Origin of the sequence: Sellimonas catena, assembly GCF_027924685.1 — a bacterium.
In the GTDB taxonomy this organism is placed as follows: domain Bacteria; phylum Bacillota; class Clostridia; order Lachnospirales; family Lachnospiraceae; genus Sellimonas; species Sellimonas catena.
Genome location: NZ_BSBO01000020.1, coordinates 1 through 57,671, shown reverse-complemented (window position 1 = coordinate 57,671; position 57,671 = coordinate 1). Strand labels below are relative to the sequence as shown.

General features: G+C 48.2%; 47 protein-coding genes and 1 pseudogene (1 of these 48 running past the window's edge). 44 read left to right on the top strand and 4 right to left on the bottom strand.

The genetic code is table 11. From position 1 onward, the window contains the following. From Selli1_RS10335 to Selli1_RS10310, 6 genes are all read left to right on the top strand, one after another. Positions 1–853 carry the 3' portion of a carbohydrate ABC transporter permease gene (locus tag Selli1_RS10335; RefSeq protein ID WP_087253972.1) on the top strand. It extends 35 nt beyond the left edge of the window, so the window shows 853 of its 888 coding nt (coding positions 36–888); the start codon falls outside the window, past its left edge; the stop codon is at positions 851–853. A gap of 14 nt (positions 854–867) precedes the next feature. Further along, the gene (locus tag Selli1_RS10330) at positions 868–1,686 is read left to right on the top strand and encodes a carbohydrate ABC transporter permease (protein ID WP_118636588.1); all 819 of its coding nucleotides are present in this window, start codon (positions 868–870) and stop codon (positions 1,684–1,686) included. Positions 1,687–1,782: 96 nt separating this feature from the next. Next, the gene (locus tag Selli1_RS10325) at positions 1,783–3,033 is read left to right on the top strand and encodes a DNA polymerase Y family protein (protein WP_281872936.1); all 1,251 of its coding nucleotides are present in this window, start codon (positions 1,783–1,785) and stop codon (positions 3,031–3,033) included. A 68-nt stretch (positions 3,034–3,101) separates the two neighbouring features. Continuing rightward, a complete protein-coding gene (locus Selli1_RS10320) occupies positions 3,102–4,313 on the top strand; it encodes a carboxylate--amine ligase (protein ID WP_087169282.1) in 1,212 nt (403 codons plus the stop codon). Between the two features lie 25 nt (positions 4,314–4,338). Then, entirely contained in the window at positions 4,339–5,040 is a 702-nt protein-coding gene (gene cuyB, locus Selli1_RS10315; RefSeq protein WP_087169283.1) for a cysteate racemase, read from the top strand. Positions 5,041–5,057: 17 nt separating this feature from the next. Then, positions 5,058–6,581 carry a Mur ligase family protein gene (locus Selli1_RS10310; protein ID WP_281872935.1) on the top strand — a complete coding sequence of 508 codons (1,524 nt, stop codon included), beginning with the start codon at positions 5,058–5,060 and terminating at the stop codon, positions 6,579–6,581. 38 nt (positions 6,582–6,619) lie between these two features. Here the strand turns inward: Selli1_RS10310 and Selli1_RS10305 are convergent, their stop codons facing one another. Then, the gene (locus Selli1_RS10305) at positions 6,620–7,495 is read right to left on the bottom strand and encodes an arginase (protein ID WP_087169285.1); all 876 of its coding nucleotides are present in this window, start codon (positions 7,493–7,495) and stop codon (positions 6,620–6,622) included. A gap of 84 nt (positions 7,496–7,579) precedes the next feature. Between Selli1_RS10305 and Selli1_RS10300 the strand changes: the two genes are divergently transcribed. The 20 genes from Selli1_RS10300 (at position 7,580) to Selli1_RS10205 (ending at position 33,140) form a co-directional block, all read left to right on the top strand. Beyond that, the gene (locus Selli1_RS10300) at positions 7,580–9,139 is read left to right on the top strand and encodes a UDP-N-acetylmuramoyl-L-alanyl-D-glutamate--2,6-diaminopimelate ligase (RefSeq protein WP_281872934.1); all 1,560 of its coding nucleotides are present in this window, start codon (positions 7,580–7,582) and stop codon (positions 9,137–9,139) included. Further along, positions 9,118–11,346 carry a replication restart helicase PriA gene (gene priA / locus Selli1_RS10295; protein WP_281872933.1) on the top strand — a complete coding sequence of 743 codons (2,229 nt, stop codon included), beginning with the start codon at positions 9,118–9,120 and terminating at the stop codon, positions 11,344–11,346. The genes Selli1_RS10300 and priA overlap by 22 nt, the downstream gene beginning before the upstream one ends. A gap of 21 nt (positions 11,347–11,367) precedes the next feature. After that, the gene (gene def, locus Selli1_RS10290) at positions 11,368–11,838 is read left to right on the top strand and encodes a peptide deformylase (protein ID WP_087169288.1); all 471 of its coding nucleotides are present in this window, start codon (positions 11,368–11,370) and stop codon (positions 11,836–11,838) included. Positions 11,839–11,856: 18 nt separating this feature from the next. Then, a complete protein-coding gene (fmt, locus tag Selli1_RS10285) occupies positions 11,857–12,801 on the top strand; it encodes a methionyl-tRNA formyltransferase (RefSeq protein WP_087169289.1) in 945 nt (314 codons plus the stop codon). Positions 12,802–12,828: 27 nt separating this feature from the next. Further along, positions 12,829–13,533 carry a zinc metallopeptidase gene (locus Selli1_RS10280; protein WP_087169290.1) on the top strand — a complete coding sequence of 235 codons (705 nt, stop codon included), beginning with the start codon at positions 12,829–12,831 and terminating at the stop codon, positions 13,531–13,533. After that, complete coding sequence (rsmB, locus tag Selli1_RS10275) at positions 13,526–14,836, top strand: 16S rRNA (cytosine(967)-C(5))-methyltransferase RsmB (protein WP_281872932.1); 1,311 nt, start codon at positions 13,526–13,528, stop codon at positions 14,834–14,836. The genes Selli1_RS10280 and rsmB overlap by 8 nt, the downstream gene beginning before the upstream one ends. Then, complete coding sequence (rlmN, locus tag Selli1_RS10270) at positions 14,837–15,907, top strand: dual-specificity RNA methyltransferase RlmN (RefSeq protein WP_191427075.1); 1,071 nt, start codon at positions 14,837–14,839, stop codon at positions 15,905–15,907. Further along, complete coding sequence (locus Selli1_RS10265) at positions 15,885–16,628, top strand: Stp1/IreP family PP2C-type Ser/Thr phosphatase (protein ID WP_138373515.1); 744 nt, start codon at positions 15,885–15,887, stop codon at positions 16,626–16,628. The genes rlmN and Selli1_RS10265 overlap by 23 nt, the downstream gene beginning before the upstream one ends. Continuing rightward, positions 16,622–18,727: a Stk1 family PASTA domain-containing Ser/Thr kinase gene (pknB, locus tag Selli1_RS10260; RefSeq protein ID WP_281872931.1), complete on the top strand. Its 2,106-nt coding sequence runs from the start codon at positions 16,622–16,624 to the stop codon at positions 18,725–18,727. Before Selli1_RS10265 ends, pknB begins: the two co-directional genes overlap by 7 nt. Positions 18,728–18,762: 35 nt before the next feature. After that, positions 18,763–19,641 carry a ribosome small subunit-dependent GTPase A gene (rsgA, locus tag Selli1_RS10255; RefSeq protein WP_087169295.1) on the top strand — a complete coding sequence of 293 codons (879 nt, stop codon included), beginning with the start codon at positions 18,763–18,765 and terminating at the stop codon, positions 19,639–19,641. Positions 19,642–19,652: 11 nt separating this feature from the next. Next, positions 19,653–20,315 (top strand): ribulose-phosphate 3-epimerase, encoded by a 663-nt coding sequence (gene rpe, locus Selli1_RS10250; protein WP_087169296.1) that lies wholly within the window; start codon positions 19,653–19,655, stop codon positions 20,313–20,315. Continuing rightward, a complete protein-coding gene (locus Selli1_RS10245; protein WP_087169297.1) occupies positions 20,308–20,964 on the top strand; it encodes a thiamine diphosphokinase in 657 nt (218 codons plus the stop codon). The genes rpe and Selli1_RS10245 overlap by 8 nt, the downstream gene beginning before the upstream one ends. Positions 20,965–20,995: 31 nt before the next feature. Continuing rightward, entirely contained in the window at positions 20,996–22,096 is a 1,101-nt protein-coding gene (ychF, locus tag Selli1_RS10240) for a redox-regulated ATPase YchF (RefSeq protein WP_087169298.1), read from the top strand. A gap of 182 nt (positions 22,097–22,278) precedes the next feature. Beyond that, on the top strand, positions 22,279–25,812 hold the full coding sequence (gene nifJ / locus Selli1_RS10235; protein ID WP_087169299.1) for a pyruvate:ferredoxin (flavodoxin) oxidoreductase: 3,534 nt from the start codon (positions 22,279–22,281) through the stop codon (positions 25,810–25,812). Between the two features lie 560 nt (positions 25,813–26,372). Further along, positions 26,373–27,443 (top strand): M24 family metallopeptidase, encoded by a 1,071-nt coding sequence (locus Selli1_RS10230; protein WP_281872930.1) that lies wholly within the window; start codon positions 26,373–26,375, stop codon positions 27,441–27,443. Between the two features lie 16 nt (positions 27,444–27,459). Then, a complete protein-coding gene (locus tag Selli1_RS10225; protein WP_281872929.1) occupies positions 27,460–29,097 on the top strand; it encodes a peptide ABC transporter substrate-binding protein in 1,638 nt (545 codons plus the stop codon). Between the two features lie 154 nt (positions 29,098–29,251). Then, positions 29,252–30,172, top strand: coding sequence for an ABC transporter permease (locus Selli1_RS10220; RefSeq protein WP_191434998.1), 921 nt, complete (start codon positions 29,252–29,254; stop codon positions 30,170–30,172). Between the two features lie 14 nt (positions 30,173–30,186). Next, complete coding sequence (locus tag Selli1_RS10215; protein WP_281872928.1) at positions 30,187–31,110, top strand: ABC transporter permease; 924 nt, start codon at positions 30,187–30,189, stop codon at positions 31,108–31,110. A 13-nt stretch (positions 31,111–31,123) separates the two neighbouring features. Further along, entirely contained in the window at positions 31,124–32,179 is a 1,056-nt protein-coding gene (locus Selli1_RS10210; protein ID WP_118636574.1) for an ABC transporter ATP-binding protein, read from the top strand. Continuing rightward, a complete protein-coding gene (locus Selli1_RS10205; protein WP_118636573.1) occupies positions 32,169–33,140 on the top strand; it encodes an ABC transporter ATP-binding protein in 972 nt (323 codons plus the stop codon). Before Selli1_RS10210 ends, Selli1_RS10205 begins: the two co-directional genes overlap by 11 nt. 198 nt (positions 33,141–33,338) lie before the next feature. Here the strand turns inward: Selli1_RS10205 and Selli1_RS10200 are convergent, their stop codons facing one another. Together Selli1_RS10200 and Selli1_RS10195 are read right to left on the bottom strand one after the other, a co-directional pair. Next, the gene (locus Selli1_RS10200; protein ID WP_281872927.1) at positions 33,339–35,093 is read right to left on the bottom strand and encodes an IS1182 family transposase; all 1,755 of its coding nucleotides are present in this window, start codon (positions 35,091–35,093) and stop codon (positions 33,339–33,341) included. Positions 35,094–35,301: 208 nt separating this feature from the next. Continuing rightward, the gene (locus tag Selli1_RS10195) at positions 35,302–35,970 is read right to left on the bottom strand and encodes a type II toxin-antitoxin system RelB family anti-toxin (RefSeq protein WP_087254041.1); all 669 of its coding nucleotides are present in this window, start codon (positions 35,968–35,970) and stop codon (positions 35,302–35,304) included. Positions 35,971–36,275: 305 nt separating this feature from the next. Here Selli1_RS10195 and Selli1_RS10190 point away from each other — a divergent pair, with 305 nt between their 5' ends. From Selli1_RS10190 to Selli1_RS10150, 8 genes are all read left to right on the top strand, one after another. Continuing rightward, entirely contained in the window at positions 36,276–37,283 is a 1,008-nt protein-coding gene (locus Selli1_RS10190) for a proline racemase family protein (RefSeq protein ID WP_087169475.1), read from the top strand. A 21-nt stretch (positions 37,284–37,304) separates the two neighbouring features. Beyond that, the gene (locus tag Selli1_RS10185) at positions 37,305–37,637 is read left to right on the top strand and encodes a (2Fe-2S)-binding protein (protein WP_242959052.1); all 333 of its coding nucleotides are present in this window, start codon (positions 37,305–37,307) and stop codon (positions 37,635–37,637) included. Then, positions 37,634–38,713, top strand: a complete 1,080-nt coding sequence (locus Selli1_RS10180; RefSeq protein WP_138372359.1) for an NAD(P)/FAD-dependent oxidoreductase — start codon at positions 37,634–37,636, stop codon at positions 38,711–38,713. The genes Selli1_RS10185 and Selli1_RS10180 overlap by 4 nt, the downstream gene beginning before the upstream one ends. Before the next feature lie 5 nt (positions 38,714–38,718). Beyond that, a complete protein-coding gene (locus tag Selli1_RS18355; RefSeq protein WP_171027843.1) occupies positions 38,719–39,552 on the top strand; it encodes a (2Fe-2S)-binding protein in 834 nt (277 codons plus the stop codon). A 4-nt stretch (positions 39,553–39,556) separates the two neighbouring features. Next, positions 39,557–40,732: an NAD(P)/FAD-dependent oxidoreductase gene (locus Selli1_RS10165; protein ID WP_158099278.1), complete on the top strand. Its 1,176-nt coding sequence runs from the start codon at positions 39,557–39,559 to the stop codon at positions 40,730–40,732. A gap of 28 nt (positions 40,733–40,760) precedes the next feature. Beyond that, on the top strand, positions 40,761–41,651 hold the full coding sequence (locus Selli1_RS10160; protein ID WP_087169471.1) for a dihydrodipicolinate synthase family protein: 891 nt from the start codon (positions 40,761–40,763) through the stop codon (positions 41,649–41,651). A 45-nt stretch (positions 41,652–41,696) separates the two neighbouring features. Beyond that, complete coding sequence (locus tag Selli1_RS10155) at positions 41,697–43,103, top strand: aldehyde dehydrogenase family protein (RefSeq protein ID WP_118636571.1); 1,407 nt, start codon at positions 41,697–41,699, stop codon at positions 43,101–43,103. A 214-nt stretch (positions 43,104–43,317) separates the two neighbouring features. Then, positions 43,318–44,232, top strand: a complete 915-nt coding sequence (locus tag Selli1_RS10150; RefSeq protein ID WP_138372361.1) for an Rpn family recombination-promoting nuclease/putative transposase — start codon at positions 43,318–43,320, stop codon at positions 44,230–44,232. A 66-nt stretch (positions 44,233–44,298) separates the two neighbouring features. On the opposite strand, the gene Selli1_RS10145 is transcribed toward Selli1_RS10150, so the two are convergent. Next, the gene (locus Selli1_RS10145; RefSeq protein WP_138372362.1) at positions 44,299–45,141 is read right to left on the bottom strand and encodes a glycerophosphodiester phosphodiesterase; all 843 of its coding nucleotides are present in this window, start codon (positions 45,139–45,141) and stop codon (positions 44,299–44,301) included. Positions 45,142–45,308: 167 nt separating this feature from the next. On the opposite strand from Selli1_RS10145, the gene Selli1_RS10140 reads away from it, so the two are divergent. From Selli1_RS10140 to Selli1_RS18530, 10 genes and pseudogenes are all read left to right on the top strand, one after another. Continuing rightward, on the top strand, positions 45,309–45,995 hold the full coding sequence (locus Selli1_RS10140; protein WP_087169467.1) for a GTP pyrophosphokinase: 687 nt from the start codon (positions 45,309–45,311) through the stop codon (positions 45,993–45,995). An 83-nt stretch (positions 45,996–46,078) separates the two neighbouring features. Further along, positions 46,079–49,003 (top strand): insulinase family protein, encoded by a 2,925-nt coding sequence (locus Selli1_RS10135; RefSeq protein WP_281844755.1) that lies wholly within the window; start codon positions 46,079–46,081, stop codon positions 49,001–49,003. A 51-nt stretch (positions 49,004–49,054) separates the two neighbouring features. Next, positions 49,055–49,969, top strand: a complete 915-nt coding sequence (gene era / locus Selli1_RS10130; RefSeq protein WP_087169486.1) for a GTPase Era — start codon at positions 49,055–49,057, stop codon at positions 49,967–49,969. 54 nt (positions 49,970–50,023) lie between these two features. Next, positions 50,024–50,218, top strand: coding sequence for a hypothetical protein (locus Selli1_RS10125; protein WP_138372364.1), 195 nt, complete (start codon positions 50,024–50,026; stop codon positions 50,216–50,218). After that, entirely contained in the window at positions 50,145–50,894 is a 750-nt protein-coding gene (gene recO / locus Selli1_RS10120; RefSeq protein WP_087169465.1) for a DNA repair protein RecO, read from the top strand. Before Selli1_RS10125 ends, recO begins: the two co-directional genes overlap by 74 nt. Before the next feature lie 131 nt (positions 50,895–51,025). After that, on the top strand, positions 51,026–52,417 hold the full coding sequence (locus Selli1_RS10115) for a glycine--tRNA ligase (RefSeq protein ID WP_087169464.1): 1,392 nt from the start codon (positions 51,026–51,028) through the stop codon (positions 52,415–52,417). Positions 52,418–52,486: 69 nt separating this feature from the next. Then, on the top strand, positions 52,487–53,449 hold the full coding sequence (locus tag Selli1_RS10110; RefSeq protein WP_281872926.1) for a leucine-rich repeat protein: 963 nt from the start codon (positions 52,487–52,489) through the stop codon (positions 53,447–53,449). A 36-nt stretch (positions 53,450–53,485) separates the two neighbouring features. After that, a complete protein-coding gene (locus tag Selli1_RS10105; protein WP_204863959.1) occupies positions 53,486–54,814 on the top strand; it encodes a vWA domain-containing protein in 1,329 nt (442 codons plus the stop codon). Positions 54,815–54,817: 3 nt separating this feature from the next. Beyond that, the gene (locus tag Selli1_RS10100) at positions 54,818–56,335 is read left to right on the top strand and encodes an AAA family ATPase (RefSeq protein WP_281872925.1); all 1,518 of its coding nucleotides are present in this window, start codon (positions 54,818–54,820) and stop codon (positions 56,333–56,335) included. A gap of 416 nt (positions 56,336–56,751) precedes the next feature. Continuing rightward, positions 56,752–57,566, top strand: a pseudogene (locus tag Selli1_RS18530) (anthranilate phosphoribosyltransferase). The last annotated feature ends 105 nt before the right edge of the window (positions 57,567–57,671 follow it).

Below are 57,671 nucleotides of genomic sequence, written 5' to 3'. Positions count from 1 at the left end.
GCCCTACGGGTACGTGATGCCGATCAGCCTGATTCTTCTGACCTTCGTGGTCGGATCTGTCGTGATCTCGCTGATCTTCAGTTTTACAAAATACAACCTGCTTCTGGATCCGGAGTTCATTCAGTTTGATAATTATAAAAGGATGCTGACAGATCCGAAGATGCATCTGGCTGTTATAAATACACTGAAAGTCATGGTACTGGTAGTTCCTCTGCAGGTAGTATTATCTGTACTGTTTTCCGTGCTGGTAGCATCCAGAAAGCATACTCTGATCGGTAAAATTGCCAAGGCGGCAATCTTTATTCCGGTGATTTCATCCAATGCGGTCGTCGGTACTGTATGGAAAACAATGTTGAATGCAAGAATTCCGGTACTTTCGGATCTGCTGGATCTTTTCGGTATCGATACCGCAATGCTTCTTGGAAGCAGTACCACTGCAATCGTTACAGTGTCCATGATCATGGTGTGGAAAAGCTTTGGATACTATATGGTACTGAATCTCGCGACACTTCTGTCCATACCGGACAGTTACTATGAGGCTGCAAAGGTGGATGGAGGCGGAACACTTCAGCGGTTCCGGTACATTACTCTTCCACTGATGAAACCGGCGATTATCATGGATGTATTTTTAAGCGTGGTCAGCTCACTGCAGAGCTTTGAACTGATTTATACAATGACCGGAGGCGGTCCGGCAAATTCCACTATGACGATGGTATTTTATGCGTACAATCTGACATTTAAAACCGGAAAGGCCGGATATGCCATGGCGGTATCCAATGTGCTGTTCCTGCTTGTTCTGGCAGTCATGGTGCTGCAAAAAGGATTCATGAAGCGGGAAGCTTCGGAAATATAGAGGGGAGGAAGAGCATGAAAGGAAAGAAAAAAATACCGGGATTTCTTGGTGATCTTCTTCTGCTTGCGACAGCGGTATTCTGTGTGCTTCCATTTATCTACATGATTCTGATGTCATTGAAAAGCACGGTGAATGCCTATGATTTCAGTTTCAGTTTGTCCGAAGCAACACTGGAACAGTATATTAAGATTTTTACCAAAAACAATTTTTTGCAGTATCTGACTAACAGTGTGATTGTGTCATTTGGGGGAGTTGCCCTGACACTGTTCTGCAGCTGTCTGGCTGGATATTCATTTGCAAAGCTGAAGTTTAGAGGAAATGACAAGATTTTCTTTTTTCTGATGATGACGATGGTTGTACCTTCGGAAGTGATTATTGTACCACTGTACCTGATTGTCCGTGGATTTGACTGGATTAATACATTCCGGGCACTGATCCTGCCGCTCCCGACGGCGTTTGGGGTTTTTATCATGAGGCAGGCAATCATCGGGGTTCCAAAAGAGCTGATTGAGTCAGCAAAACTGGACGGCGCCGGTGATATGAAGATTTTATGGAGAGTGATCCTTCCGCTTGTGAAGTCTTCCATGATGACACTTGCCATTTTCACTTTTGTAGGTGCATGGAATAACTTTATCTGGCCGCTGGTTGCAACAACGGAGGATTCCATGAGGACGCTGCCTCTTGCCATCAGCACGATGAAAACAGCCTATGATTCGGATGTAGGGCTGACTATGGCAGGTGCAGCAGTGACCTTCCTTCCGCCGTTTATCTTTTATCTGATTTTACAGTCGAAATTCGAAGAGGGAATCACCATCAGCGGAATGAAGGGATAACCGCCTGGGAAAAGAATAGAAAAGAAGCAGGATTTTGCTGGAATCCTGCTTCTTTTGCTGTTACCATAGAAGCAGAAGAGAAAGGCGGCGAAGAGGATGAGACGGATTATTTTTCATATTGATGTGAATTCCGCGTATTTAAGCTGGACGGCAATCGAATACTTAAAAAGAGGGGATGAGGAGGATATCCGCGATATTCCGTGCATCATCGGAGGCGACAGAAAGTCAAGGCACGGGGTTGTCCTCGCCAAGTCCATCCCTGCAAAGGCCTACGGCATCCGCACCGGGGAGCCGGTCGTGTCGGCCATCAAAAAATGTCCGACCCTTCGGATGGAGCCGCCGGATCACAAGATGTACGCAAGGTACAGCAGGAATCTGATGGATCTTCTGCGAAGCTACACGCCGGACATCGAGCAGCTCAGCATCGACGAATGTTTCCTCGATTTTACCGGCATCGCCCACCGGTTTGCCACACCGATTGACGCGGCTTTTGAGATCAAGAACCGGATCCGGGAGGAATTTGGGTTTACCGTGAATATCGGGATTTCCACCAACAAGCTGCTGGCAAAGATGGCCTCCGATTTTGAAAAGCCGGACCGGGTGCACACTCTGTTCCCGGAGGAGATCGAGGAGAAAATGTGGCCGCTTTCCGTTTCGGAGCTTTACATGGCGGGAAAAGCAAGCGTGGAAGTGCTGAAAAAGCTGGAAATCCGTACTATCGGGGAGCTGGCTCATGCGGATCCGGATTATCTGGAGATCCATCTGAAAAGCCACGGCAGGCTTCTGTGGGAATTTGCGAACGGACAGGGGGATGACGTTGTCCGGTCCGAAGGGGAAGAGGCAAAGGGGATCGGAAATTCCACCACCCTTTCCGAGGATGTCGAGACAGAAGAAGAGGCGAGAAAAGTACTTCTGATGCTTTCCGAAAGTGTCGGAGGGAGACTGCGGAAGGCAGGAAAGAAGGCCGGAAGCATCACTGTGGAAATCCGGTATGCCACCTTTCAGAATGTCTCCCATCAGATGCAGATTTCACCACCCACACAGTCGGATTCCATTCTCTATCAGAAAGCGTGCGTTCTTTTTCATGAGCTGTGGAACGGGATGCCCATCCGTCTGCTTGGAATCCGGACTGCAAAACTGGAAGAAGAGAGCGCTCCGCAGCAGATGAATCTTTTCGATTATCTGGAGACGATACGGGAAACACAGAAACAGCCAAAGAGGAAGGACGAAAAGCATCAGAAGCTGGATCAGGCCCTGGATCAGATCCGGAAGAAATTCGGTGACGATGCGGTGATGCGTGCCGCTTTTCTGAAAAAAGAGGAAAAGGACCCGAAAGAGCAGGGATAGCGTTTGACAGCGGTTTCCTGGAGGGTTATAATAAAACGACGTGAAACAGGAGAAAAGAGGAAAAAACTATGGAATTTGTGTCAAGAGAATTCATACCGGTTCTGCTTGGCGGTGACATCAACACGTACAGTGTGGCGCGCGCCTTCTATGAGCAGTATCAGGTAAAGACGTATATTTTTGGAAAATATCCGACCGGACCGAGCTACCAGAGCAGGATGATCGAGTACCGGGCCAATCCAAAGATTGATACGGATGACTATTTTCTGAAAACCGTACATGCCTTTGCACGGAAACATAAAGATAAAAAGATTGTACTGATCGGCTGCGGAGACAGCTATGTAGCGCTGATCAGTAAGCATAAAGCGGAGCTTGACGATAACATTATTGCCCCGTATATTGACTTTGACCTGATGAACAGCCTTCAGCAGAAAGAGACCTTCTATAAGCTTTGTGAGAAGCACGGGGTAGACTATCCTGGAACCTTTGTTTATAAGAACGGCATGTCTATGGATTTTACCATCGACTTCCCGTACCCGGTGATCTTAAAGCCGTCCGACAGTATCAAATACTGGGAGCATCCGTTTGACACCCAGAAGAAGGTTTACACGATCCGGTCCAGACAGGAGTTAAACAGCGTCATCAAAGAGATCTACGATGCGGGATACGATGATGACCTGATTATCCAGGATATGATTCCGGGAAATGACGAGTACATGCGTGTGCTGACTTCCTATTCCGACAAAAACGGAAAGGTGAAAATGATGTGTCTGGGACATGTACTGTTAGAGGAGCATACACCGCACGGACTTGGAAATCATGCGGTGATCATCACCGAGCCGAATCAGGAGCTGATGAAGCGGGTAAGAAATCTTCTTGAAGATCTGCACTATGTAGGATTTTCCAATTTCGATATCAAGTACGACAGACGGGACGGAAAGTACAAGTTTTTCGAGATCAACACAAGACAGGGACGGAGTAACTACTATGTGACCGGTTCCGGGTTCAATGTTGCAAAATATATTGTAGAAGAATATGTGTACGGAAAAGAACTGAAGTTTGAGACTGCAAAGGAAGAGCACCTCTGGATGGTTGTTCCGAAGGCGGTCGCATTCAAATATGTCAAAGATCCGGAGTCAAAAGCGAAGATGAAGAAACTGATCAAAGCAGGAAAGATGGTCAACCCGGTCTTCAAGAAGGGAGATCTTGGATGGCCGAGACTTTACCGGATGCTGCGGACACATTTCAGCCACTTTATCAAATTCAGGAAGTACTACAGCTAGAAGGCTGGAAATGACAGGAGGAGCCATGAAGAAAAAATTAGGGGTAATCGGCGGCATGGGACCGGAGGCAACCGCATATTTTTACGAGGAAGTGATCCGGCATACGAAAGCGGACTGTGACCAGGACCATCTGGACATGACCATCTTAAGCCATGCTTCCATGCCGGACCGGACGAAAGCGATCCAGACGGGAGAAAGCCGGAAGCTTCTGCAGGCGATGGCCGAAGATATCCGGATCATGGAAGCGGTCGGTGCGGCCAATCTTGCAATTCCATGCAACACCTCGCATTATTTTTATGACCAGATTCAGGAAATGACAGACATTCCGATCATCCACATGCCGAGGGAGACGATCCGTTACGCAAAAAGCCATTATGAAAATGTAAAGCGGATCGGAATCATGGGGACGGACGGAACGGTATCTGCCGGTATTTACCGGAAAGAGTGCGAAGCTTTGGGAATCGAGGAGATTGTGCCGTCGGAAAAAAGACAAAAAGACGTCATGTCTCTGATCTACGATGATGTCAAAGCCGGAAAAAAAGGAGATTATCAGAAGTTTGAGCGGGTGATGGAAGAGTTCATCAAAAAGGACTGCGATGTGGTGATTCTGGCATGTACCGAGATTTCGGTCTTTAAAAAAGATCACGTGCTGCCGGAGATCTGCCTGGATGCCATGGATGTGCTGATCCGGGAGTCCATCATGAGGTCCGGGGCCTGCTATCAATAAAGAAAAGGAGAAAATGTATGTCACAGAGGAAAAGCGATACCTTGAAAACATATGCGGATCTGATGGAGGAGTGCGGTCTTCTTGTAAAAGCAGAGTTCTTCGGACAGGAAGACAGTCATCCGGAGGTGCTGACCTATGACTCACGGGAAGTGACGAAAAATACGATATTCATCTGCAAAGGTGCTGCATTTAAGGAAGAGTATCTGACTTCCGCCGTGGAAAAGGGAGCCATTCTTTATATCAGTGAGAAAGAGTACGATACCGGGAAGGATATCCCGTATATTCTTGTAAAAGATATCCGTAAGGCGATGGCGGTACTGGCAGATGTCTTCTACGGTTCCGCATGGAAAGAGCTTATCGTGACCGGAATCGGCGGAACAAAAGGAAAATCCACTTCCGCATATTACATGAAATCGGTTGTAGATGATTATATGAAAGAGACCGGAAAGCCTGAGAGCGCCGTGATTTCCTCCATCGATATCTATGACGGTGTCAGCAGAGTGGAGTCCCACATCACAACACCGGAGGCGGTAGAGCTTCAGCGCCATTTCCGGAACGCGGTGGACAGCGGAATTACTTTTGCGGAGATGGAAGTATCCAGCCAGGCGCTCAAATACAACCGGGTGGACAGGATGCGCTTTGATGTTGGAATCTTTTTGAATATTTCAGAAGACCATATCAGTCCGATTGAGCATCCGGATTTTGAGGATTACTTTACATCCAAGATGAAAATGTTTGCCCAGACAGATCATGCGGTAGTCAACCTGGACGCGGACTTTTCAGACCGGATTCTGGAAGCTGCCAGGGCGGCAGGTGACCTGACCACGTTCAGCCAGAAGGACGAGGGGGCAGACTACTTTGCGTACAACATCCGGAAAGACGGACATGAGACGAAGTTTTCCGTACGTTCCAAAGACGGGGAGGAAGATTATGTCCTGACCATGCCGGGCCTGTTTAATGTGGAAAACGCGGTGGCGGTCATTGCGGCGGCAAAGATTCTTGGCATTCCGGATTCCTGCATTCATTCAGGACTGGAAAAAGCAAGGTCCAGCGGACGGATGGAGCTTTACGCAAGCAGGGACAAAAAGATCATTGCCATTGTCGATTATGCCCACAACAAGCTCAGCTTTGAAAAGCTGTTCTCCTCTACGAAGGAGGAATATCCGGACTACGCCATCAAGTCGGTGTTCGGATGCCCGGGAAAGAAAGCCTACATCCGGAGAAAGGATCTGGGAACTATCGCGGGACAGTATTCCGAAAAGGTGTATCTGGCGGCGGAAGATCCGGGATATGAGCCGGTGGAAGAGATTTCCGGCGATATCGCCCAGTATGTGAAAGCCCAGAACTGTCCGTATGTGATGATCGAAGACCGTGGGGAAGCCATCCGTACAGCGATCGAGGAGTCAGAGGACAAGACCGTGATCCTTGTGACAGGAAAGGGAAATGAGACACGTCAGAAGTACGGAAGTGAGTACATCGACTGCCCGTCCGACGTGGAATATGTGAAAAAATATCTGGAGATTTACGACCAGACTCATTAAAGAAAAATGCCGGGGATGTGCTTCCCCGGCATCATTTGTCAGAAGGCCTCTTTTCGTTCGGCGTTTGTGATAAAGTCAACCAGCTCGGAGACAAAGTCGGCGGTCCGATTATCGCGGTCAAACTCCTGGTTGAACTCGACGATATCATACGATACAATCGGCAGTTCTTTCATCAGAGTTCCCATCATTTCATAGACTTCTTCTTCCGTAAAGCCGCTTTTGACAGGAACAGACACTCCCGGCATCAGGGCCGGATCCATGGAGTCAATGTCAAAGCTCAGATGGAAGTAGTTCAGACGGGAGAGATACTGTACCGCCTCGGAGAGACACGAAGCCAGTCCCTTTTTGCAGATCTCCGGATAGGTATAGAAGCGGATCCCAAGATCCTTCATGATCGTAAGCTCCGGCGGATCAATATCACGAAGTCCAAGATATACAATGTTCTCAGGGCGGATCTTGGCACCCGGGTGTAAGAATCCGGTGAGTTTAGGATCGCCAAGTCCCAGAAGAGAAGCTACCGGCACACCGTGAATATTTCCGGTTACCGTCGTGGCATCCGTATTGATATCCGCATGGGCATCGATATAGATCAGTCCGATTTCCTCCTGAAAGTGATCCTTTACATAGACGCTGGCAGCCGAGGCAGAGCCCATCACCACACTGTGGTCACCGCCCAGAAACAAAGGCGTCTTTCCTGTCTCAAATACAGAATACATATACTGGGCGATGCTCTGACAAGTAGCAGCCACGGTATTCCGGTTTTTTAATACGCAGTCCGGATCTTCCTCCATGATGATTTCCGGAAGCTTTACAATTCTTAAATTTTCGTAACGATTTCTCAGATAATCCAGACTATATTTCAGTCCTGGTGCGCCAACCCCAAAGTGCATCGGACATCCAAAAATACTGAACATAGCAACCTCCAATGATATAGTTTTTGTGCCTAACCAGTATAACATGAGGGTATGGAAAAGACAAGGAGGGCTCTAAGATGACGGTTGGCGAAAAGTAACAATTATGCTATGATTACTTATATTGATAGTAAGAACTGTCAGAAAGTATGCGGGCTTATGAGAGCAGTTGAGCTTTTACAGGCAGTCCGGTATGAGCCGGCAGGAGAGAAGATCCGGTTTCCGGACAGAGAGATTTCCGGAGTCAGCATCGATTCCAGAGACTGCCGGGAGGGTTCGGTGTTTGTATGCATCCGGGGAAGCGTATGCAACGGGAGCCGCTATGCAAAAGAAGCGGTCCGGCATGGAGCAAAGGTTCTGGTGGCAGCAAAAGAAGAGCAGGAACTGATCGGTAAGATACTTGGGCAATTCCCGGAATGTGAAGGAGTCCTTGTAGAGGATGAGCGGGAGGCAGCGGCCCTTCTGGCGGCAAGGTACGAAGGAGAACCGTCGAGATCCATGACGATGATCGGCGTGACAGGAACCAAGGGAAAGACGACGACAGTCAGCATGATCCGGAAGATCTTGTCGGAGGCCGGAATCCGGACCGGAATGATCGGAACGACCGGGCAGTTTGACGGGAAGGAGCATCTGCCGTCCGAACATACGACGCCGGATGCGGTGACCTTGCAGAGAAGTCTCGCAAGAATGAGGAAAAATGCCTGCCGTGCCTGTGTGATGGAAGTATCCTCCCAGGCATTGAAGCTTCAGAGAACGAAGGGGATCTGCTTTGATACCGGCGTGTTTTTGAATCTGGGGGATGATCATATCGGAAGATTTGAGCACGCGGACAAAGAGGAATATCTGGCATGTAAGAGGAAGCTGTTTTTGCAGAGCCGGGAGGCAGTGGTCAATGCGGATGATCCGGCATGGAAGCAGATGCTTGCGGGTACGGGATGTCCGTTTCAGACCTTTGGTATCCGAAATGGAGACTTCCGGGCGGTAAAGATACGGACGGAAAGCTTTGTCCAGGGGCATCCGGGAGTGGAGTTTGACATCGGGAAGGTGCATTTTCAGATCCCGGCACCCGGAATCTTTACCGTATACAATGCGCTGGCAGCTGTCCGTGTCTGTATGCAGTACGGCGTGACGCCGAAGACGGCAGCCGGATCCCTTCTTGATTTTCAGGTAAAGGGACGGATGCAGTTTTTCTCCATCCCGGGAGGAGGAGAGGCGGTCATCGATTACGCGCACAATGCCATGAGCCTTGAAAGTGTGCTTACGACGCTTCGGGCATACCGACCGGCCCGGCTGATTACGGTGTTTGGCTGCGGAGGCCAGAGGGCGAAGGAACGTAGATTTCAGATGGGCGAAGTCTCGGGAAGACTGTCGGATCTGACGGTGATTACATCTGACAATCCAAGATGGGAGGCCCCGGAGGCGATTATGGATGACATCGAGACCGGAGTACGAAAGACAGACGGGAAGTATCTTCGGATCACGGACCGGAAAGAAGCAGTGAAACAGGCGGTGGAGATGGCAGGACCGGGCGATCTGGTTGTGATCGCGGGAAAAGGCCACGAGAATACCCAGGAGATTCAGGGTGTTTTCTATCGGATGGATGAACAGGAATTGGTAGAGGAAGCATGTACGCAGAAATTATTATAGATATCACACATGAAAAACTGGACCGGACCTTTGAGTATAAGGTGCCGGAAGAACTGGAAGGGACACTTGCCGTCGGAAGCAGCGTTCTGGTTCCGTTTGGAAACGGGGACAAAGTCCGAACAGGTTTTATCATCGGATTTTCGGAAAAGAGCAGCTTTGATCCGGCAAAGATCAAAGAGATCAGGGGGAAAGCTCCGAAAAGTGTCCGGATCGAGGAGAATCTGGTAGCGCTGGCAGCCTGGATGAAAGAGCATTACGGCGGTACGATGATCCAGGCGCTTAAGACGGTCTGGCCGGTAAAGAAACAGGAGCGTCCAAAAGAAAAGCGGATCATCCGCCGGACTGTCACAGAGGAAGAAGGAAGAGAGTGGCTTGCTCTGTTCCAAAGGAAGAATCAGAAGGCAAGGGCAAGGCTTTTGGAGGCGCTTCTGGAAAATGAGGAGCTGGATTACGGCTGGATTTTGAGAAAGCTTGGTCTGACCGCTTCGGTTGTCCGGGCACTGGAGGAAATGCAGATTCTTACCGTGGATACAGAAACGGTATGGAGAAATCCGGTCAAGGCATCCGAAGAGCAGATGAAGCAGATCGAATATACAACAGAGCAGAAAGAAGCAATCCGGATTTTCAAGGAGGATTTCCAGCGGGGAAATCCGGGGACTTATCTTCTGTACGGCGTGACAGGAAGCGGGAAGACGGAAGTTTACATGGAGATGATCCAAAGCGTTGTACAAAGCGGCAGGCAGGCGATTGTCCTGATCCCGGAGATAGCATTGACCTATCAGACGGTCATGCGGTTTGTGCGGGTATTTGGAAACCGGGTGTCCATTATGAATTCCAGACTGTCTGCCGGGGAACGCTATGACCAGATGATGCGGGCAAAGAATGGTGAGATCGATGTGATGATCGGTCCAAGGTCGGCACTTTTCACCCCGTTTGAGCATCTGGGATTGATTGTTATCGACGAAGAGCATGAGACGACTTATAAGAGCGAACAGGTACCAAGGTATCATGCAAGGGAGACCGCGATCGAGAGGGCCAGAATCGAAGGGGCGGGCGTGGTGCTCGGATCGGCAACGCCATCGCTGGAAGCCTTTGAAGGATGCAGGAGAGGGCAGTACCGCCTGCTCCGCCTGACCCAAAGGGTGAAGAAGCAGAAGATGGCCGAGGTGTCCGTGATCGATATGCGAAAGGAACTGCAAAAAGGAAACCGCTCCATTTTAAGTGACTGTTTACGGGAGAAGATCGAGGACCGGCTGAAGCGGCGGGAACAGGTTATGCTTTTCCTGAACCGGAGGGGATTTGCGGGCTTCCTGTCTTGCAGGTCCTGCGGATATGTAGTAAAATGTCCTCATTGCGACGTGTCTTTATCCTGGCACAGAGGGGGACGGATGGTCTGCCATTACTGCGGGTATGAGGAACCGATGATTCATACCTGTCCGTCCTGCGGTTCCCCTCACATCGGAGCCTTTAAGGCAGGGACGCAGCAGGTGGAAGATCTGATCCGGAAAGAGTTTCCGGAGGCAAAGGTGCTTCGGATGGATCTGGATACGACAAGAGGGAAGGAAAGCTACGAGACTATTCTCTCGTCGTTTGCAGATCAGGAGGCCGATATTCTGATCGGTACCCAGATGATCGTAAAGGGACATGATTTTCCAAATGTCACCCTGGTCGGGGTGCTGGCGGCGGATCTTTCCCTTTATATCAGTGACTACCGGGCGGCAGAGCGGACTTTTGCGCTTCTTTGTCAGGCGGCAGGCCGTGCAGGCCGAGGGGATCTGCCGGGAGAAGCGGTGATCCAGAGCTACAATCCGGAGCATTACAGCATACAGGCCGCGGCAAGGCAGGACTACGAGGCGTTCTTTGCGGAGGAGATGAAGTTCAGGACGCTGATGGGATATCCGCCGGCGGCTCACCTGATGGCGGTGCTGATGACGAGCGAAGATGAGGCGCTTTTAAATAAAGGGGCCTACTATCTAAAGCTGTTTGCGGGCAGGATCCGGACGGATGCAGGGCTTGAGATCATCGGGCCTGCCAGTCCTGCCATCGGAAAGGTGAAGGATCAGTACCGGAAAGTGCTTTATCTGAAGCATGAGGATTACCGCGTGCTGACAGAGGCAAAGGATAAGATGGAACAATATATTGAGATTAATGAAGGATTTCAAAACATCCGGATCCAGTTTGACTTTGATCCGGTTCAGACATTTTAATAGTAAAGAGAGGGATTCATTATGGCAATCAGAAAGATACGGGAAGTTGGAGATGACGTACTGGAAAAGCAGTGCAAAAAGGTGGACAAGATGACACTTCGGACGAAGATCCTCATTCAGGATATGTTCGATACGATGTATGACGCAATGGGAGTCGGACTTGCGGCTCCGCAGGTTGGCATCTTAAAGCAGATCATCACCATTGATGTAGGAGATCAGCCGATCGTGCTGATCAACCCGGAAATCATTGAATCGGACGGCACGCAGACCGGGGAGGAAGGATGTTTAAGTCTTCCGGGCAAATACGGCATTGTAACCCGTCCGAACCATGTCAAAGTGCGGGCGCTCAACGAGGATATGGAAGAAGTCATCTGGGAGGGAGAAGGCCTCCTTGCAAGAGCATTCTGTCATGAGATTGATCATCTCTCCGGCCTGATGTACATGCGTCTTGCAGAAGACGGCATCCATGACAATGCAGCGGAAGAAGAATAGAAAGGACTGTGACAGAGTATGAAAGTCATTTTTATGGGAACACCGGATTTTTCCGTCGGAACACTGGAGGCGCTTCTTGAGGCAGGACATGAGGTTGTCCTTGCGGTGACACAGCCGGACAAGCCGAAGGGAAGAGGAAAGGAAATGCAGTTTCCTCCGGTCAAGGAGACGGCTCTTCGGCATGGAATTGAGGTTTACCAGCCAAGACGGATCCGGGAAAAAGAATGTATCGAGAAACTTGCCGCCTATCAGGCGGACATCATGGTTGTCATCGCTTTTGGACAGATTCTGCCAAAAGAGATTCTGGAGATGACGCCGTATGGCTGTGTCAATGTTCATGCCTCCCTGCTTCCGAAGTACCGGGGCGCGGCGCCGATTCAGTGGGCCGTGATCAACGGGGAAAAGGAAAGCGGAGTGACGACCATGCAGATGGACGAAGGACTGGATACCGGAGACATGCTGTTAAAGACAACGATTGTTCTGGATGAAAAGGAGACGGGAGGAAGCCTTCACGACAAACTTTCAGATGCCGGGGCAAAGCTTTGTGTTGAAACATTAAAACGTCTGGAGGAAGGAAGCATCCAGCCGGAAAAGCAGGGAGAAAGCCCGACGGAATATGCCCGGATGCTGAATAAAGCGATGGGAGCCATTGACTGGAATCAGGATGCGGTTTCTATTGAACGGCTGATCCGTGGTTTAAATCCATGGCCAAGTGCATATACTACATGGGACAACAAGACAATGAAAATCTGGGATGCGGATGTGACAGAAGATGTGCCGGGAACGGAAGATGCCGGACCGGGAGAGATCACGGCAGTGTCCAAAAAGGATTTCACAATAAAGACCGGAGAGAAGAGTCTGGTGATCCGGGAGCTTCAGATTCCGGGGAAAAAGCGGATGGACGCGGGAGCATTTCTGCGTGGATATCCGCTGGAAGCAGGAATGAGTTTAGGGGAGAACTGATCTGAATAAAGAAAGGGAGAGGTAGAAATGCCATTTTACTATTACTATGATCCGACGTACAGCCTTGTACTGATCGGGCTCCTCCTTTGCCTTGCGGCATCGGCACGGGTCCGTTCCACCTATGCAAAGTACGGGAGAGTGCGGAGCCGTTCCGGGCTCACCGGACGGGAGGCTGCCGAGCGGATTTTGCGAAGCGCAGGGATCTACGATGTGCGGATCGAGCATGTGAGCGGAAATCTGACGGATCACTTTGATCCGGGAAACAGGGTACTGCGCCTGTCAGATGCCACGTATCAGTCTGCTTCTGTAGCGGCGGTTGGAGTGGCGGCCCACGAGTGCGGACACGCGATCCAGCATTCACGGGGATATGCGCCGTTGAAAATCAGAAGCGCTATCGTTCCGGTGGCGAATTTTGGATCGGCCATCGCATGGCCATTGATCCTTCTGGGACTGTTATTCAACAGCCGTTCTTCGTATCTGCTGATCCAGATCGGGATTCTGGCATTTTCGTTTGCCGTTTTGTTTCAGCTTGTTACCCTTCCGGTGGAGTTCAACGCATCGAGAAGGGCAGTGCAGATTCTGGGAGAGAGCGGGATGCTGCTTCCGGATGAGCTCTCCATGACGAAGAAAGTATTACGGGCTGCGGCGCTGACCTATGTGGCAGGAGCTGCCTCGGCGATTCTGCAGCTTCTGCGTATCATTCTGCTGACAGGAGGAAGACGGCGTGAATAAACCGATCGAAGAAAGAGAACTGATTCTTGCCATTTTGCTGGAAGTGACAAGAGACAAGGTGCCGGGACACCTGGCCCTGTCAAGAGTCCTTAGCAAGTATCAGTATCTGGATAAAAGAGAACGTGCCTTCATCACAAGGGTGACGGAAGGAACGCTGGAGCATATGATCGAGATTGATTACATCATCGATCAGTTTTCCAAAACAAAAACAGCAAAAATGAAGCCGGTTATCCGTATTATTTTAAGAAGCGCGGTCTACCAGCTGAAGTATATGGATCAGGTACCGGCCTCCGCAGTCTGCAATGAGGCGGTAAGACTTGCAAAGAAGAGAGGATTTCAGAATCTTTCCGGATTTGTTAATGGAGTACTTAGGACCATCGCAAGACAGATGGATCAGGTGAAGCTTCCGGAGCATCCTCTTTCCAGACGTCTTTCTGTGCAGTATTCCATTCCGGAATGGATGGTGGAAATGTGGCTTTCGAGCTATCCGGAAGAGACGGTGGAGAAGATGCTTTCCTTTATGATGGAAGAGCATCCGACCTGTATACGGTTTGACCCGGGACGGATCACCAAAGAGGAAATCAAAGCCCGCCTGAAAGAAGACGGAGTGGAAAAAGTGGAGGATCATCCGGTTCTCCCGTATGCGCTGTGGATTTCCGGATACGATTATCTGGGCGGCCTGGAAACATTTGAAGAAGGACTGTTTTATGTGCAGGATGCAAGTTCCATGATGGCGGTGGAAAGCCTGCCGGTCAAGAAAGGCGATTCGATTATCGATGTCTGTGCCGCGCCGGGCGGGAAAGCGCTCCATGCGGCGGAAAAGCTTGCGGGAACCGGGCATGTGGACGCCAGAGACCTGACGGAATATAAAGTGGGTCTTATCGAAGAGAATATCGGGCGCAGCGGGCTTACCAATATCAGCGCGCGGCAGCAGGACGCAAGAGTGTGCGATGAGGCTTCGGTTGAAACGGCGGACATCGTCATTGCCGATCTTCCATGTTCCGGCCTTGGCGTACTTGCCACAAAGAAAGATATCCGTTACAATATGACGCCGGAGACACAAAAAGAGCTTGCCGCGCTTCAGCGGGAGATCTTGTCCGTGGTGCATCGTTATGTGAAGCCGGGCGGAACACTTCTTTACAGCACCTGCACCATCAACCGGGAGGAGAACGAGGAAAATACAGCCTGGTTTCTGGAACAGCACAGGGAGTTTGCACTTATTAAGGAAAAACAGTTTCTTCCGGGCATTGATCCGTGCGACGGATTTTACATAGCAGTTATGAAAAAACAGGAGTCGAAATAGATGGAAAAGAAAGATATTGCGTCCTATACTCTTCAGGAACTGGAAGACGAGATGAAAGCCATCGGTGAAAAGCCGTTCCGGGCAAAGCAGATTTACGAGTGGATTCATGTAAAACTGGTGGAATCCTTTGATGAGATGACCAACGTATCCAAAGCTCTCCGGGAAAAGCTGGACCGGGAGTATGAGATCGCGACGGTAAGTCTGGTGGAACGGCAGATTTCCGGAATCGACGGAACGAACAAATTTCTCTTTGAGCTTTCGGACGGAAACATGATTGAGAGTGTCCTGATGAAATATAAACACGGAAACAGCATCTGCATTTCCTCCCAGGTAGGATGCAGGATGGGGTGCCGCTTCTGCGCGTCAACCATCGGCGGACTGGTGCGAAACCTCACCGCGTCAGAGATGCTGAGAGAAGTATATGAAGTGCAGAAAATCAGCGGGGAGCGGATCTCGAACATCGTTGTGATGGGAACGGGCGAACCCCTTGACAATTATGAGAATTTCGTCCGGTTTATCCGGATGGTCAGCGACGGGCACGGGCTTCACATCAGCCAGAGAAACATCACCGCATCCACCTGCGGGATTGTGCCGAATATCCGGCGCCTGGCGGATGAGAAATTTCAGATCACGCTGGCGCTTTCCCTTCACGGATCCAACCAGGAGAAGCGGAAATCACTTATGCCCGTGGCAAATAAGTATGAGCTGTCTGAAGTCCTTGAGGCGTGTGACGAGTACTTTGAAAAGACCGGAAGAAGGATCACGTTTGAGTACAGTCTGGTGCACGGTGTCAACGATACAGAAGAAGACATCCGGGAGCTGACGGCCCTTTTGAAGCATAGAAACTGCCACCTGAATCTGATTCCGGTCAACCCGGTAAGGGAAAATAATTTCAAAAGACCGGATAAAAAAACTGCAGGGATTTTTCAAAATAAACTTGAAAAAAATGGGATTAATGTTACTATAAGAAGAGAAATGGGCTCTGATATTGACGGAGCCTGTGGTCAGCTCAGAATAAAACACAGAGACAATAATAAGGAGAATGAAAATGAAAACATTTTCAATGACTGATATTGGAAGAAAAAGAGAGATCAATCAGGACTACGTGTTCGCTACAGATGAAACGATCGGGAATCTCCCGAATCTTCTTGTGGTAGCTGACGGAATGGGCGGACATCGTGCGGGTGACTTTGCTTCCAGGTTTACCGTGGAGGTTCTGGCCGAAGAGGTACAGAACTGCAAAGAGACCCATCCTGAGACGATTCTTGGAAACTCGATCCAGGCGGCAAACGAGCGGCTTTTAGAAGAGGCCGAAAAGGACAACAGGCTGGAGGGCATGGGAACGACTCTGGTCGCTGCCACGATACTGGATCATGTACTTTATTTTGCAAATGTCGGAGACAGCAGACTCTATCTGATCAACAAGGAGATCCGACAGCTTTCCAAAGACCATTCCATGGTGGAAGAGATGGTAAGGCTTGGAGGACTGACAGAAGAGGAGGCAAAGCATCATCCGGATAAAAATATCATCACACGTGCGATCGGGGTGAAGCAGAAAGTAGAGCCGGACTTTTTTGAGTACCGCTTAAAGGGCGGAGACATCATACTGATGTGCAGCGACGGCCTCACGAATATGGTAGATGACGATGAAATTTTTCAGATTGTAAAGAGCGCACGTGATATAGTGGAAGCAGTGGAAAGTCTAATTCAAAGAGCAAATGAAAACGGCGGCTCGGATAATATTGGAGTAGTACTGGCGCAGCCGTATGCAGATGAGGTGAGTGTATGGTAAAAGATGGTATTGTATTAGGGGAGCGGTATGAGATCCTCAGTAAGATCGGTGCCGGAGGCATGGCCGATGTTTACAAAGGACGCGACAATGTACTGAATCGTTATGTTGCCGTCAAAGTACTGAAAAAAGAATACCGGGAAGATGAAACCTATGTGAAGAAGTTCCGGTCGGAGGCTCAGGCCGCAGCCGGAATCATGAATCCGAATATTGTCAATGTCTATGATGTAGGCGTGGACCGCGGACTTTATTATATGGTAATGGAGCTGGTAGAGGGAATCACGCTGAAAGAATATATCGCAAAGAAAGAAAAGCTGACACCGAAAGAGGTAATCAGCATCACACTTCAGGTATGTGCCGGCATGGAGGCGGTACATAAAGGCCACATCATTCATCGTGATATCAAACCGCAGAATATTATTATTTCAAATGAAGGAAAGGTAAAAGTAACCGACTTCGGTATTGCCAAGGCGGCAAGCTCTAATACAACGAGTTCCAATGCCATGGGATCGGTCCACTATACTTCACCGGAACAGGCAAGAGGGGGCTTTTCCGATGAAAAGAGCGACATCTATTCCATCGGTATTACGATGTATGAAATGGTGACCGGTCGCGTGCCGTTTGACGGAGATTCCACAGTTGCGATTGCCATGAAGCATCTCCAGGAAGAGATCGTGCCGCCGTCAGAGTACGTGCCGATGCCGTACAGTCTTGAGCAGATCATCTTAAAATGTACCCAGAAGAATCCGGATCTGAGATATCCAAACGTGACACTGCTCGCACAGGATCTTAGAAGATCACTTTCCGATCCGAATGGTGATTTCGTGAAGAACGGCGCTGCCGCATACGGTGCAGGCGCTGATACTGTCATGATTTCCGAGTCAGACAGAAGGAAACTTCAGAATCAGTACGATGACGAGTATGATGATGACGACAGATACGACGATGAGTACGATGACGGATACGACGATGACCATGACGATGGTTACGACGATGACGATTACGATACAAGAAACCTGAAAACCCACAGGAACAAAGAGGAACACACCGGCAAGAAGCCGAAGATGAGCAATATGATGAAGATCATTATTGCGCTGGTGGCAGTCCTTGTTGTCTGTGCGGCAGCTTACGGAATCGGAAGCGTTGCAGGTCTCTTCGGAGGAGGCTCCAGCAGTCAGGAAGAGGAAGAGGTCCGTATGGCGGACGTTCCGAATCTTGCCAACCTTGGCCTGACAGAAGACCAGGCAAGAGAAGCTGCCGAGAAAGCAGGATTCAAGCTGGAAGTATCCGGCACCGAAGCGTCTGACCAGGACGAAGGTACTGTCATCGATCAGGATCCGGAATATGGAGAAGAGGCTGAGAGAGGAAGCACGATCAATGTTGTTTTAAGTGCAGGACCGTCGACCGTGACTGTTCCGGATGTAACCGGTGATGATGTCAGCACGGCAACCGAGAAGATTGAGGCCGAAGGACTCAGCGTGGGCTCCACAAGTGAAGAGTACAGCGATGAGTACGATGAAGGAGAAGTGATCCGGACGACACCGTCTTCCGGCAGTGAGGTGGAAGAAGGCTCCACAGTTAATCTGGTAGTCAGCCAGGGAGTAAATCCGGAGGATGAGATGGTGACAGTTCAGAGCTTTGTCGGCATGCCGGAGAGAAATCTGACATCCTGGGCGGAAGATAATGGCATCAACGTAGACCGGTCCGAGGACTACAGTGATGATGTGGGCGTAGGAAGAATCATTTCCCAGTCTCTGACATCCGGCACTGTGGCAAAAGGCACGACCATCAGCTACGTGGTGAGCCTTGGAGGAGAGCCGGACGAAGAAGAACCGTCGGACAGCAGTAATAACAATGACAACAACAGCAGTGACAATACCAATAATGGAGGAAGCGATTCCTCATCCGGAAACGATTCCGGATCTTCTACATCTTCGGATGGACCGGTCTGGGAGAGTAACATCGCATCCTGGGTACAGGAAAACGGAAATCCGAAATATAATGTGGAATACGAGAAAAATTCTTCAGTAAGCCGCGGACAGGTGATCCGTTACGAACAGAATTCTGACGGAAGTTACACCTTCTATGTAAGCCTCGGCTAAGGACAGGATGCGGACAAACATACAAGGAGACTTTCATGAAGGGTAAGATTGTGAAAGGAATTGCCGGATTCTACTACGTTCACGTAGTAGAATCCGGTGTTTATGAATGTAAGGCAAAAGGGATCTTCCGAAAGGAGAAGATCAAACCGCTTGTAGGAGACAATGTCGAAATTGATGTGATCAATGAGTCGGAGAAAACGGGGAATATCACAGAGATCCTGCCAAGGAAAAATGAACTGATCCGTCCGGCGGTCGCAAATATCGATCAGGCACTGATTGTATTCGCGGTGACAAGCCCCAAACCCCATCTGAATCTGCTGGACAGGTTTCTGATTATGATGGAGAGCAAATCCATTCCGGTGACGCTCTGCTTTAATAAAAAGGATCTGGCAGACGAAAAAGAATGGGAACTGTTAAAAGAGACTTATGAAGCCTGCGGCTATCCGGTTATATTTACCAGCGCCGCAAAAGAGGAGAATATCGATCAGGTAAGGAAGATCCTGGAAGGAAAGACGACTGCCCTTGCGGGACCGTCCGGTGTGGGAAAATCCTCACTGATCAATCTGCTGGATCCGAATGCCAATATGGAGACCGGAGAAATCAGCAGGAAGATTGAACGGGGACGCCACACAACGAGACATTCCGAACTGTTTTCCATTGGCGGTGAGACCTATATCATGGATACGCCGGGATTTGGTTCGCTGTATGTGAATGATTTTGAAAAAGAAGATCTGAAGGATTATTTCCGTGAATTCAGACCTTACGAGGGAAGCTGCCGTTTTCAGGGATGCAGCCACATCCATGAACCGGGATGCGAGGTAAAGGAGGCACTTTCAGAAGGATTCATTCCGAAGAGCAGATATGAAAATTATCTGGAGATGTACCGCGAACTGGAGCAGAAAAAGCGATATTGAGGAGGAAAAGCATGAAATATATTTTGGCGCCGTCTCTTTTGGCGGCAGATTTTAAATGTCTTGCCGGGCAGATGAAAATGACAGAGGAAAACGGGGCAGAGTATCTGCACTTTGATGTAATGGACGGGATGTTTGTACCAAGTATCTCTTTCGGGATGCCGGTATTAAAGTCCATCAAAGGAGCTACAGAGCAGGTGATGGACGTGCATCTGATGGTTCAGGAACCGGTCCGCTATGTGACAGATTTTGCAGATGCAGGCGCGGATATCATTACGATCCATCTGGAAGCATGTCAGGATGTGAAGGAAACGATTCAGAAAATTAAGAACTGCGGGAAGAAGGCAGGGATTTCCATCTGTCCGCAGACGGATGCGGATCAGCTGCTCCCGTATATGGAGCTTGTGGACATGATTCTTGTCATGAGTGTACAGCCTGGATTTGGAGGACAGAAGTTTATTCCGGAATCCATTGAAAAGATCAGGAAGGTACGCCGGATGATTACGGAATGCGGCCGGGACATTGATCTGGAAGTGGATGGAGGAATCTATCAGGACAATGTAGAGGAAGTGCTGAAAGCAGGGGCGAATGTAATTGTTGCAGGATCCGCGGTATTTGGCGGAGATCCGGGACAAAATACAAAGGCTATGATGGAGAGATTAAGACAATATGAGTAGAGTGACAATCATCATCAGCGGAGGAGCGATTAACGATAATTTCGCACTTTCCGTACTGGAATCTTACGAATCGAAACGTATCATCGGAGTGGATAAAGGAGTGGAGTTTCTGTACAGGCACAAAATTGAGCCGGAGTACATTGTAGGGGATTTTGACAGTATCTCAGAAGAAGTAATCCGCTATTACCGGGAGGAGACGAAAATTCCGATCCGGGAGTATAATCCGGTCAAGGATGCATCGGATACAGAGATCGCAATCCGGCTTGCCATTACACTTGGCTGCGACCGGATGATTATTCTGGGAGCAACGGGATGCAGGATTGACCATGTCTGGGCCAATGTACAGTCTCTGGAAATTGCCAGAAAGGCAGGAATACAGGCGGAGATTCTGGATTCATGCAACAGGATCCGGCTATGCGACCGGGAAGTGCGCCTGAAACGGCGCAATGCATTCGGGAAATATTTTTCCCTGTTCCCGTTTGGGGGAGAGGTGGAGGATCTCACGATCCGTGGAGCGAAATATCCGCTGAACCATCATCACCTGCTCCCGAACGACAGTCTCTGTGTCAGCAATGAGATCGCGGAAGACGAGCTTGTGATCACGTTTGCATACGGAACACTGATTTTGATGGAAACAAAAGACGAGTAAGAAATTTACAAAGAGAATGGAGAGAAATTAAATGAAACTTGGAATCGTAGGATTACCGAACGTAGGGAAGAGTACGCTGTTTAATTCCCTGACAAAGGCAGGAGCGGAATCAGCCAACTACCCGTTCTGTACCATTGACCCGAATGTGGGCGTCGTAACTGTACCGGACGAGAGACTTAATGTACTGGCGGAAATGTACCAGACAAAAAAGATCGTTCCGGCTGTCATTGAATTCGTAGATATTGCGGGACTTGTAAAAGGAGCATCCAAAGGGGAAGGTCTTGGAAACCAGTTCCTTGCCAATATCCGGGAAGTAGACGCCATTGTCCATGTGGTAAGATGCTTTGAGAACAGCAATATCGTTCACGTAGATGGAAGCATCAATCCGCTCCGTGATATAGAGACCATCAATCTGGAGCTGATCTTCTCCGATCTGGAAGTGCTGGAACGCCGTATCAGCAAGCAGATCCGGGCGGCAAGAAACGACAAGGCGGCAGCAAAAGAAGTGGACCTGATGCAGAGAATCAAGGCGCATCTGGAAGACGGAAAAATGGCGGGAAGCTTTACGGATATCCGGGATGAAGAGGAAGAAGAGTGGATGAACAGCTACAATCTCCTCACAGCAAAACCGGTGATCTTTGCGGCCAACGTATCGGAAGACGATCTGGCAGATGACGGCGCCTCCAATGAGGGGGTACAGAAGGTCAGAGAATTTGCCAAAGAAGCAGGTTATGAAGTCTTTGTGGTCTGCGCTGAGATCGAGCAGGAGATCGCAGAGCTTGAGGACGACGAAAAGCAGATGTTCCTCGAGGATCTTGGCCTGAAAGAATCCGGACTGGAAAAACTGATCAAGGCAAGCTACAGTCTCCTTGGCCTGATCAGCTACCTGACAGCAGGAGAGCCGGAAGTCCGTGCATGGACGATCAAGAAAGGGACAAAGGCGCCTCAGGCAGCCGGAAAGATTCATTCTGATTTCGAAAGAGGATTTATCCGCGCGGAAGTAGTTGCATACGATGACCTGATTGCCTGCGGCAACATGACAGCCGCAAAAGAGAAAGGCCTCGTCCGTTCCGAAGGAAAAGAATATGTCGTAAAAGACGGGGACGTAGTACTGTTCCGGTTTAACGTATAACAACTTCAAAAACAACAGGGAAGCCGTACAGCTGTCGGGAAACGACGGCTGTGCGGCTTTTTGTTCAGAAAAAGGTGCAAAAATCTGGGACAAGTATACTGGACTTTTACAGGTAATGGCGATATAATATGAATATCTATGAATTTAGAAACATTTTTTGAAACTTAAGGAGGAATAAAGAAATGGGAAGATCAATGAAAACCATGGATGGTAACCATGCTGCTGCTCATGCTTCTTATGCATACAGCGATGTAGCTGCGATCTATCCGATTACCCCTTCATCTGTTATGGCAGAAGCTACAGATGAGTGGGCTACCCAGGGAAGAAAGAACATTTTTGGACAGGAAGTTCAGGTTACGGAGATGCAGTCCGAGGCCGGAGCAGCAGGTGCCGTACACGGCTCTCTTGCAGCAGGTGCCCTGACAACTACATACACAGCATCTCAGGGACTCCTTCTGATGATCCCGAACCTGTACAAGATTGCAGGCGAACAGCTTCCGGGTGTGTTCAATGTATCTGCCCGTGCGCTTGCAAGCCACGCGCTCTCCATCTTCGGAGATCATTCCGACGTATACGCATGCCGTCAGACAGGATGCGCAATGCTTTGTGAATCAAGCGTTCAGGAAGTTATGGACCTGACACCGGTTGCTCACTGTGCGGCAATCAAAGGACGCCTTCCGTTCATCAACTTCTTCGACGGATTCCGTACATCTCACGAAATCCAGAAGATCGAGACATGGGATTACGAAGATCTGAAAGATCTCGTTGACATGGATGCGATCGATGCATTCCGTAAGCACGCGTTAAATCCAAATCATCCTTGCGAAAGAGGATCCGCTCAGAACCCTGACGTATTCTTCCAGGCAAGAGAAGCATGTAATCCGTACTATGACGCAATGCCGGCCATCGTTCAGGAATACATGGACAAAGTAAACGCAAAGATCGGAACAAACTACAAACTGTTCAACTACCACGGAGCAGAGGATGCTGAGCATGTAATCATTGCTATGGGATCTGTATGTGAGACAATCGATGAGACTGTTGACTACCTGCTTGCAAAAGGACAGAAAGTCGGAGTCGTAAAAGTACGTCTTTACAGACCATTCAGCGCTGAAGCACTTGTAAATGCAATTCCGGAAAGCGTAAAAGTGATCTCCGTTCTCGACAGAACAAAAGAGCCGGGAGCACAGGGCGAGCCGCTTTACCTTGACGTTGTTGCAGCATTAAAAGGAACAAAATTCGATGGCGTGAAGATCCTCACAGGACGTTACGGATTAGGTTCCAAAGATACGACACCGGCTCAGATCGTTGCCGTATACAACAACACAGAAAAAGAAAAATTCACAATCGGTATCGTTGATGATGTGACACACCTGTCACTGGACGAAGGTGAACCGCTTGTTACAACACCGGAAGGAACAATCAACTGCAAATTCTGGGGACTTGGAGCAGACGGTACTGTCGGAGCTAACAAGAACTCCATCAAGATCATCGGTGATAATACAGATATGTATGCACAGGCATACTTTGATTATGACTCCAAGAAATCAGGCGGTGTGACAATGTCTCACTTACGTTTCGGTAAGAAACCGATCAAGTCCACTTACCTGATCAAGAAAGCAAACTTTGTTGCATGCCACAACCCGTCCTATATCAACAAATACAACATGGTACAGGAACTCGTTGACGGAGGAACATTCCTTCTGAACTGTCCATGGGATATGGAAGGACTGGAGAAACACCTTCCGGGACAGGTAAAAGCATTTATTGCAAACCACAACATCAAGTTCTACGTAATCGATGGTATCAAGATCGGTAAGGAGATCGGACTTGGCGGACGTATCAACACAATCCTTCAGTCTGCATTCTTCAAACTGGCAGCCATCATTCCGGAGGAAGAAGCGATCGACCTGATGAAGAAAGCAGCAAAAGCTACTTACGGAAGAAAAGGTGACAAGATCGTTCAGATGAACTATGACGCAATCGATGCAGGTGCAAAACAGGTTGTTGAAGTAACTGTACCGGAAAGCTGGAAAGATGCAGCTGACGAAGGTTTATTCACACCGGAAGTAAAAGGCGGAAGAAAAGAAGTTGTAGACTTCGTTAAGAATATCCAGGCAAAAGTAAACGCTCAGGAAGGCAACTCTCTGCCGGTATCTGCATTTACAGAATACGTAGATGGTACAACACCGTCAGGAACAGCTGCTTACGAAAAACGTGGTATTGCAGTGGATATCCCGATCTGGCAGCCGGAGAACTGTATCCAGTGTAACCGTTGTGCGTATGTATGTCCGCACGCAGTTATCCGTCCGGTAGCTCTGACAGAGGAAGAAGCTGCAAACGCACCGGAAGGAATTCAGACAATTCCGATGATCGGTATGCCGGATATGAAGTTTACCATGACAGTCTCCGCTTACGACTGTACAGGATGCGGCTCCTGCGCAAATGTATGTCCTGGAAAGAAGGGCGAGAAGGCTCTCGTTATGGGCAACATGGAAGCAAATGCAGGAGAGCAGGTATACTTCGATTTCGGAAGAGAAATTCCGGTAAAACCAGAAGTAGTAGCAAAATTCAAAGAAAATACTGTAAAGGGAAGCCAGTTCAAACAGCCGCTGCTTGAGTTCTCAGGCGCATGTGCAGGATGTGGTGAGACACCTTACGCAAAACTTGTTACACAGTTATTCGGTGACAGAATGTACATCGCAAACGCAACAGGATGTTCTTCTATCTGGGGTAACTCCTCACCGTCCACACCATACACAGTAAACGCAGAAGGCAAGGGACCTGCATGGTCTAACTCCCTCTTCGAAGACAACGCTGAGTTTGGATATGGTATGCTTCTTGCAAACAAGGCAATCAGAAATGGATTAAAGACAAAAGTAGAGTCTGTTGCAGCATCTGAAAACGCTTCTGAAGAAGTAAAAGCAGCATGTCAGGAATGGCTTGATACATTCTCCTGCGGCGCAACAAACGGAACAGCTACAGACAAACTGGTAGAAGTTCTTTCAGGATGCGACTGCGAAGTATGCAAAGACATCGTAAACAATAAAGATTTCCTCGCTAAGAAGTCACAGTGGATCTTCGGCGGAGACGGATGGGCATATGACATCGGATTCGGCGGACTTGACCACGTACTTGCAAGCGGACAGGATATCAACATCATGGTATTCGATACAGAGGTTTACTCCAACACAGGCGGACAGTCCTCCAAGGCTACAAAGACAGGTGCGGTAGCACAGTTTGCAGCAGGCGGAAAAGAAACCAAGAAGAAAGACCTTGCGGGTATCGCGATGAGCTACGGCTATGTATACGTTGCTCAGATCGCAATGGGCGCTGACTTCAACCAGACAGTAAAAGCGATCTCCGAGGCTGAGGCTTATCCGGGACCGTCACTGATCATTGCTTACGCTCCATGTATCAACCATGGTATCAAGAAGGGTATGAGCAAAGCTCAGACAGAAGAACAGCTCGCAGTAGAGTGCGGATACTGGAACAACTTCCGCTTCAACCCGGCTGCAGAGAACAAGTTCACACTTGACAGCAAGGCTCCTACAGGAGACTATCAGGAATTCCTCAACGGAGAAGTTCGTTACAACTCTCTTGTAAGACAGGATCCGGAAAAAGCAAAAGTTTTATTTGCCAAGAACGAACAGGAAGCAAAGGAGAGATACGAATATCTCAACAAACTTGTTACACTGTACGGAAAAACAGAATAATTGAATGCCATAGAATGACAGATCATAATCGATACAGGGACGTATTAATGGTACGTCCCTGTATTTTGTTTAAGAGGAAACTTTGTTCCCTGCTAAACAAAAACGCTCCGCTTTCTTTGAAAATCGATGTCGTTTTGGCAGATTGACTTATTCTATAAACTGGTTTTTTGCATAAACTTTCTCTATAGATAAAATATATATATGATAATGATTGAAATTCACACAACGAACGAATGAAAATGCATTAAAAATGAATAAATATTCAAAAAGTGACAACTTGCATAAAATAGTAGGTTTTCAATTATGTGAAAAACTAGACAAAAACTGTACTTGGTTCTAGTATAAACTGCACAAGTGTGTTTTTTACACGAACAAATTGAGCGACAATAATGGTCTTGCATAAGAAAATAAGCGAAAATGATAAAAAAGTAACAAATAAAATAAAAAAATATCGAAAAGTATAAAAAAACATGACAAAATGTTTGTTGTCAGGTTGACAATCCTAAACCAAAGGTGATAATATAAATATACATTTTAGATAGGGGGGGGGGTAACACCAGATGGATACAATCCAGAAGCTGAGAATATATATGGAAGAGAAGAAGGTAGATTCTTTCTTTGTCGCAAAGCCGGCCAACGTCCGTTATATCAGTTCATACACAGGTGAAGATTCTTATCTGTTTATTACACAGAAAAAGCAGTTCTTTATCACAGACCCAAGATATACGGAGCAGGCATCGTATGAATGCCCGGACTATGAAGTGGTCAACTGGCGGACACCGAACAATACGATCGGGATGACCGTTCAGAGGCTGGCCTCCGAAGAAGGAGCAAAGACGATTGCGTTCGAGGAAGATCATCTTACCTTTTCTTTTTATGAATCGATCCGCAGCCAGGGCGAGGCGGAGATGGTGCCAACGGTCAATGTGATCGAGGAGTTCCGTTCTGTTAAGAACAGTGAAGAAGAAGGATATTTAAGAGCAGCATGTGAGATTGCATCCCGGGCATTTGACAAGATCATCAAAGATATCCGCGTTGGAATGACAGAGAAGGAACTTGCTTCCAGACTTTCCCATTACATGGTAATGGAGGGAGCAGACACAAAGCCGTACGGCGGAATATTGATTTCCGGAGCAAGGACATCACTTCTCCACGGTATTCCATCCAGCAAGGCCATCGAATACGGTGACTTCGTCCTGATGGATTACGGATGCCAGTTCAATGGTTATCTTTCCGATATGACAAGAACGGTTGTAGTCGGAAAAGCGACAGAGAAGCAGAAGGAAGTCTACAATCTCTGCCGGCAGATGACAGAAGACGTGGAAGCGGCGATCAAGCCGGGAGTGACAGGTACCGAGTGTTACGAGGCATCACTGAAAGCGATCAAGGACACAGAGTATCTGAACTACAATTACGGAGGGATCGGCCATGGAGTCGGCCTGTTCGTACATGAGCTTCCATTTATTGGAAGCAACAGCAAAGATGTTCTCCAGGAGGGGAACATTATGACGGTAGAACCGGGGATTTATATACCGGGATGGGGCGGCGTCCGGGTCGAAGACCAGGGCCTTGTCACAGCAAAGGGATATGAAAACCTGATAAGTGCTACACATGAGTTGATAGAACTTTAAAAAAGGAGGACACATTATGAAGAAAAAAGTATTTGCGGCGCTGCTTGCGACAGCGATGGTGGGAACCATGCTTGCAGGATGCAGTACACCGGGAAGTAAAAGCGGCGGAGACGGCGGAAACAGTGATGAAAAAGTATTCCGTTATTCCACATCCACAGAGCCGACCACACTGGATCCGACAAAGAGTAACAGTATTCCGGACAACGAAGTTCAGCATGCCCTGACAGAAAGCCTTGTCCGCAACACAGGTGGTGAAGTTAATCCTGGTGTTGCAGAAAGCTGGGAAGTTTCGGAAGACGGACTTACCTACACATTCCATCTGAATCCGGATGCAAAATGGAGTGATGGAGAGCAGATTACAGCTCAGGATTTTGTCTACAGCTGGCAGAGATTGATGAATCCGGACACAGCAGCTCCGTATGCATTCATCGGTGAATATATTAAGAATGGTCTTGCAGTAGAAAAAGGCGAGATGGATCCGTCCCAGCTTGGCGTAGTAGCACAGGATGACACCACGCTTGTAGTTACGCTGGAGCGTCCGACAGTATACTTCTTAAGTATGATCGGGGCACAGGCACAGTTCGCACCACTCCGTCAGGATATCGTAGAGGAGTACGGCTCCGATTTTGCTGCTGACTACGAGAAGAATGTATATTCTGGACCATATGTCCTGACAAAATCTTCTGACAACCAGTGGTTCTTTGAACCAAACGAAGAATATTGGGACAGAGATTCCATTAAAATGGATCGCGTAGAATTAAATTACGTACAGAACCCGGATACAGCAGTAGCAATGTATGAGGATGGAGAACTGGATTATGTTCAGCTTCCGTCAGCTTCCATCAGTGCATATGAGGGAAAGGACAACACATTCCTCAATGGTAATGTTGACTACTTCTACTTCAATGTAGGCGGTGACTGCCCGGAACTTGCCAACAAAAATATGCGCCTCGCGTTAAACTATGCTCTTGATAGAAACAAGTACAATCAACTTGTAAACTCTGGATATTACAAACCGAGTACAGGACTTGTATTCAGCGGTCTGACAGGAATAGAATCTACATATGGGGAAGAATCCACACTGGAAGGCTACCCGCTTGACGGTGACGATGCAAAAGCAAAAGAATATTTGAATGCAGCATTATCCGAACTTGGATATTCTGATCCATCGGAAGTAACCTTGACACTGACTACAACTGACACGGAAAGCGCCAAGAAACAGGCTGAAGTTTGTCAGGAAATGTGGAATAAGACATTGGGAATCAATATTGAGATTGAACAGATCACATACGCTGAATGCCTGTCACGTCAGCAGTCCGGTGACTTTGAGATCGTATGGGCCGGCTGGGGATCTGACTACGACGATCCGTACAGTTATCTGGAACTTTTCATGTCAAGCAGCGCTTACAACTACAGCGGATTCCAGAATGACGAATATGATGCGTTGATGACGGCAACTCAGACAGAGATTGATGCGGCAAAACGTATGAACATGATGCACCAGGCAGAGCAAATTCTGATTGATGAGGGCGCATTTCTTCCGCAGGCAGAACGTGAGATCCACTATCTGCTGAACGAAAACGTGAAAGATGTGACATTCTTCTACTGCAGCGTTAACATTGACTGGGTATATGCAGACGTTGCTGCTGAATAATATTTGAACAGTATAAAAGTGAATAAGACGAATTCCGCTGCCCAGTAACAACTGGACAGCGGAATTCTTGAAAAGACAGAGATGACTCAGGAAAGCCCAAAGGTGGGGATCTGATCTTTCCTGGGCCATCTCGCTAACAACAGGAGGAAGAAGGATGGCAAAATATATTTTAAAACGAGTGGTAGCAGCCATTCTGACGGTCTGGGTACTGATTACTATCGTATTTTTCCTTGTACGTCTGATGCCGGGCGAGCCGTTTACCAGCGCGAAGCTGACGCCGGAAGTTAAGGCAAACATGGAAGCATATTACGGATTTGACAAGCCGATGATCGTACAGTATGGAACCTATATGGCAAACCTGCTTCAGGGTGATTTCGGATACTCTATGAAGTACACAAACAGAACTGTAAACGATCTGATTGGGGAGACGTTCCCGTATTCAGCGGATCTTGGTATCAGGGCACTTGTTATGGCGGTTTCGATCGGTTTGATTTTAGGTATCATTTCAGCAAGAAACCGTGGGAAGAAAATTGATTTCTTCTGCGTTATTGTCGCGGTTTTGGGAACCAGTATTCCTGACTTTATCATGGGTGCGGTGCTTCAGTATTTCTTTGGTATTAAATGGGGTCTGTTCCCGGTGGCAAGGTATGAGGGAATCGAATACACGATTCTGCCGGCCTTTGCCCTGGCGTTCTATACGCTGGCATCTGTTTCACGAATCATGCGTGCAAGTATGCTGGAAGTAACGTCCCAGGATTATATTAAAACAGCGCGCTCCAAAGGAGTGTCTGAACTTCGGATCACATGTAAACATCAGATCCGGAACGCGATCATGCCGGTTATGACTGTTATGGGACCAACGGTTGCGTCTGTGTTGACCGGTACATTCGTTATCGAGTCCATTTTCGCGATTCCTGGAATGGGACGTCACTATGTACAGAGTGTATCCAACAACGACTACTCCATGGTACTTGGAATGACTGTATTCTATGGTATTTTCCTTGTATTTTGTAATCTGATCGTGGATATTCTGTACGGTGTTGCAGATCCGCGTGTACGTATTGGAAAGAAATAAGGTAGGTGAGAGACATGGCAGAATTAAAAAAAGAACAATTTGTAATAAAAGGAAAAGATACGATCCGTATGGAGAGTATCAGCCGTCCGTCTCTTTCCTTCTGGTCAGATGCCTGGAGACGGCTTCGTAAAAATAAAAGTGCAGTTGTCGGGCTGTGTATCGTAGCAATTTATGCAGTGCTTGCGATTTTTGCCCCGATATTCAGTCCGTATACACAGTCTGAAATGGATGTTAACTCTCAGAATGCGTTTATTTCAGCGGCACACTGGCTTGGATGTGATTCCACCGGCCGTGATATGTGGACCCGTATCTGGATGGGAGCGCGCGTTTCCCTTTCCATCGGTCTGATTTCCGCTGTGCTGAATATGTGTGTTGGAGCGGTTATCGGAGGTCTGTGCGGCTTCTACGGCGGCAAACTTGATATGATCGTGATGCGTATTGTCGATCTGCTCTATGGTATTCCAAGTCTTATTATCACGATCCTTGTTATGATGGTGCTTGGTAAAGGTATTGCACCTCTGATTGTTGCGATGTGCGTTGTCGGATGGATCGGTACATGCCGTTTCGTTCGTGGTGAGGTATACCGTATCAAAGAGCAGGATTTCGTCCTTGCGGCAAAAGTCCTTGGTGTGCGTGATTTTACAATTATTATCAAACATATTATTCCGAATATTCTGGGTATGTTAATTACAAACCTTTGTATGGCAATCCCGGGAGCCATTTTCCAGGAAGCATTCCTGTCCTACATCGGACTTGGTATCACACCTCCTGACTGTAGCTGGGGTGTTATCTGTAAAGAGGGAATTCAGTACCTGCGCTACTATCCGCATCAGATCCTGATTCCGGCATTTTTTGTCTGTACGACAATGCTGGCGCTGAACCTTCTTGGAAACGGACTTAGAGACGCGGTTGACCCGAAACTGCGTGGAACGGAATAGGAGGAACGGATAAATGGCAGAAAAAGAGAAACTTCTTGAATTAAAAAATGTTGTGTACTCTTTCCACACCTATGGTGGGGAAGTAAAGGCTGTCCGTGATGTCAGCTTTGAAGTACGCAAAGGGGAGATCCTCGGAATTGTAGGAGAGTCCGGATGCGGAAAGTCCGTTACAGCGCAGTGTATCATGCGTCTGAATCCGGAACCGCCGGGATTCTTTGAAGGCGGGGAAATCCTGTTTAACGGAAAAGACGTCCTGAAGATGGATAAAAAAGAGCTTAGACAGCTTCGTGGAGGAGATATCGGATTTGTATTTCAGGATCCGATGACATCCTTGAACCCGACAATGAGAGTCGGCGCACAGATCGAAGAGGTGTTCATTGGCCGGGCAGGTGTTTCAAAAAAGGAAGTTAAGGAAAAGGCACTGGAGATTATGAAACTGGTAGGTATCTCTGATGTTGAGAAACGTTACCGCCAGTATCCGCATGAGCTTTCCGGCGGTATGAAACAGCGTGTCATGATCGCGATCGCTCTTGTAAGCAGGCCGAGCCTTGTTATCTGTGATGAGCCGACGACATCTCTGGATGTTACAATCGAGGCACAGATCCTGGATCTGCTTCTTGAGCTGAGAGAAAAGCTTGGAACATCCATTATCATGATTACCCATGACCTTGGTGTTATTGCCCGTATGTGTGACCGCGTCGTTGTTATGTACGGCGGAAAGGTTGTAGAGCAGGGAACTGCACAGGAAATCTTTTACAATACGGCTCATCCGTATACAAAGGGACTGATGGATTCTATAGCAAAACTGGATACGAAGAAAGGTCAGAGACTGAAACCGATTGAAGGTACGCCTCCGGATCTGTTCTTCCCGCCGAAAGGATGTCCGTTTGCGGCAAGATGTGAGTATGCGATGGATGTATGCAAGGACAATCCGCCGTATACATATCAGTTATCAGATGAACATATTACAAACTGCTGGTTACAGCATGAATATGCTCCGGACACAGACTTCAAGAAAGAAGGAGCCGTAGCAGTAGAGAAAGGAGAGGTGGCAGAAGATGGAAAATAAGGAAAAACAGCCTCTCGTTCAGGTAAAGCATTTATGTAAATATTTCAAAGTGGGAAGACATGCCGAACTGAAAGCGGTAGACGATGTTTCTTTTGATATCTATAAAGGAGAGACGGTCGGACTGGTAGGAGAGTCAGGATGTGGAAAATCCACGACAGGACGTTGCATGATCCGTCTGTACGAACCGACAAAAGGTGAAGTCATTTACGATGGGAAAGATATCACAAAGCTTTCCAAAGCAGAGCAGAAAGAGTTCTGTCAGAAAGTACAGATGATCTTCCAGAACCCGTATGCATCTTTGAATTCCCGTATGACGGTAAAGGAAATCGTAGGAGAGGGATTAAAGCAGCATGGAACCCCGAAGAATGAGATTGACAAAAAAGTAGAGGCATTGCTGGAAACTGTCGGATTGAACAAGGACCATATGTCCCGTTTCCCGCACGAGTTCTCAGGTGGACAGAGACAGCGTATCGGTATCGCGAGAGCCCTTTCGGTAGATCCGGAGTTCATTATCTGTGATGAACCGATCTCCGCTCTGGATGTATCCATTCAGGCTCAGGTTATCAATATGCTGAAAGATCTTCAGGAACAGCGGGGACTGACATATCTGTTTGTTGCCCATGACTTAAGTGTCGTTAAATACATTTCCGACCGCGTGGTTGTTATGTATCTTGGAATGATTGTGGAACAGGCAGAGACAGAAGAGCTTTACAGCAATCCGCAGCATCCGTATACGAAAGCACTGCTTTCCGCGATTCCGGAGGCAGATCCGGATAAGGCAAAAGCAAACCGCCGTATCCCGATCAAAGGAGAGATCCCAAGCCCGATCAATCCGAAACAGTGTTGCCGTTTCGCAGAACGTTGTGAATATGCAACGGACCGATGCTTTAATGAAGTGCCGGAGTTAAGAGAAGTATGTCCGGGACACAAGGTAGCGTGCCATCTGATGGATGAAAAATAAAATCAGAATAATGAAGAATTAAAAGGGATTATCGGTTAATACCGATTTTTAACCCCTGACATGAAAAGAAGAGGCAGTCCCAGAGAAATCAGGCTTTTTCAAAGTCTGATTTCTCTATGGAACTGCCTCTTCCTTTTTGTAGCCCCTATTTTAGGGCACAAAAACCCCTTGTTTGGATTTTTAGGTTTCGCTCCTCAGCTAAGCGGTTTTCTGCTCCTTTTTTCCTTCGTATTTCTTTAGCTCATCATGTAAAAAGCGATGGTATTTCATGATATTTCTGCCAATCGCATACAGCATGAATTCTTTATATACTTTTTCTTTTGAACGGTAGTGAAAACGCCGGAAGTCTTCGTTCTCTTTGATATCTCCAAAGTGTCCTTCTGTCTGGATTGACCGGATCTGTCGTTTCAGGATTCCTTCTTCGCTCTGGATATTGGCATTCGATTCTTCCTTTAACTCTTCCCATCGTTCATTGATCTTCATAACCTTATTCCGGTCTGAATCTTTTTCTGCATTGTATTTATAAAGACATCTGGATTTCTGCCCGCAGCCGCTGCAGTCCTCACATCCATACACTTCGAACGTCTGGGTATAGCCGTCCTGCTTTTTGTGTTCTGTCCGGATATGATGCAGTTCTCTTCCGTCATGACAGATATAATAATGCTCATCTTCGAAGACTGCGGATCCCATGTTGTAATATTTCCCGATGTCTTCTTTATAAGCGCGGGTTTTTCGCTTCTCATGATCCTGAAGTTTGATATAACTCCGGATTTTATTCTCTTTTAGATATAACAGGTTCTTTTCACTGCAGTAGCCGCTGTCGGCAGTCACCGCTTCCAACTGATCCCCAAATGCACTCTGATGCTTTTTCAGGACCGGGATCAGCGTGTTGTAGTCTGTCCGGTCATTGCTTACATATCCGTGGACAATAAAGTAATTCTCTACCGCGATCTGGACATTGTATGCCGGTTTTAACTGTCCGTTCATCATATGGTCTTCTTTCATCCGCATGAAGGTTGCTTCCAGGTCTGTCTTGGAATAGCTGTTGCGGTCTTTCCCCATAATCTCAAAACATTCCTTATATTTCATCAGGCGGGTTCCGCATTCTTCCAGTTCTTCATAAAGCTTCTGGATCTCCGGCTTGTGTTTCCCTTTCCCGTAAACGAATCCGATCCCCTCTCCTTCTGCAATCCGCATCAGGTTCTTCTGCAGCTTCAGGATCTCAAGCGGGGAACAGTGATCGATCTCAATGACGGTGTTATTGGAGATCTTTTTATGCTTTGTTAGTTTCCGTTTCCTGTTTTCTTCGATGACTTTCCTGACTTTGTCCATGCCTTCGATCACGAACATATGGGCATCTCCGAGATCGTATTTGGGCCCATACCCGTTCTCGGAAAGAAACGCATTATACTTTGCATAAAGGGTATTTATGGTGTCCAGCAGGCCGGCAAGATGATAGTTGAGGCTGCCACGCCAGACGAACGTATATCTGTTTGCATTCGCCTCGATCTTTGTCCCATCGATGTAGAGCTCTTTCAGCGTAATAAGGCCTTCCTTTTTCAAGCGGCGCATGAACTGATAATTCAATTCATCCAGGACTTCTTCCGTCAACTTTTTCCCTTTAAAATCGTAAAAAACATCCCTCTTGGGTTTCTGTCCTCTGGTCAGCCAGATGAAGGCGAGGTCTCGGTGACACAGGTCGACAATCCGATCAACAGCCCTGACTCCGCGCATGTTTGCATAGGTAACAACAGCATACAGCATGATTGGGTTAAACCCGGTTCTTCCCTGATCTGAATAACAGGCCAGCAGGCCTGAAAAATCCAACTCCTCCATCACGTTTTTTAGGGTATAGACTGGATCGTCATCGGGTAAACTCAATTCGAAGAAACTGAAGTTAATTTTTTGTTGCCCAATTTCAAAAAAATCGTTATAATAATCTTGTTTTAGCATAGTTCCATTATAACATGGAACGGAGAGGAAGATGGTTGTCGTTAGCCATCTTTTTCTCTTTTTAGAGGATAAATTTCAGGGGCAGATGTGACTCGTATGAGTCACATCTGCCCCTGATTTGGACTATCTATTTCCCGATAGCCCCTTTTTGATGCAAAGGCGTCTGCACCCGTGTAAGAGTTTGGTTATTGGAATGCTGTGTTCCGGTCTAATATTCCGGATAATCGGCTGCTGTCTGGTACTGCCGCAGAAAATCCGGGGTCTGCCCATGTGGATCATCCGGCATAATATGTCCGCTTTCGGCATGACGAAATGGATTGGGTACGTTGACAGTAAGAAGCCGAACGACCTTGTTTGTGTGATTCATCCAGTTATGACTTTCGTTGGAATGAATCTGGATACTGTCACCCGGATACAGCGTATATTGGGAAGAACCCACCTGAATGGTGGCAATGCCTTCCAGAATATAGATGAACTCCTCGCCGTTATGCGTATACATTTCCAGATTTTCTTCTGCTGTGTTGGCAAGTGGAAGCAGGGTAAAAATTCTTGGAAGAAAATCGAAGGAAGAAACATCGTGGCTTAAAATATGCTGGATGATCTGAGGCCCGACCTGTACTGCCGGAAGGGCAAAACTGTGTACAACAGGATCTGAAATATCCTTTACCGGTTCCTCGTCGAAAAAGCTGGTAAGACTTACGCCGAGAACTCCGGCTATATTTTCCAGTGTGTCGATTGCTATAGATGACATGCCCCGTTCCATCTGGGAGAGAAATCCGGTGGACAGGTTTGTCTTTTCGCTGAGCTGCTTCAGCGTCATATTCTGTGAGGTACGTAATGCTTTGATTTTTTCTCCGATACTTGCGTTCTGGTTCATAATATAACCCCCATTCTTTGGTAATAACAGTATATTGACTTTTTTTTGTCAAGTCAACCTTTTTCACGCCGCCTGTCTATTCATAGAAATGAAACATTAAATGTAAAATATTTCACAAAGTTCACAAATGATAAAAATATGACAATAATTTCTGATAAAAGCTTCACAATCGAATAAAAATATTCATAAATATGAACAAAAGGATTGACGAAAATGAAAACTATGCTATAATAAAAGCATAAACTAGAACGCGGTCTAACAAGCAAACAGAAAAAGTGCACAAGAACAAGAAGGAGGATACTGGGGTGAAAATCAGAAAAACATTTCATACGATAGACACACATACCTGTGGTGAGCCAACGAGAAATGTGATTGGTGGAATCCCGAACATACCGGGTAAGACGATGCAGGAAAAGCTGGAGTATATGTCCACAGAGGGAGACTGGCTCAGAAAGCTTCTGACATTTGAACCAAGAGGAAATGAAGTAATGTCAGGAACACTGATCATGGAGCCGTGCAATCCGGAGGCGGATTTCGGAGTGCTGTATTTTGAGGTCGGCGGATGGATGCCGATGTGCGGACACGATACGATCGGAGTCGGAACCGCACTTGTGGAAGCCGGCATGGTTGATGTGCAGGAGCCTTACACCTATGTAACTCTTGATACTGCGGCAGGTCTTGTAAAGCTTCAGATTGAAGTGCGCGACTGCTCGGCTGTAAACGTTACTTTCGTGAATGCACCGGCATTTGTTATGGTTCGGGATGCGGAAATCACAACAAGCAAGTACGGAACAGTGAAAGCGGATATCGCATACGGCGGAAATATTTACGCGATTCTTCCGGCTGCATCCGTAGGACTTCACATCAATCCGCAAAGTTCTTCACTTTTGATTCAGGCGGGCAATTACCTGAAGCAGCGGATCAATGAACAGATTGCTGTGCAGCATCCTACGATTCCGTTTGAGCATCATGTGACACATGTTGAGTTTTATGAGCCGACAGATCAGGAAGACGGAGCAATCAAAAATGCAGTTATTATCCCGCCGGGAGCGATTGACCGTTCACCGTGCGGAACCGGAACATCGGCCAAGCTTTCTGTCCTGGCGGCAAAGGGAGAAATCAAAAAGGGCGAGAGCTTCATTCACCAGAGCATCATCGGCAGCCAGTTCAAATGTAAATACCTGGATGATGCAGAGGTGGCCGGCATACCGGCGGTGATTCCGCAGGTGACAGGAAGAGCCTGGGTGACAGGAATCCATACATTCCTTCTGGATCCGGAAGACATTTTCCAGGAGGGTTATCAGCTGGCATAAGGGCGGAAAGGAGACAAAAAGATGGAAACAGATACAATGAGAGTATTACATCATCCGATCCTGGGAGAACTCGGTCAGGATGACTATGTGGAGATTATCGTGGATGGAAAAAAGCTTCAGGCAAAGAGCGGCGAGACGATCGCGGCGGCGCTGATGGCAAACGGAATCCACATTCACAGATATACAACGAAAAAGCATGAGCCGAGAGGTGTGTTCTGCGGCATCGGACAGTGTACGGACTGCGTCATGACAGTGAACGGGAAACCGAATGTCCGTACCTGCATCACTCCGGTGGAAGACGGTATGGTAATTGAGACACAACAGGGATTCGGAAAGAGAGGCACGAAAGAATGAAAAGAGAAGTAGTAATCATCGGCGGCGGCCCGGCAGGGCTTGCGGCGGCAATCGAAGCAAAAAAAGACGGCTGTGACGTGCTTCTCGTAGATGAGAACAGACGTGCCGGCGGCCAGCTTTTCAAACAGCTTCACAAATTCTTTGGTTCCAGGGCACACCGTGCCGGCGTCAGAGGAATCGATATCGGAAAACAGCTCCTTCAGGAGACGGAAGAACTTGGAATTGACTTCTGGCTGAACAGCGCCTGCATCGGAATTTTCCCGGACAAGAGAGCAGCAGTATTGAGAGATGGAAAAACAGAAATCATAGAGGCGGAGAAACTTCTTCTTTGCACAGGCGGCGCGGAGAATCCGCTCCGGTTCCCGGGATGGACCCTTCCGGGTGTCATGGGAGCAGGTGCGGCACAGACGATGGCAAACGTACAGAGAGTGCTTCCGGGCAAGAGGATTCTGATGATCGGATCCGGAAATGTAGGTGTGATCGTTGCCTACCAGCTCCTTCAGGCAGGGGCGGATGTAGTCGGAATCGTGGAAGGAATGCCGAAGATCGGTGCTTACGGTGTGCACGCGGCGAAAATCCGCCGTGCGGGAATTCCGTTCTATCTTGGCAGCACCATTGCAGAGGCTAAGGGAACGGACCATGTAGAAAAAGCAGTGATCGCAAAATTTGAAAACGGACAGATTGTAAAGGGCACGGAGATGGAAACCGATGTGGACGTCATCTGTGTGGCAGTCGGACTCCGTCCGCTTTCCGAACTGGCACAGATGGCAGGAGTACAGCATGATTTCATTCCGGAGATGGGCGGATGGATGCCGCTTCACAACGCGGATATGGAGACGAGCGTGCCGGGAATCTACGTTGCCGGAGATACGGCGGGAGTGGAAGAGGCCAGCACAGCGATGGATGAAGGAAGACTTGCGGCGGCAGCAGCTGCGGAAGCACTTGGACATCTGACGAAAGAACAGGCAGAAGAGAAAAAGGCCGAAATCAGAGAGAGGCTGGATTCCCTGAGGCAGGGACCGTTCGGAGACCGGAGAATGTCGGCAAAAGAACGGATCATCAAGAAGGGGGTTTAATAGAGATGGCAACAGGAATCATTTATGATGGATACCCGTCTATGGACGAAATCAAAGAGGCAAATGGATGGCCGGACGAAGAACGCTTCGCGAAAGGCCCGGTGGCAGTGGTTGAGTGTGTACAGCAGATTCCGTGTAATCCTTGCGAATCCGCATGCCCGCTTCATGCAATTCATATCGGGGAACCGATTACCAATACGCCTCAGGTAGACAGAGAAAAATGTATCGGATGCGGCATGTGCGTTGCAGCCTGCCCGGGACTTGCGATTTTCCTTGTAGATAAGAGCTATTCCGAGACAGAAGCCACAGTCAGCTTCCCGTTTGAATACGATCCGCTTCCGGAAAAAGGAGCAGAAATAGACGCCCTTTCCCGTGCGGGAGAGTATGTTTGCAAAGGACGTGTGATCAAGGTAATGAATCCGAAAAAGAACGACCACACACCGGTTGTAACCATTGCGATCCCGAAAGAACATGCGGACACTGTCCGGACAATGAGAAGACTGAAGCTTCCGGAAGCACACGAAGGATTCCACCCGGTAGAACCGGAAGGACCGCTGGATGACGATGTGATCGTATGCCGCTGTGAGGAAATTACAGCAGGAGAAATCAGAAAAGCGATCCGGGAATACCATGCAACAACTGTGACGGAAGTCAAGAGAAGAGTCCGTGCCGGAATGGGACTCTGCCAGGGCAGGACATGCGGCAAACTGGTGAGCCGGATTATCGCAGAAGAAACAGGCAAAAAGATGAATGAAATTCAGGGAAGCACGGACCGGCCTCCGGTACGCCCTGTAACATTTGGAGAACTTGCAGAAGATGGAGAAGATCAGGAGGGATAAAAACATGGGCAAAGCATATGATGTAGCGGTCATCGGGGCCGGTGCCATCGGATCATCCGTGGCATACTTTAACGCAAAAAAGGGAGCCTCTGTCGTCCTGATTGACGCCGGGGACATTGCACAGTCCACAAGCAGCAGAAGTGATGGAAATGTTCTTGTCTGCGACAAACAGCCGGGATTTGACGCTCTGTTTGCAAAGGCCAGCCAGGATATGTTCGAAGGTTTAAGCAAAGAGCTGGATTATGATTTTGAGTGGAGACAAAGGGGAAGTCTCTTTCTCACAGAGACGGAAGAAGAATTTCAGATGGCGTCCGAGTTCTGTGAATCTATGAAGAAATGCGGAATTCCGATGCGGATGATGGACAGACAGGAAGTTCAGGATGATGAACCGTATCTTGCAAAAGATGTCTATGGGGGACTGGAAACCATGTCGGACGGCTCGGTTTATCCGATTGGACTGACTTATGGTATGGCATTGGGAGCAGAGAAAAAAGGCGCGGTGCTTTCTTTACATAACCGTGTCAAAGGAATCCGCCGGGACGGCAACGCATTTGTCATTGAAACAGAAAACGGGGAAATCGCAGCGAAGAATATTGTGGACGCCTGCGGAGTATGGGCCCCGGTGATCGGAAAGATGGTAGGACTTGACATTCCGATTCAGGCCCGCCAGGGACAGATCCTGGTTTCCGAGCAGACCTTCCAGGTGGCAAGAAGAAAAGTACATGAATTCGGATATATGTCCACAAAGTTCCAGAGCGACGGATACAAGCGTCCGGTATCGGAACGGGTGGAAAAATACGGAGTTGCTTTCGTATTTGAGCCGACAGCATCCAACAACTTCCTCATCGGTTCTTCCAGAACCTTTGCAGGAGAAGATACAAGAAGCAGCATTGAAGTCATGAAGGCAATGGCAGAGCGTGCGATCCGTTTCTTCCCTGTAATCGCAGATATCAAAGTGATCCGTTCCTACAGTGGACTTAGACCTTACACGCCGGACCACATGCCGATCGTATCCGGCACTCCGGTAGAAGGCTTCTACATTGCGGCCGGACACGAAGGAGACGGAATCGGACTTTCCCCGATCACAGGAAAAGTCATGGCAGATATGATTGCGGGAGAAGAACCGTTTATGGATTTAAGCCCGCTGAAATTTGACCGGTTTGCAGCCGGACAGGCATAGAGAGACGACAAAGTCAAGGAGGTAAAACATGAACACACAGTTTCAGGGCATTTATGCCGTAGTAGTCACACCATTCCACGAGGACGGAACATTTGATTTCGAGTCAGCAAAGAAAAATCTGGACTGGCTGATCGAACAGGGCGTGCAGGGAGTCTGCATCCTTGGAGCAACAGGTGAATATCAGAGTATTTCCGATGAAGAACATATGGCATATGTAAAAGAGATCGTTCCATATGTAAAGGACCGTGTCAGCGTCATTGTAGGGGCTTCCAGAGAACGCCCGGAAGACGTGGTCAAACTTGTCAACAACATCAAGGAATGCGGCGCTCATGCGGCAATGGTGCTTCCATCCTTCTACTGCCATCCGGCACAGGACGAGATCGTTGAGCACTACCGTTATATTGAAGAGCAGACTCAGTTCCCGATCGTGGCATATAACAATCCGGGATCTGCCGGAATCGAAATTGGCCAGGAAGCATTCCGGGAGATCATGGCACTTCCATACACAGCGATCGTAAAAGAGTCCAGCGGAAGCATGCAGAAGCTGACAGAAGTCCTGATGGATGCTCCGGAAAAGGTATCTGTATTCTGCGGATGCGACAATCTTGCATATGAAAGCTTTGCCGACGGTGCCTGCGGATGGATCTGCATGCTTGCAAATGTAGCTCCGAAACAGTGCGTGGAACTTTACGAGGCGGTTTATGTAGAAGGAGATCTGAAAAAAGGAAAAGAAATCTACAAAGAGATTCTGCCGGCGCTGAATGTGCTGGAGTCATTCCCGAAGCCGGTGCAGGCGTTAAAATACGGCCTTGGCAAAAAGGGATTAAACGGTGGATATGTCAGAAGACCGCGTATGGAATTAAATGATGAAGAAAAAGCATATCTTTCCGAAGCAATGAAATTTGAAACACTTCGATAGGTTATAGAACAGGCATAAAATTTCAGAAAGAGAGGTAAGAGCAGTATGGAAATCCGTAAACTGTACATCAATGGAGAATGGGTAGATTCATCACAGGACGAGTGGATTGAGATCGAGAATCCGGCTACGCACGAAATCATCGCCAAAGTACCAAGAGGAAACAAAGACGATGTAGACAGGGCAGTAAAGGCTGCAAGAGCAGCATTTGAAACATGGCAGTACACTCCTCTGAAAGAGAGAGTGGAGCTGATGAAAAAAGTTGTGGCCGGTCTGGAAGAAAGACGCCAGGAACTGATCGAGACCATCACCAAAGAACTTGGTTCTCCGTACAAGGTTTCCGCGGAAGTGCATACGGATCCGTTTATTCTGGAAGCAAAACATTATATCAAGACCGCTTCTGAATTCCCGTATGAGCAGAGAAGACTGACTTCTGTCGTAAGAAGAGAACCGGTGGGCGTTGTCGGAGGACTGACTCCGTGGAATTTCCCTCTGGAGCAGATTGAAAAGAAAGTTGTGCCGGCGCTTCTGGCAGGAAACTGTGTTGTATTAAAACCAAGCCAGTACACTCCGCTGACCGCATACATTCTCGCAGAAGAAATTGACAAGGCAGGATATCCGGCAGGTGTATTCAACCTGGTAACAGGACGGGGCGGAGAAGTCGGAAATGCCCTTTCCACACATGAAGACGTGGATATGATTTCCTTTACAGGATCTACGGGAGCAGGCCGGGAAGTGGCCAGAATGGCTCTTGGCAATATCAAAAAGATTGCTCTGGAACTGGGCGGAAAATCCGCTGCCATCCTTCTGGACGGCGGAGACTGGGAAAATGGAATTCATTCTGTACTGGAGACTGTCGTACCGAACGCAGGACAGACATGCAACGCGCTGACAAGACTTCTGGTGCCGAAGGACGGACTTGCACGCGCAGAGGAAATCATCAAAAAACAGCTGGAAGAATACAAATACGGACCGGCCGATGATCCGACGGTAACACAGGGACCGCTTTCATCCAAAAAGCAGTTTGACCGTGTCAAAGGCTACATTGAACTTGGATTACAGGAAGGTGCCAGAATGGTAGCCGGAGAAGTGCCGGAAGATAACGGAAGCTATTATGTAAAACCGGTGATCTTCAGTGATGTAAAACCGGATATGAGAATCGCACAGGAAGAGATCTTCGGACCGGTACTGGTAGTGATCCCTTACGAAACACAGGAAGAAGCGGTTCAGATTGCAAACGACAGCATCTACGGACTGGCAGGCGCTGTATTTGGCCCGGAAGAAGAGGCAAACAAAGTTGCACGTCAGATGAAGACAGGAACTGTTTACGTGAATGAAGGACAGTGGGACCCGACATCCCCGTTCGGCGGATACAAACAGTCCGGACTCGGAAGAGAAGGCGGCGTAGAGGGATACGAAGAATTCCTTGAAATCAAGACAATCTACGACAAGTAGGATAAAACATGCCATAATAACCTCACGAAGCACGGGGCAGCGGCTCGTAAAGAGCTGCTGCCTCTTGTGCTTTTTAGAATATTCTGCTATGATGAAGAAGACTTCTCTTTTTCTGTGTTTATTCTGAAAATGCAGTCTGATTTCATATCCGTGTTCTAATCTTTTGTCAAATTTATCATCAAATCTATCATCAAATCAAAGGAGGCTTCTGCCTATGAGTAAAAAACAAAGAAAACCAATATCCAAAAAGAAAAACACATCTTCGAATCATCATGTCAATTCTAAATATAAAGATACACTTTTCCGAATGATATTCCGTGACAAGAAAAATCTGCTCTCTCTTTATAATGCTTTAAACAAAACATCTTATACAAATCCCGATGATATGAAAATTACAACACTGGAAGATGTGATTTATGTGGGAATGAAAAACGATGTGTCCTTTTTATTCTCAAGTATCATGAATCTCTTCGAGCATCAAAGCACATTCAATCCGAATATGCCAGTTCGCGGACTGCTTTATCTGGCGCGGATTTATCAGAATTACATCCGGGAGAATGGGCTGAATATATACAGTTCTACCCAGATTTCTTTACCAGTACCGGTATATGTGGTATTCTATAATGGACGAAAAGAAGAAGCTGAATACCAGGAATTAAAACTTTCGGATGCTTTTAAAAAGTCAGAATTTTCCGGACAGGCGGCTCTGGAATGTCGCGTCATCATGCTGAATATCAATCTTGGACACAACAAAGAACTGTTCGAGAATTGTAGAATCCTCTGGGAATATGCATATTTTATCAATGAAGTCAGAGAGAATCAGAAAAAAGGTAGTTCTATAGAAGTAGCAGTCCGGCAGGCACAGAAGAGCTGTATCGAACAGGACATTCTGAAAGAATTTCTGGAGAAGAACAGTGCGGAGGTGAGCGACGTGATTCTGGAAGAATTTAATGAGGAACAATACGCCGAAGGGCTTAGGGAAGAGGGACGCCAAAAAGGACAGGAAGAAGGAAAAGCGAAAACATTAATCAGCCTTTATCAGAAAAATCTGTTGACGCTTGAGCAGGCAGCGGAAGAGTATGGAACGACAGTAGAGGAATTCCAGAAGCTTTTAGCTAGGAAAGTCTGAAAAGAAGATGGAAAATAAAGTACGGGGCAGCAGTTCTTTACGAGCCGATGCCCCGTTTTGTACAGATCAGGAGCAATTCCGGATATCCGATTCTTCCGGAAGAAAGCCCTCGAAAATAAAGTAGTCAAAAATATGCTCGCAGGCATAATATTCCCGCGGGGATTTTACTGTCCAGGCGAAACATGGAATGCCAAAAACCACCCGGCAGATCGTCAGGGAAAGGGCGCTTCTTGCATGGTGGTCGTAGGCGATGAAGTCCGGCTTTGTCAGAAAGTTGGTCAGCAGATGCCGCGGGAAATAATAGACAGGGTGCACCCGTCCGTCATCCTTGTGAAAATTCATTCCCAGCTGGCCTCTGACGGTATACGGCCGGTATTTCCGAAACCACATCAAAGCCACCGGATGGAAAGATTCGATGCAGTAAGAACCACTGTAATGATCCAGAAGCTCCGCGGCCTTCCGGCAGATGGAACTTCCCACATGTTTATATTTAATCTCCACAAGGAGCGGCACTTTGCCATCTACCAGATCCAGCACATCCTGAAACAGCGGAATGTGCTCAGCCGTACCAAGAACAGGAAGAGCTTTCAGCTCTTCATAAGTCAGCTCATCCACATCTTTTTCAACTCCGCAGATGCGCTTCAGATCAAAATCGTGTGCGGCAACAACCTGACCGTCTTTTGTCAGCTGGACATCCAGTTCGATTCCGTATCCGTGCTCTACAGCGCGCCGGAAAGCGGCCATGGTATTTTCCGGAATTCCGAGACTTAAGTCATGAAGCCCACGGTGGGCATAAAATTTCCCGGGCATCCGCTTCGGACGTCCGATCAATCTTGGCGCGATGGAAAGCAGGTAAAAAAGCCCTGCGGTCAGTCCTCTTTTTATCCATGAATGTCTATTATCTGTCATGATACACTCCTCCTCGACAAAAACCATTGCTTTCTTTTATGATAGCACAAATCCGGCAAAGGGGCAGAAAAATGTTTATAGTTTTTTCATTGGAGTTTCCATGTGCGCTTTGTTATACTATAGTGAGGAATCAATGTTCCATATTGATACAAGAAGAGGTGCGACTAATGAAAGAAAACTTGAAAGAGGTCTATACACAGCGTACGGACAGCTGTGATATGGCAAACAGCGTGGAATTCACAGCACTGATGAATAAATATAAATGTGCGATCATGGAAGTTGAGACAAAACTGAACGTACTGGATGCCGAGTTCTCGCTGAATTATGATCGAAATCCGTTTGAATCCATAGAGACGAGGCTGAAGTCTCCGGCCAGTATCATGGAGAAGCTGAAAAGAAAAGGGTTTGAGCCGACTTTGGAAAATATCGAGAAGAATCTTTTTGACGTGGCGGGCGTCCGTGTTGTCTGTGCGTTTCAGGAGGATATTTACAAGCTGGCGGAGCTTCTCACAGGGCAGGATGACATCCGGCTTCTGCGGACAAAAGATTACATACAGCATCCAAAGGAGAATGGATACAGGAGCCTGCATCTGATTCTGGAGGTCCCGATCTTTCTGGCAGACGGAAAGGAATATATGAAAGTGGAGGTGCAGTTCCGTACGATCGCCATGGATTTCTGGGCAAGCGTGGATCACCGTCTCCGTTACAAAAAGGAGATCGATGATGAGGGAGAGATCCAGAAGAAGCTGAAACGGTGCGCTACAGTGATCTCCGAGCTGGATCAGGAAATGCAGGATATCCGGAACATGATCGAAAAGAGCAACGGACAGAAACAAAAGCCAAGATATACCTGATTTGCGGTCGGAATGTTTTACGAACCCGGAAAACATGGTATACTATAGAACAGGAAAATTTGAATCGAAATGAGGAGATTGGAATGGACAGTAAGAAATTACAGGCATATGAGCTGATACAGGAGAGAGACCTGAGCGGGATCAAGGCAAAAGGGACGCTTCTCCGTCATAAAAAAAGCGGGGCAAGGATTGCCCTGATCGAAAACTATGATGATAACAAAGTGTTTTCCATCGCATTCCGTACGCCTCCTGAGGACAGTACGGGACTGCCGCATATTCTGGAGCATTCGGTACTCTGCGGATCAAAGGAGTTTCCGGCAAAGGACCCGTTCGTGGAGCTGGTGAAAGGATCGTTAAATACATTCTTAAATGCGATGACTTATCCGGACAAGACCGTATATCCGATCGCAAGCTGCAATGACCAGGATTTCCAGAACCTGATGCATGTTTACATGGATGCGGTATTCTATCCGAATATTTATGAGAGTGACAAGACATTCCGTCAGGAGGGATGGAGCTACGAGCTGGAAGATCCGGACGGAGAGCTGAAATACAACGGCGTTGTCTACAATGAGATGAAGGGAGCGTTTTCCTCCCCGGACGGCGTACTGGACCGGATGATTTTAAATTCGCTTTTCCCGGACACTTCCTATTCCAATGAGTCAGGTGGAGATCCGGATGCGATCCCGTCACTGACATACGAAGACTTCCTGAATTTCCACCGGAAATATTACCATCCGTCCAACAGTTATATTTATCTGTACGGCGATATGGATATGGAAGAAAAACTCCAGTGGCTGGATGAGAAATATCTGAGCAGATTTGAAAAAGCCGAAATCGATTCGGAGATCCGCCTGCAGAAGCCGTTTGATGAGCCGGTAGAGTGGAAGCGGTATTATTCCATCGCAGCAAACGAGTCTGAGGAGATGAATACCTATCTGTCCTACAACAAGGTAATCGGCACCAGTCTGGACGAGAAGCTTTACCTTGCATTTTCCATTCTGGACTATGCATTGTTGTCCGCACCGGGTGCGCCGTTAAAGAAAGCGCTGACAGATGCAGGAATCGGACATGATATTCTGGGATCCTATGATAACGGAATTTACCAGCCGACATTCTCCGTGATTGCAAAGAATGCCGAAGAATCACAGAAAGAAGAATTTGTCCGTGTGATTGAATCCACTCTGGAAAAGATTGTCAAAGAGGGAATAGATCCGGACGCTTTGACAGCAGGCATCAATTATCATGAGTTCCGCTACCGGGAGGCGGATTTTGGCAGCTACCCGAAGGGGCTGATGTACGGACTTCAGATGTTCGACAGCTGGCTGTATGATGAAGAAAGTCCGTTCCTTCACATCGAGGCACTGGACACGTTTGCATTTTTGAAAGAGCAGATCAGTACTTCCTACTATGAAGATCTGATTCAGAAGTACTTTCTTGATAACACCCATGCTTCCATTGTCATGATCTGTCCGAAGAAAGGACTGACAGCGGAAGCAGACCAGAAGCTCCATCAGAAGCTTCAGGACTATAAGGCGGGTCTCTCCAGAGAAGAAGTGGAGAAGCTTGTGCAGGATACGAAAGATCTGAGAGCGTACCAGGAGGAGCCGACTCCGCCGGAAATTCTGGAGAAGATTCCGGTGCTGAAAGTCAGTGATATTTCCGAGGACATTGCTCCGATTTATAACGAAGAGCAAAAAGCCGGGGGTGTTCCATGTATCTGTCATCCGATCGATACAAACGGAATCGGCTATCTGACACTGATCTTTGATCTTCGGACATTAAGCGAGAAAGAGATCCCGTATGCAGGACTTCTGCAGGCAGTGCTCGGCATTATCGATACCGAACATTACGAGTACGGCAAACTGTTCAATGAGATCAACCGGCGCACGGGAGGCATTGAGACATCCCTTGAAATGTATACCGACGTCACAAAAGTGAAGGAGAAAGAATTCCGCCCGACGTTTGAGATCAAGACGAAAGCGATGTACGGCCAGCTTCCGTTTGCCCTCTCTATGATGGAGGAAATTCTGATGCGGTCGGTGCTTACAGATGAGAAGAGGATCAAAGAGATTCTGGACATGCTGAAATCCAGACTTCAGATGAAGTTCCTCTCTGCGGGACACAGTTCCGCCGTGCTGCGTGCCATGTCCTACAGTTCGCCGCTTGCGTGCTTTAAAGACATGACAAACGGAATTGAGTACTACGAGACCGTCAGCCGGATCGCAGACCATTTTGAGGAAGAAAAGGATCGTCTCATGGAGATGCTGCAGACGATCAGCCGCAAGGTATTCCGGAAAGACCGGATGATCGTAAGCTATACGGGAGAACCGGAAAGCAAAGAACCGGTACTTCAGGAGATCGAGAAGTTCTCAGGATGTCTGCACACGGAAGAAGTGGAAGAGTCCGGTTTCCAGCTCACATGCGCGAAGAAAAACGAAGGATTCCAGACTTCCTCCAAGGTACAGTATGTGGCAATGGCAGGAAACTTTATCGATGCCGGAGCAGAGTACCACGGGGCGCTTCAGATTCTGAAAGTTATCATGGGATACGAATACCTCTGGCAGAATATTCGTGTCAAAGGCGGCGCCTACGGATGCATGAGCAGCTTTAACAAACTGGGAGAAGGCTATTTTGTCTCCTACCGGGATCCGCACCTGAAAAATACGCTGGAGATTTACCAGGGCGTGACCGAATATCTGAGAAACTTTGATGTCAGCGACCGGGATATGACAAAATTCATCATCGGTACCATCAGCAATATGGATCAGCCGATGACTCCGGCTACCAAGGGCGACCGTTCCATGAATCTTTACATGAATCATGTGACGGAAGAGATGATCAGAAAAGAAAGGCTGGAAGTTCTCCGTGCAACGCAGCAGGATATCCGGAATCTGGCGGATATCGTGGAGAAAGTATTACAGGCAGACCAGATCTGTGTCATCGGAAATGAAGACAAGATTGAGCAGGAAAAAGAAATCTTTACCGAGGTGAAGGCGCTGTTTTAGGTGCCGGGTCCTCCGGTTCGGAGAGTTTACAAAGGAAAGAGGAACGGGATTTTGACAGAGAATAAGCAGTATAAATCAGGATTTGTGACACTGATCGGGCGGCCGAATGTGGGAAAATCCACGCTGATGAATCAGCTGATCGGGCAGAAGATCGCCATCACATCCAATAAACCACAGACAACGAGAAACCGGATTCAGACCGTACTCACAACGGACGAGGGACAGATCGTCTTTGTGGACACGCCGGGAATCCACAAGGCAAAAAACAAGCTTGGCACCTATATGGTGAATGTGGCGGAGCGGACACTCAATGAGGTGGATGTCGTACTCTGGCTTGTGGAGCCGTCCACTTTTATCGGTGCGGGAGAGCAGCACATTGCAGAGCAGCTGAAGAAAGTACACACACCGGTGATTCTTGTTATCAACAAGGTGGATAAAGTAAAGCGGGAAGAGCTTCTTCCGTGCATCGCAAAGTATAAAGATATCTACGATTTTGCGGAGATTGTTCCGGTCTGCGCAAGAAACGGAGAGAATACAGACGAACTGGTAAAGGTGATTCTGCAGTATCTGCCGTACGGACCACAGTTTTACGATGAGGATACGGTGACGGACCAGCCGGAGCGCCAGATTGTGGCGGAACTGATCCGGGAGAAGGCACTGCACAGCTTAAACGAGGAGATTCCGCATGGAATCGCGGTAGTGATCGACCAGATGAAATTCCGCAGGGGACAAAAAGGAACCATCGCGGATATTGATGCGACGATCATCTGTGAGCGGGATTCCCACAAAGGAATTATCATCGGAAAACAGGGCAGCATGCTTAAAAAGATCGGCAGTACCGCCAGATTCGAGATTGAGCGGATGCTGGACTGCAAGGTCAATTTAAAGCTGTGGGTGAAGGTGAAAAAAGACTGGAGAGACAGCGAATTTCTGATGAGAAATTTTGGATACCGGGAAGAAGAATAACAAAAGAAAAATCGGAGAACCTAATTTTATTCCAAAAGATGAAGAGGTGATCCGATGAATGAAGACTACTGGGCACGGTTTGAGATGACCGGAAAAGTAGAAGACTATCTGACCTACAAAGGGATAACGGCTCATAAGGCCGAAAAAGACCGGGATCAGAACGAAAGCCGGAAGGATGAAGAAAGTGAGCCAGACGATTACCGTGACAGGAATGATTCTGTCAGCGCTTCCGATTGGAGAATACGATAAAAGAGTGGTGATCCTCTCCCGTGAGCGGGGGAAGATCTCCGCTTTTGCCAGAGGTGCAAGGCGGCCGAACAGTATGCTTGTCGGGACGACGGGCCCGTTTCTGTTCGGCACCTTTACGCTTTACGAAGGAAGATCTTCGTATACTCTGCAGCAGGCGGAGATTCAGAATTATTTCGGAGAGCTTAGAACTGATATCGAAGCCGTGACATACGGGTTTTATTTCCTGGAATTTGCCGAATACTGTACAAGAGAGAATAATGACGAGACGGAAATTTTAAAGCTTCTCTATCAGACGATGCGGATTGTCGTAAAGAGAAGCATTTCTCTTCCCCTGATCCGGTGCATCTTTGAACTGAAGATGATCTGCCTCGAAGGGGAGGCGCCGCAGGCCTTTGCCTGCGCCGGATGCGGCAGGACGGAGGAGCTTTCCCGGTTCAGCGCGTCGAGGGGCGGCATGCTCTGCCCGGACTGTGCCGGACAGGCGGCGGATGTACTTCCGTTTGGACAGTCTGCGCTTTACGCCCTGCAATTTATTGAGGGGACGCCGGTGGAGAAATTATACACCTTTACGGTGAGTGATGATGTGCTGGCGCAGCTGAAAAAGGCAGCAAAGCGGTGCGTAGATGTGTACATAGGACATACATTCCGGTCGCTGGAGATGCTGGAAATGATTTAAGCAGGGCTCCGGGCCGGAAGAACGGCCGAATTGTCAGGAAAACAGGACGCAAAAACAGGGGATGTGCTTGCAAAAGCGGGCGAATTACCGTATAATGGAAACAATTTTAGAAGAATGTGAGGTAAAAGACGATGGTAGAAAAAACAATGGACAAAATCGTAGCTCTTGCCAAAACCAGGGGGTTTGTATATCCGGGATCCGAAATCTATGGTGGACTTGCTAATACATGGGATTACGGAAATCTCGGCGTAGAACTGAAAAACAATGTGAAGAAAGCATGGTGGAAGAAATTTATTCAGGAAAATCCTTACAATGTCGGCGTAGACTGTGCGATTCTGATGAATCCGCAGACATGGGTTGCTTCCGGACATCTCGGAAACTTCAGTGACCCGCTGATGGACTGTAAAGAGTGTAAGGAGCGTTTCCGTGCAGATAAACTGATTGAAGATTATGCGGCAGAACACGGGATTGAGCTGAAAGAAAGCGTAGACGCATGGTCCCATGAGAAGATGATGGATTTCATCAATGAGCATCAGGTTCCGTGTCCGAGCTGCGGCAAGCACAATTTCACGGACATCCGGGAATTCAATCTGATGTTCAAGACATTCCAGGGAGTTACAGAGGATGCGAAAAACGTCGTTTACCTCCGTCCGGAGACTGCTCAGGGTATTTTCGTCAACTTTAAGAATGTACAGCGTACTTCCAGAAAGAAGATCCCGTTTGGAATCGGACAGATCGGAAAATCTTTCCGTAACGAAATTACACCGGGTAACTTTACCTTCCGTACAAGAGAGTTCGAGCAGATGGAGCTGGAATTCTTCTGTGAGCCGGGAACAGACCTGGAGTGGTTTAAATACTGGAAAGATTTCTGCTACAACTGGCTGAGAGATCTTGGTATGACAGAAGACGAGCTGCGCGCACGTGACCATGAGCCGGAAGAGCTTTCCCACTACAGCCGTGCGACAACAGACCTCGAGTTCTTATTCCCGTTCGGATGGGGCGAGCTTTGGGGTATTGCAGACCGTACCGATTACGACCTGACACAGCATCAGGAAGTATCCAAGCAGGATATGACATACTTTGACGATGAGAAGAAGGAAAAATACCTGCCATATGTCATCGAGCCGTCACTTGGAGCAGACCGTGTCGTACTTGCGTTCCTCTGCGCAGCATACGATGAGGAAGAACTGGAAGGAGGAGATACAAGAACAGTCCTTCACTTCCATCCGGCTTTAGCTCCGGTGAAGATCGGTATCCTTCCGCTCTCCAAAAAGTTAAACGAGGGTGCGGAGAAGATTTATGCCGAGCTCAGCAAATATTACAACTGTGAGTACGACGACCGTGGAAACATCGGAAAACGGTACCGCCGTCAGGATGAGATCGGTACACCATTCTGTGTGACCTATGATTTTGAATCCGAGGAAGATGGCGCAGTAACTGTACGTGACCGTGACACGATGGAGCAGGAGCGTGTAAAGATCGAAGATCTGAAAGCTTATTTTGAAAAGAAGTTTGAATATTAAAAAACGAGGCCGGGAGCAGTTGTCTTCCGGCCGCTGTTATGCAGTGATTTATTCTGGCAGGAGGGAGTCATGTATCCGGAAATACATTATAAAACAGAATCAAAAGAATTTAAGACCGTCACCATCTTCGGATGCTACGGAGAGAGTCCGGAGGTCTTCCTTCCGGATACCATTGATGGCCTTCCGGTAACAAGAATTGCAGACTATGGATTTGCGCAGACAGAGGAAGAGGAAGGCATGGCAGTCTTTTTGCCGGACGGGGAGCGAAAATCAGAAGCGCGGAAGCGGCTCTGCGGCGGACAGGTGGAGGAGATCCATCTGCCGGAGGAGCTTGGTGAAGTAGGGCGCTACGCCTTTTACCGCTGCTTTCGGTTAAAACGACTGTCCTTTACGGACAGCCTGACCAGTATCGGCGGAGGTGCCTTTACCGGATGCCAGTTAAGCCATGTGGAAATCCGCTGCAGAAAGTCGCGCCAGACCTGTCTGAGACAGATTCTGGAGGAACAACGGTTTGAACTTGCGGTCCATATCTCCTATGAGGATCAGGAACAGATCGAGACAGCCAGTCTGATCTTTCCGGAGCACTACGAAGAGGCGGTGGAGAATACGCCGGCCCGGATCGTGGAGACGCACTACCACGGATCCGGCGGAGACTACCGGCAGTGTGTCTATCATAAGGAGATCGATTATGAGGAGTACGATTCCCTTTTTGTAAAGGCAAAAGCAAGGGAAGATGTCCGCACTCTGATCCGGATTGCGCTGGCCAGACTTCGGGAGCCGTACCGGCTTACCGGACAGGCAGAAGAAGAGTACGCAGATTTCCTGAGGGGCTGTGCCGGGGAGACCGCCGGATTTCTGCTTGAGGCGGATGACATGAAGACGGTACGATTTCTTCTGGATCAGAAGATCTGGGAAGGTGAGGCACTGGAGACGGCGCTTACTGTTGCGGAGAAAAAAGGACATGCTGAAATGTCAGCCCTTCTCCTGCAGGCCGGAAGGAAACGGAGCGGAAAGAAAACGTTTGATCTGTAATCAGAAAAATGTATGAAGATGGATAAGGAGGAAGAGATGGCAGAGACGATCAGCGAAGAGCAGGCCGCGCGCATGAATGCCCTGGGAAAGGAAATTCTGCGGACAGCGAGAAATGAGTTATATTTGAAAATGCGGTACCTGGACGTGGCGCTTTCCAGCCTGCGGTTCCAGATGGACGGGGAGATCGGCTCCATCGGAACAGACGGGCAGGGGCTTTACTTTCATCCGGGATGGCTCGGCGGAGCTTACCGGGAAGACCGGAAGAATGTTAACCGGGCCTATCTCCATATCGTCCTGCACTGCCTGTTCGGGCATCTTTACCTGAGAGGAAAACGGGATCCCCTCTTCTGGGATCTGGCCTGCAACATCGCAGTGGAGTCCATTATCGACAGCCTTTCTTATCCTTGTGTCAGACGGGCACCATCCTGGCTGAGAAAGGATGTATACCGCAGACTGAAAAGCAGCACAAAGGTGCTGACAGCCCAGAAGATATACAAAAGCCTGACAGCATGGGGAATGAGTGAGAAGAAGCGGATGGAACTGGAAGCCGAGTTCGGGGCGGACAGCCATCTTTACTGGCCGGACCCGGAGAAAAATAAAAAACGGCCGCCAAATGAGACGGAGAATAACTGGAAACAGATCAGCGAGCAGATGGAGCTCAATCTGGATACTTTCGCACAGGAAGAGGCAAGTGCCTCCGGCGATCTTCTGGAAGAGCTTCGGGTCGCCAATAAGAAGCGCTACGACTACCGGGAATTTCTGAGAAAGTTTTCCGTGTGGCGGGAAGAGATCGGTGTGGATGACGACAGCTTTGACTACGCCTTTTATCATTACGGACTGTCCATGTACGGTAATATGCCGCTGATCGAACCACAGGAGACAAAGGAGGTTAAAAAGATTGAAGAATTTGTCATTGTGGTGGATACATCCATGTCCTGCTCCGGAGATCTGGTGCGGAAATTTCTGGAAGAAACGTATGACGTCCTGAGCGAAAATGAGAGCTTCTTCCGAAAAGTTCATATCCGGATTCTTCAGTGCGATGAACAGGTGCAGGAGGATGTGAGGATCGAGAGACAGGAAGACTGGGAACGCTATATGCAGGAGCTGAAACTCTATGGCGGCGGCGGAACCGATTTCCGTCCGGCCTTTGCCTATATTGACAGCCTGATTGAACAGGGAGCGTTCCAGAATCTGCGGGGCGTGATTTATTTTACAGACGGATACGGCACCTATCCGTCCCGGATGCCATCCTACGAGACGGCATTCGTCTTTATCGACGACGGATCGAGGGACATCCGGACACCGGCATGGGCAATCCGGCTTGTGCTGGATGAAGCGATATTTATGGAAAGCGAGGAAGAATAGAGGATGCATATCAAACGAGCAAAGCAGGAAATCAGGGATTCCATCGAGGCTTATCTGCAAAAAGACGCGGACGGACATTACCTGATCCCGTCGATCCGGCAACGGCCGATCCTTCTCATGGGGCCTCCGGGAATCGGGAAGACCCAGATCATGGAACAGGTCGCAAGAGAATGTGGAATCGGCCTGGTTTCCTATACGATTACACACCATACCCGGCAGAGTGCGGTAGGACTTCCGTTTATCCGGGAGCGCAGCTATGGCGGGGAAGTCTGTTCCGTCACGGAGTATACGATGAGCGAGATTATTGCGTCAGTTTACGAGAAGATGGAGGAGACCGGGTTAAAAGAAGGCATCCTCTTTCTGGACGAGATCAACTGCGTCTCGGAGACACTGGCGCCGACCATGCTGCAGTTCCTTCAGTGCAAGATGTTCGGAAACCACAAAGTACCGGAAGGATGGATCATTGTGGCGGCAGGCAACCCGCCGGAATACAATAAGTCCGTGCGGGAATTCGACATTGTGACACTGGACCGGCTGAAACGGATTGACATCGAGGAAAATTATGACGTATGGCGGGAGTACGCCTACGAGGCACAGATCGATCCGGCGATTCTTGCTTATCTGGAAATCCGGAAGGATCATTTCTACAGGGTAGAAAATACGGTGGATGGAAAGCAGTTTGTGACGGCCAGAGGATGGGAGGATCTCTCAGAACTTCTCCGCGTATACCGGATGCTTGGTAAGAAAGTGGACCGGGAAGTAGCGCACCAGTATTTACAGAACTGGGAAATAGCAAAGGAATTTGCCAATTATCTGGAACTGTACGAGAAATACAAGAAAGACTATGGCCTGGAAAAGATTGTACAGGGTATTTACGGGGAGGATGTTCTCGAAAAGCTGAAATTCGCCGCCTTTGATGAACGGTTCAGCATTGTAGGCATGTTAAACGGAAAGCTTGCCGAGTATTTCCGGGCGTACCAAGAGGAAGATGCCAGAACAGAACGGCTGTTTGCGGAATTAAAAGTATACAAAGAGGAGCACAGCCTGTCAGCAGTGATTGAACGACTTCGGGCAGAACTGGCGTCGAAAAAGAAGGCAGGGTTTCTGACCGGAGCCATGGAAAAACTGGAAACTTCGGTGATTACAGAGCTGGAATCCTATGAGCAGCGGTGGAAGCTGACCGAAGCGGCGGCAAAAGGCGCCGGATGGGACGAGGAGTTTGCTTTTGTCAAGGAAGCATTTTCCGGACAGGTGGAGAAGCGGCAGACAGTTACGGACCAGGCGATGGAAGCACTGGAAAACACATTCCGGTTTCTGGAGGACGCCTTTGGCGAAAGTCAGGAGATGGCGGCCTTTCTGGCAGAACTCAATACCAACGGGGACAGTATCCGGTTCCTGAGGGATAATGACTGCCCGTATTTCTACAAGTACAATAAAGGACTTTTGTTTGATGAGAGACAGAAGGAGATTCTGACAGAGATGGAAAATCTTGAAAAAAGTATTGACACATCTGCGCTTTAATCCTATAATGAGTAAAAATTGAATTTAGCCAGATAAACCGTTGAAGTGGAGATCAAAGTTGCCGTGCACCCACAGAGAGTCCGGGAAGGTGAGAGCCGGATGGAACGCAGTCAGCCAAATGGACCACGGAGGGCGCAGTCAAAAGCAGGAATTCCTGCCCAGTACTCTGCGACGTAGGGCATACGTCAGTTGCCGGAGATATGTTGGTATCTCGCTAAGCGCATGGAAGATTTTTTCCGTGAATCAAGGTGGCACCGCGGTATGTAGATATCGTCCTTGATACAGATGTTATGGATTGTCTGTATCAGGGGCGTTTTTTTGTTGTCGGAATGCTGATCCGGCTGATAGTACACAATGCTCTTTGATCAGACCGGAAGGGAAAAAGATGATTCAGAATTTTGTGGAGGTTTACAGACATGATTAAAGAAGCAATATTAAAACTGGCACAAAGAAACGATCTGACAGCAGAAGAAGCACTGGAAGTCATGAATGAGATCATGGACGGCACGGCAAGCCCGGTTCAGATGAGCTCTTATCTGACCGCTCTTTCCCTGAAAGGGGAGAACATCGAAGAGATTACCGGTTCAGCCAAAGGAATGCGGGATCACTGTATCCGTCTCCTTCATGAGATGGACGTACTGGAGATTGTCGGAACAGGAGGAGACGGAGCAAATTCGTTTAATATTTCCACCACATCTTCTCTGGTCATCGCGGCGGGCGGCGTTCCGGTTGCAAAACACGGGAACCGGGCGGCATCCAGCAAAAGCGGGGCGGCCGATGTTCTGGAAGCGCTGGGAGTCCGGATCACGGCCTCGCCGGAAGAAAGTGCGGGATGGTGGTTTATGGGATGGACCGGCTGGATGAGATTTCCATGAGTGCGCCGACAAAGGTCTGTGAGATCAAAGGCGGAACCTATCATACTTACGAGATTACTCCGGAAGATTTCGGATTTATCCGATGCGAAAAAGAGGAACTGACGGGAGGAACACCGGAGGAAAATGCACAGATCACACTGGAGATTTTAAATGGAAAGAAAGGACCAAAACGGGATGCTGTGGCGCTGAACTCCGGAGCTGCCCTTTATCTGGCCGGAAAGGCACCGAATCTGGAGGCCGGCGTACGGATGGCGGAAGGAATCATCGACAGCGGGGCAGCCAGAAAGAAACTGGAAGAATTCATTCGGGAATCGAACGGCCGGAAACCGGAAGTGGTAGTGTCAAGTGATCTATGAAAAAACGAGCCGAAAAAAATAGGCTCAAAAGAACCTTGAAAATTGCAGATCTTGACATCAAAAAGCTCTCCGAGGGCTCAGGGCGCTGCCCTGAGAACCCGCAAG

Excerpts from the sequence above, each read along its gene's own strand:
- Selli1_RS10150 (WP_138372361.1), top strand. The coding sequence starts at position 43,318 with ATGAGTAAAAAACAAAGAAAACCAATATCCAAAAAGAAAAACACATCT.
- Selli1_RS10115 (WP_087169464.1), top strand. The coding sequence starts at position 51,026 with ATGGTAGAAAAAACAATGGACAAAATCGTAGCTCTTGCCAAAACCAGG.
- Selli1_RS10320 (WP_087169282.1), top strand. The coding sequence starts at position 3,102 with ATGGAATTTGTGTCAAGAGAATTCATACCGGTTCTGCTTGGCGGTGAC.
- def (WP_087169288.1), top strand. The coding sequence starts at position 11,368 with ATGGCAATCAGAAAGATACGGGAAGTTGGAGATGACGTACTGGAAAAG.
- Selli1_RS10135 (WP_281844755.1), top strand. The coding sequence starts at position 46,079 with ATGGACAGTAAGAAATTACAGGCATATGAGCTGATACAGGAGAGAGAC.
- Selli1_RS10145 (WP_138372362.1), bottom strand. The coding sequence starts at position 45,141 with ATGACAGATAATAGACATTCATGGATAAAAAGAGGACTGACCGCAGGG.
- pknB (WP_281872931.1), top strand. The coding sequence starts at position 16,622 with ATGGTAAAAGATGGTATTGTATTAGGGGAGCGGTATGAGATCCTCAGT.
- Selli1_RS10215 (WP_281872928.1), top strand. The coding sequence starts at position 30,187 with ATGGCAGAATTAAAAAAAGAACAATTTGTAATAAAAGGAAAAGATACG.
- Selli1_RS10210 (WP_118636574.1), top strand. The coding sequence starts at position 31,124 with ATGGCAGAAAAAGAGAAACTTCTTGAATTAAAAAATGTTGTGTACTCT.
- Selli1_RS10200 (WP_281872927.1), bottom strand. The coding sequence starts at position 35,093 with ATGCTAAAACAAGATTATTATAACGATTTTTTTGAAATTGGGCAACAA.
- Selli1_RS10100 (WP_281872925.1), top strand. The coding sequence starts at position 54,818 with ATGCATATCAAACGAGCAAAGCAGGAAATCAGGGATTCCATCGAGGCT.
- nifJ (WP_087169299.1), top strand. The coding sequence starts at position 22,279 with ATGGGAAGATCAATGAAAACCATGGATGGTAACCATGCTGCTGCTCAT.
- rsgA (WP_087169295.1), top strand. The coding sequence starts at position 18,763 with ATGAAGGGTAAGATTGTGAAAGGAATTGCCGGATTCTACTACGTTCAC.
- fmt (WP_087169289.1), top strand. The coding sequence starts at position 11,857 with ATGAAAGTCATTTTTATGGGAACACCGGATTTTTCCGTCGGAACACTG.
- Selli1_RS10330 (WP_118636588.1), top strand. The coding sequence starts at position 868 with ATGAAAGGAAAGAAAAAAATACCGGGATTTCTTGGTGATCTTCTTCTG.
- Selli1_RS10140 (WP_087169467.1), top strand. The coding sequence starts at position 45,309 with ATGAAAGAAAACTTGAAAGAGGTCTATACACAGCGTACGGACAGCTGT.
- Selli1_RS18355 (WP_171027843.1), top strand. The coding sequence starts at position 38,719 with ATGGCAACAGGAATCATTTATGATGGATACCCGTCTATGGACGAAATC.
- rlmN (WP_191427075.1), top strand. The coding sequence starts at position 14,837 with ATGGAAAAGAAAGATATTGCGTCCTATACTCTTCAGGAACTGGAAGAC.
- Selli1_RS10205 (WP_118636573.1), top strand. The coding sequence starts at position 32,169 with ATGGAAAATAAGGAAAAACAGCCTCTCGTTCAGGTAAAGCATTTATGT.
- Selli1_RS10185 (WP_242959052.1), top strand. The coding sequence starts at position 37,305 with ATGGAAACAGATACAATGAGAGTATTACATCATCCGATCCTGGGAGAA.
- Selli1_RS10220 (WP_191434998.1), top strand. The coding sequence starts at position 29,252 with ATGGCAAAATATATTTTAAAACGAGTGGTAGCAGCCATTCTGACGGTC.
- recO (WP_087169465.1), top strand. The coding sequence starts at position 50,145 with ATGAAGAAAGTGAGCCAGACGATTACCGTGACAGGAATGATTCTGTCA.
- Selli1_RS10230 (WP_281872930.1), top strand. The coding sequence starts at position 26,373 with ATGGATACAATCCAGAAGCTGAGAATATATATGGAAGAGAAGAAGGTA.
- Selli1_RS10180 (WP_138372359.1), top strand. The coding sequence starts at position 37,634 with ATGAAAAGAGAAGTAGTAATCATCGGCGGCGGCCCGGCAGGGCTTGCG.
- ychF (WP_087169298.1), top strand. The coding sequence starts at position 20,996 with ATGAAACTTGGAATCGTAGGATTACCGAACGTAGGGAAGAGTACGCTG.
- Selli1_RS10265 (WP_138373515.1), top strand. The coding sequence starts at position 15,885 with ATGAAAACATTTTCAATGACTGATATTGGAAGAAAAAGAGAGATCAAT.
- Selli1_RS10305 (WP_087169285.1), bottom strand. The coding sequence starts at position 7,495 with ATGTTCAGTATTTTTGGATGTCCGATGCACTTTGGGGTTGGCGCACCA.
- Selli1_RS10310 (WP_281872935.1), top strand. The coding sequence starts at position 5,058 with ATGTCACAGAGGAAAAGCGATACCTTGAAAACATATGCGGATCTGATG.
- priA (WP_281872933.1), top strand. The coding sequence starts at position 9,118 with ATGTACGCAGAAATTATTATAGATATCACACATGAAAAACTGGACCGG.
- Selli1_RS10225 (WP_281872929.1), top strand. The coding sequence starts at position 27,460 with ATGAAGAAAAAAGTATTTGCGGCGCTGCTTGCGACAGCGATGGTGGGA.
- Selli1_RS10160 (WP_087169471.1), top strand. The coding sequence starts at position 40,761 with ATGAACACACAGTTTCAGGGCATTTATGCCGTAGTAGTCACACCATTC.
- Selli1_RS10125 (WP_138372364.1), top strand. The coding sequence starts at position 50,024 with ATGAATGAAGACTACTGGGCACGGTTTGAGATGACCGGAAAAGTAGAA.
- Selli1_RS10325 (WP_281872936.1), top strand. The coding sequence starts at position 1,783 with ATGAGACGGATTATTTTTCATATTGATGTGAATTCCGCGTATTTAAGC.
- Selli1_RS10155 (WP_118636571.1), top strand. The coding sequence starts at position 41,697 with ATGGAAATCCGTAAACTGTACATCAATGGAGAATGGGTAGATTCATCA.
- Selli1_RS10280 (WP_087169290.1), top strand. The coding sequence starts at position 12,829 with ATGCCATTTTACTATTACTATGATCCGACGTACAGCCTTGTACTGATC.
- Selli1_RS10245 (WP_087169297.1), top strand. The coding sequence starts at position 20,308 with ATGAGTAGAGTGACAATCATCATCAGCGGAGGAGCGATTAACGATAAT.
- Selli1_RS10110 (WP_281872926.1), top strand. The coding sequence starts at position 52,487 with ATGTATCCGGAAATACATTATAAAACAGAATCAAAAGAATTTAAGACC.
- Selli1_RS10195 (WP_087254041.1), bottom strand. The coding sequence starts at position 35,970 with ATGAACCAGAACGCAAGTATCGGAGAAAAAATCAAAGCATTACGTACC.
- rpe (WP_087169296.1), top strand. The coding sequence starts at position 19,653 with ATGAAATATATTTTGGCGCCGTCTCTTTTGGCGGCAGATTTTAAATGT.
- Selli1_RS10105 (WP_204863959.1), top strand. The coding sequence starts at position 53,486 with ATGGCAGAGACGATCAGCGAAGAGCAGGCCGCGCGCATGAATGCCCTG.
- Selli1_RS10165 (WP_158099278.1), top strand. The coding sequence starts at position 39,557 with ATGGGCAAAGCATATGATGTAGCGGTCATCGGGGCCGGTGCCATCGGA.
- cuyB (WP_087169283.1), top strand. The coding sequence starts at position 4,339 with ATGAAGAAAAAATTAGGGGTAATCGGCGGCATGGGACCGGAGGCAACC.